The organism is Paraburkholderia bryophila, from assembly GCF_003269035.1.
In the GTDB taxonomy this organism is placed as follows: domain Bacteria; phylum Pseudomonadota; class Gammaproteobacteria; order Burkholderiales; family Burkholderiaceae; genus Paraburkholderia; species Paraburkholderia bryophila.
Genome location: NZ_QLTK01000007.1, coordinates 115,343 through 173,013 on the forward strand (window position 1 = coordinate 115,343; position 57,671 = coordinate 173,013).

At 61.6% G+C, this 57,671-nt stretch carries 50 protein-coding genes and 1 pseudogene (1 of these 51 cut by a window edge); 24 read left to right on the forward strand and 27 right to left on the reverse strand.

From position 1 onward, the window contains the following. Window positions 1-343 precede the first annotated feature (343 nt). From BX591_RS14075 to BX591_RS14085, 4 genes are all read left to right on the forward strand, one after another. Complete coding sequence (locus BX591_RS14075) at window positions 344-2,047, forward strand: hybrid sensor histidine kinase/response regulator (RefSeq protein WP_111932052.1); 1,704 nt, start codon at window positions 344-346, stop codon at window positions 2,045-2,047. 215 nt (window positions 2,048-2,262) lie between these two features. Beyond that, on the forward strand, window positions 2,263-2,439 hold the full coding sequence (locus BX591_RS37240) for a ParB-like protein (protein ID WP_338068897.1): 177 nt from the start codon (window positions 2,263-2,265) through the stop codon (window positions 2,437-2,439). After that, window positions 2,405-2,785, forward strand: coding sequence for a ParB/Srx family N-terminal domain-containing protein (locus tag BX591_RS37245; protein ID WP_338068898.1), 381 nt, complete (start codon window positions 2,405-2,407; stop codon window positions 2,783-2,785). The genes BX591_RS37240 and BX591_RS37245 overlap by 35 nt, the downstream gene beginning before the upstream one ends. Window positions 2,786-2,930: 145 nt before the next feature. After that, a complete protein-coding gene (locus BX591_RS14085) occupies window positions 2,931-3,437 on the forward strand; it encodes a DUF421 domain-containing protein (RefSeq protein ID WP_111932053.1) in 507 nt (168 codons plus the stop codon). A gap of 120 nt (window positions 3,438-3,557) precedes the next feature. Here the strand turns inward: BX591_RS14085 and BX591_RS14090 are convergent, their stop codons facing one another. The 5 genes from BX591_RS14090 to BX591_RS14125 all read right to left on the reverse strand — a co-directional run bounded on the left by BX591_RS14090 (window position 3,558) and on the right by BX591_RS14125 (window position 8,222). Further along, a complete protein-coding gene (locus tag BX591_RS14090; protein WP_111932054.1) occupies window positions 3,558-3,884 on the reverse strand; it encodes a hypothetical protein in 327 nt (108 codons plus the stop codon). A gap of 314 nt (window positions 3,885-4,198) precedes the next feature. After that, on the reverse strand, window positions 4,199-4,666 hold the full coding sequence (locus tag BX591_RS14100) for a hypothetical protein (protein ID WP_176343073.1): 468 nt from the start codon (window positions 4,664-4,666) through the stop codon (window positions 4,199-4,201). A gap of 469 nt (window positions 4,667-5,135) precedes the next feature. Next, the gene (locus BX591_RS36095) at window positions 5,136-5,660 is read right to left on the reverse strand and encodes an HAD domain-containing protein (RefSeq protein ID WP_146749760.1); all 525 of its coding nucleotides are present in this window, start codon (window positions 5,658-5,660) and stop codon (window positions 5,136-5,138) included. 1,883 nt (window positions 5,661-7,543) lie between these two features. Then, window positions 7,544-7,825, reverse strand: coding sequence for a BPSL0761 family protein (locus BX591_RS14120; protein ID WP_176343074.1), 282 nt, complete (start codon window positions 7,823-7,825; stop codon window positions 7,544-7,546). A gap of 166 nt (window positions 7,826-7,991) precedes the next feature. Further along, window positions 7,992-8,222: a DUF6471 domain-containing protein gene (locus BX591_RS14125; RefSeq protein WP_111932056.1), complete on the reverse strand. Its 231-nt coding sequence runs from the start codon at window positions 8,220-8,222 to the stop codon at window positions 7,992-7,994. 479 nt (window positions 8,223-8,701) lie between these two features. Here BX591_RS14125 and BX591_RS14130 point away from each other — a divergent pair, with 479 nt between their 5' ends. The 5 genes from BX591_RS14130 (at window position 8,702) to BX591_RS14160 (ending at window position 15,657) form a co-directional block, all read left to right on the forward strand. Beyond that, window positions 8,702-9,556, forward strand: coding sequence for a TnsA endonuclease C-terminal domain-containing protein (locus BX591_RS14130; RefSeq protein WP_111932057.1), 855 nt, complete (start codon window positions 8,702-8,704; stop codon window positions 9,554-9,556). A 292-nt stretch (window positions 9,557-9,848) separates the two neighbouring features. Further along, the gene (locus BX591_RS14145; protein WP_146749761.1) at window positions 9,849-12,062 is read left to right on the forward strand and encodes a transcriptional antiterminator; all 2,214 of its coding nucleotides are present in this window, start codon (window positions 9,849-9,851) and stop codon (window positions 12,060-12,062) included. After that, window positions 12,043-13,677: an AAA family ATPase gene (locus BX591_RS14150; RefSeq protein WP_111932061.1), complete on the forward strand. Its 1,635-nt coding sequence runs from the start codon at window positions 12,043-12,045 to the stop codon at window positions 13,675-13,677. The genes BX591_RS14145 and BX591_RS14150 overlap by 20 nt, the downstream gene beginning before the upstream one ends. Further along, entirely contained in the window at window positions 13,677-14,552 is an 876-nt protein-coding gene (locus BX591_RS14155; RefSeq protein WP_111932062.1) for a TniQ family protein, read from the forward strand. The genes BX591_RS14150 and BX591_RS14155 overlap by 1 nt, the downstream gene beginning before the upstream one ends. A gap of 70 nt (window positions 14,553-14,622) precedes the next feature. Further along, entirely contained in the window at window positions 14,623-15,657 is a 1,035-nt protein-coding gene (locus BX591_RS14160) for a transposase (RefSeq protein ID WP_111932063.1), read from the forward strand. Between the two features lie 356 nt (window positions 15,658-16,013). On the opposite strand, the gene BX591_RS14165 is transcribed toward BX591_RS14160, so the two are convergent. Together BX591_RS14165 and gltA are read right to left on the reverse strand one after the other, a co-directional pair. Next, window positions 16,014-18,287: an amylo-alpha-1,6-glucosidase gene (locus BX591_RS14165; protein ID WP_111932064.1), complete on the reverse strand. Its 2,274-nt coding sequence runs from the start codon at window positions 18,285-18,287 to the stop codon at window positions 16,014-16,016. Window positions 18,288-18,577: 290 nt separating this feature from the next. Then, window positions 18,578-19,876, reverse strand: coding sequence for a citrate synthase (gltA, locus tag BX591_RS14170; protein WP_111932065.1), 1,299 nt, complete (start codon window positions 19,874-19,876; stop codon window positions 18,578-18,580). A 422-nt stretch (window positions 19,877-20,298) separates the two neighbouring features. Here gltA and BX591_RS14175 point away from each other — a divergent pair, with 422 nt between their 5' ends. Beyond that, window positions 20,299-20,700 (forward strand): hypothetical protein, encoded by a 402-nt coding sequence (locus BX591_RS14175; protein ID WP_111932066.1) that lies wholly within the window; start codon window positions 20,299-20,301, stop codon window positions 20,698-20,700. 28 nt (window positions 20,701-20,728) lie between these two features. Here the strand turns inward: BX591_RS14175 and BX591_RS14180 are convergent, their stop codons facing one another. From BX591_RS14180 to BX591_RS14190, 3 genes are all read right to left on the reverse strand, one after another. Further along, the gene (locus BX591_RS14180; RefSeq protein WP_111932067.1) at window positions 20,729-21,517 is read right to left on the reverse strand and encodes an alpha/beta fold hydrolase; all 789 of its coding nucleotides are present in this window, start codon (window positions 21,515-21,517) and stop codon (window positions 20,729-20,731) included. Window positions 21,518-21,764: 247 nt separating this feature from the next. After that, a complete protein-coding gene (gene mreB, locus BX591_RS14185; protein WP_111932068.1) occupies window positions 21,765-22,817 on the reverse strand; it encodes a rod shape-determining protein in 1,053 nt (350 codons plus the stop codon). 176 nt (window positions 22,818-22,993) lie between these two features. After that, complete coding sequence (locus BX591_RS14190; protein WP_111932069.1) at window positions 22,994-23,668, reverse strand: alpha/beta hydrolase; 675 nt, start codon at window positions 23,666-23,668, stop codon at window positions 22,994-22,996. 275 nt (window positions 23,669-23,943) lie between these two features. Between BX591_RS14190 and BX591_RS14195 the strand changes: the two genes are divergently transcribed. Continuing rightward, window positions 23,944-25,530, forward strand: a complete 1,587-nt coding sequence (locus tag BX591_RS14195) for a DHA2 family efflux MFS transporter permease subunit (protein ID WP_111932165.1) — start codon at window positions 23,944-23,946, stop codon at window positions 25,528-25,530. A gap of 33 nt (window positions 25,531-25,563) precedes the next feature. Here the strand turns inward: BX591_RS14195 and BX591_RS14200 are convergent, their stop codons facing one another. Then, window positions 25,564-26,328 carry an AraC family transcriptional regulator gene (locus BX591_RS14200; RefSeq protein ID WP_111932166.1) on the reverse strand — a complete coding sequence of 255 codons (765 nt, stop codon included), beginning with the start codon at window positions 26,326-26,328 and terminating at the stop codon, window positions 25,564-25,566. Between the two features lie 157 nt (window positions 26,329-26,485). On the opposite strand from BX591_RS14200, the gene BX591_RS14205 reads away from it, so the two are divergent. Next, window positions 26,486-27,400, forward strand: a complete 915-nt coding sequence (locus BX591_RS14205; protein WP_111932070.1) for a glutaminase — start codon at window positions 26,486-26,488, stop codon at window positions 27,398-27,400. A gap of 251 nt (window positions 27,401-27,651) precedes the next feature. Here BX591_RS14205 and BX591_RS14210 read toward each other — a convergent pair whose 3' ends face one another. The 3 genes from BX591_RS14210 to BX591_RS14220 all read right to left on the reverse strand — a co-directional run bounded on the left by BX591_RS14210 (window position 27,652) and on the right by BX591_RS14220 (window position 31,429). Then, window positions 27,652-29,145 (reverse strand): DUF1254 domain-containing protein, encoded by a 1,494-nt coding sequence (locus BX591_RS14210; RefSeq protein WP_111932071.1) that lies wholly within the window; start codon window positions 29,143-29,145, stop codon window positions 27,652-27,654. A 24-nt stretch (window positions 29,146-29,169) separates the two neighbouring features. Further along, window positions 29,170-30,450, reverse strand: a complete 1,281-nt coding sequence (locus BX591_RS14215) for a DUF1254 domain-containing protein (protein ID WP_244146965.1) — start codon at window positions 30,448-30,450, stop codon at window positions 29,170-29,172. 199 nt (window positions 30,451-30,649) lie between these two features. After that, complete coding sequence (locus tag BX591_RS14220) at window positions 30,650-31,429, reverse strand: hypothetical protein (protein WP_111932073.1); 780 nt, start codon at window positions 31,427-31,429, stop codon at window positions 30,650-30,652. A gap of 464 nt (window positions 31,430-31,893) precedes the next feature. On the opposite strand from BX591_RS14220, the gene BX591_RS14225 reads away from it, so the two are divergent. The 4 genes from BX591_RS14225 (at window position 31,894) to BX591_RS14240 (ending at window position 35,816) form a co-directional block, all read left to right on the forward strand. Further along, window positions 31,894-32,295: a helix-turn-helix domain-containing protein gene (locus tag BX591_RS14225; protein WP_111932074.1), complete on the forward strand. Its 402-nt coding sequence runs from the start codon at window positions 31,894-31,896 to the stop codon at window positions 32,293-32,295. 172 nt (window positions 32,296-32,467) lie between these two features. Continuing rightward, window positions 32,468-33,424 (forward strand): PadR family transcriptional regulator, encoded by a 957-nt coding sequence (locus BX591_RS14230; protein ID WP_244146966.1) that lies wholly within the window; start codon window positions 32,468-32,470, stop codon window positions 33,422-33,424. Between the two features lie 220 nt (window positions 33,425-33,644). Further along, window positions 33,645-34,472: a siderophore-interacting protein gene (locus BX591_RS14235; RefSeq protein ID WP_111932075.1), complete on the forward strand. Its 828-nt coding sequence runs from the start codon at window positions 33,645-33,647 to the stop codon at window positions 34,470-34,472. An 87-nt stretch (window positions 34,473-34,559) separates the two neighbouring features. After that, on the forward strand, window positions 34,560-35,816 hold the full coding sequence (locus BX591_RS14240; protein ID WP_111932076.1) for an MFS transporter: 1,257 nt from the start codon (window positions 34,560-34,562) through the stop codon (window positions 35,814-35,816). A gap of 91 nt (window positions 35,817-35,907) precedes the next feature. Here the strand turns inward: BX591_RS14240 and BX591_RS14245 are convergent, their stop codons facing one another. The 10 genes from BX591_RS14245 to BX591_RS14290 form a co-directional block, all read right to left on the reverse strand. Next, a complete protein-coding gene (locus tag BX591_RS14245) occupies window positions 35,908-36,993 on the reverse strand; it encodes an AI-2E family transporter (protein ID WP_111932077.1) in 1,086 nt (361 codons plus the stop codon). Window positions 36,994-37,160: 167 nt separating this feature from the next. Continuing rightward, window positions 37,161-37,403: a CsbD family protein gene (locus BX591_RS14250; RefSeq protein ID WP_111932078.1), complete on the reverse strand. Its 243-nt coding sequence runs from the start codon at window positions 37,401-37,403 to the stop codon at window positions 37,161-37,163. A gap of 90 nt (window positions 37,404-37,493) precedes the next feature. Beyond that, a complete protein-coding gene (locus BX591_RS14255; RefSeq protein ID WP_035557932.1) occupies window positions 37,494-37,676 on the reverse strand; it encodes a CsbD family protein in 183 nt (60 codons plus the stop codon). A gap of 258 nt (window positions 37,677-37,934) precedes the next feature. Then, a complete protein-coding gene (locus BX591_RS14260) occupies window positions 37,935-39,485 on the reverse strand; it encodes a helix-turn-helix transcriptional regulator (protein WP_244146967.1) in 1,551 nt (516 codons plus the stop codon). 343 nt (window positions 39,486-39,828) lie between these two features. Then, a complete protein-coding gene (locus tag BX591_RS14265) occupies window positions 39,829-40,968 on the reverse strand; it encodes an enoyl-CoA hydratase/isomerase family protein (protein ID WP_111932080.1) in 1,140 nt (379 codons plus the stop codon). Further along, window positions 40,965-41,801, reverse strand: a complete 837-nt coding sequence (locus tag BX591_RS14270) for an enoyl-CoA hydratase (protein WP_111932081.1) — start codon at window positions 41,799-41,801, stop codon at window positions 40,965-40,967. Before BX591_RS14270 ends, BX591_RS14265 begins: the two co-directional genes overlap by 4 nt. Beyond that, on the reverse strand, window positions 41,801-42,703 hold the full coding sequence (mmsB, locus tag BX591_RS14275; RefSeq protein WP_111932082.1) for a 3-hydroxyisobutyrate dehydrogenase: 903 nt from the start codon (window positions 42,701-42,703) through the stop codon (window positions 41,801-41,803). The genes BX591_RS14270 and mmsB overlap by 1 nt, the downstream gene beginning before the upstream one ends. A 52-nt stretch (window positions 42,704-42,755) precedes the next feature. Then, on the reverse strand, window positions 42,756-44,285 hold the full coding sequence (locus BX591_RS14280; protein ID WP_111932083.1) for a CoA-acylating methylmalonate-semialdehyde dehydrogenase: 1,530 nt from the start codon (window positions 44,283-44,285) through the stop codon (window positions 42,756-42,758). A 59-nt stretch (window positions 44,286-44,344) separates the two neighbouring features. Beyond that, complete coding sequence (locus BX591_RS14285) at window positions 44,345-46,039, reverse strand: AMP-binding protein (RefSeq protein ID WP_111932084.1); 1,695 nt, start codon at window positions 46,037-46,039, stop codon at window positions 44,345-44,347. Between the two features lie 197 nt (window positions 46,040-46,236). Further along, complete coding sequence (locus BX591_RS14290; RefSeq protein WP_111932085.1) at window positions 46,237-47,370, reverse strand: acyl-CoA dehydrogenase family protein; 1,134 nt, start codon at window positions 47,368-47,370, stop codon at window positions 46,237-46,239. Window positions 47,371-47,614: 244 nt separating this feature from the next. Here BX591_RS14290 and BX591_RS14295 point away from each other — a divergent pair. The 6 genes and pseudogenes from BX591_RS14295 (at window position 47,615) to BX591_RS14320 (ending at window position 53,881) form a co-directional block, all read left to right on the forward strand. Continuing rightward, window positions 47,615-48,675 (forward strand): annotated as a pseudogene (locus BX591_RS14295) (AraC family transcriptional regulator). Between the two features lie 83 nt (window positions 48,676-48,758). Continuing rightward, on the forward strand, window positions 48,759-50,495 hold the full coding sequence (locus BX591_RS14300) for an NfeD family protein (protein ID WP_111932087.1): 1,737 nt from the start codon (window positions 48,759-48,761) through the stop codon (window positions 50,493-50,495). Beyond that, entirely contained in the window at window positions 50,492-51,265 is a 774-nt protein-coding gene (locus BX591_RS14305; protein WP_111932088.1) for a slipin family protein, read from the forward strand. The genes BX591_RS14300 and BX591_RS14305 overlap by 4 nt, the downstream gene beginning before the upstream one ends. Before the next feature lie 114 nt (window positions 51,266-51,379). Beyond that, a complete protein-coding gene (locus BX591_RS14310) occupies window positions 51,380-51,640 on the forward strand; it encodes a DUF4148 domain-containing protein (protein ID WP_111932089.1) in 261 nt (86 codons plus the stop codon). 234 nt (window positions 51,641-51,874) lie between these two features. After that, complete coding sequence (locus BX591_RS14315; RefSeq protein WP_111932090.1) at window positions 51,875-52,381, forward strand: YaiI/YqxD family protein; 507 nt, start codon at window positions 51,875-51,877, stop codon at window positions 52,379-52,381. Window positions 52,382-52,579: 198 nt separating this feature from the next. Then, window positions 52,580-53,881, forward strand: a complete 1,302-nt coding sequence (locus tag BX591_RS14320) for an NCS2 family permease (protein WP_111932091.1) — start codon at window positions 52,580-52,582, stop codon at window positions 53,879-53,881. Window positions 53,882-54,074: 193 nt separating this feature from the next. Here BX591_RS14320 and BX591_RS14325 read toward each other — a convergent pair whose 3' ends face one another. Continuing rightward, complete coding sequence (locus BX591_RS14325; protein ID WP_111932092.1) at window positions 54,075-54,365, reverse strand: DUF1488 family protein; 291 nt, start codon at window positions 54,363-54,365, stop codon at window positions 54,075-54,077. Window positions 54,366-54,769: 404 nt separating this feature from the next. Between BX591_RS14325 and BX591_RS14330 the strand changes: the two genes are divergently transcribed. After that, the gene (locus BX591_RS14330; RefSeq protein ID WP_111932093.1) at window positions 54,770-56,764 is read left to right on the forward strand and encodes a sigma-54-dependent Fis family transcriptional regulator; all 1,995 of its coding nucleotides are present in this window, start codon (window positions 54,770-54,772) and stop codon (window positions 56,762-56,764) included. A gap of 98 nt (window positions 56,765-56,862) precedes the next feature. Continuing rightward, the gene (locus BX591_RS14335; protein WP_111932094.1) at window positions 56,863-57,174 is read left to right on the forward strand and encodes a 2Fe-2S iron-sulfur cluster-binding protein; all 312 of its coding nucleotides are present in this window, start codon (window positions 56,863-56,865) and stop codon (window positions 57,172-57,174) included. Between the two features lie 45 nt (window positions 57,175-57,219). On the opposite strand, the gene BX591_RS14340 is transcribed toward BX591_RS14335, so the two are convergent. Both BX591_RS14340 and BX591_RS14345 read right to left on the reverse strand, forming a co-directional pair. Next, the gene (locus BX591_RS14340) at window positions 57,220-57,414 is read right to left on the reverse strand and encodes a YqaE/Pmp3 family membrane protein (protein ID WP_035557981.1); all 195 of its coding nucleotides are present in this window, start codon (window positions 57,412-57,414) and stop codon (window positions 57,220-57,222) included. A gap of 119 nt (window positions 57,415-57,533) precedes the next feature. After that, window positions 57,534-57,671, reverse strand: partial view of a DUF1653 domain-containing protein gene (locus BX591_RS14345; protein WP_111932095.1) — the 3' portion only. The gene runs 57 nt beyond the window's last position; the window shows 138 of its 195 coding nt (coding positions 58-195); its start codon lies off the right edge, out of view — the gene reads right to left on this strand; the stop codon is at window positions 57,534-57,536.

Consider the following 57,671-nt stretch of genomic DNA (forward strand, 5'->3'; position numbering starts at 1 on the left):
TTCCGCGAGCTGGACTGCTGTTCGTAATGGCATGCCTCCAGGCGCAAGCGACGCACGTATCCTTAAAGCCATTGCCGACGGCCGCAATCGCATCTCAGCTGCAGTTGAACGTAAATTGTTGCGAGCGCCCGGTGACCCGGTGCGGTTGGTCGATGCTGACTTCAATCACCAGGTGCGGGGGCTGCGCCGCCCAATTGACTTCGACGCACTTCTGCCCTACCTTGAAGCAACCGGCACAAGGCCGCATAGTCGGTCCCTATTTTAGGGCCTTTTGCTGCAATCTCTCGACGCGCACCCTTCTCGACCATCGCCACGCTCATACGAACGCCCCTGGAGAGGTGCCATGAGATTAGGACCGAACGCCGAAGGAATCGGGACGGCTGAGCTGCACTCGCGGGCATCGCGCCCGTCAGACTTCGAGCAGGAAAATTCCGCTCTTCTACTTCTTGCAAACGCACAGACAGGCCCACGCGGAGCGTTTCTCCAGGCCATAGCCGATGCAGCCCGTAACCTTTGTCATGCCGGCAGCGCGGGCATAAGTCTGGTTGAGAAACCCGAAGAGGGCGAACGGCTGTTTCGATGGCTGGCAGTGAGCGGCGCTTTTGCAACATTGCAGGGAAAGGCGACGCCGTGGAGTCAATGCCCTTGCGGTCTTACGCTCGATAAAGGAAGGCCTCAACTGTTCCTTGAACCGCAACAGCACTTCTCCCTACTGCGGGGCGGCCCGACGCCCATAGCCGAGGGCCTCGTTGTACCGATTGTCACCGATGGCATGCAGCTCGGTGCCATCTGGGTGATGGCGCACTCGGCAGACCGTCTCTTCGAGCAGGAGGATGTCAGGCTGCTATCTAACCTTGCCATATTCGCGGGTGCTGCGCTGACCGTCGTTGACGCACGCGACCTTAGAGAACAGCAGAGCCGGCGCTATGACGAGTTCGTCGCGCAAGTGGCGCACGAGCTCCGCAACCCGCTTGCGCCCATCGATAACGCCATCGAGGCGACTGCTGCCTTCTGCCCGGGTAATGAACGTGCTTTAAAAATGCTGGAGGTCGCGAGGCGACAGATGCGGCATCTCAAGACCTTCGTTGACGACCTGCTGGACGCGGCTCGCATGCAGCACGGCAAGCTCAGCATCAGGGTGAGTGAAACGTCGCTCAATGACGTCGTGACCGACGCCATCGCTGCGGTGCGACACCGTATTGAGAGTCGCCACCACCGGCTAACCGTTACGGGTCTTGAGGAGAGCGTGTACGTTCGCGCAGACCATGTCCGCCTATGCCAGATAGTCGCCAACCTGCTCTCGAACGCGGCGAAGTATACGCCGGTCGGCGGTGATATACGGCTATCGGTAGTCACCCGATGCTCTGAGAATACGTCGGCTACCGGCGGCTGCGTCACCATTAGCGTTAGCGACAACGGTATTGGAATTGCCCGGGAGATGCTTCCGAATGTATTTGAATTGTTCGTACAGTCCACGCGCGCGACAGGAGTAGACGCAGGCGGCCTCGGCATCGGTCTGGCGCTGGTAAAGAAGCTCACCGAGTTGCACGGCGGCGGCATCGCCATCGAAAGCGCTGGCCCTGGTCAAGGCTGCCAGGTTAAGGTCGACCTCCCCATACTGCTCGACTCGCAGGTCGCCCAGCGCACTGGCGATGCGGACCTGGAGCCGGTCAATGCACCGGCACGTGTGCTGCTGGTCGACGACAGTCGCGACGCACTGGATGCTCTGACCGCAGTGCTCGAGACACATGGCCATACGGTCGAGTCCCGAACGACCGGGGCCGAGGCCCTTGAGCTTCTGAAATCATGGACACCTGATGTGGGATTAATCGACGTGGCTATGCCCGGCATGGATGGCTTCGCTGTCGCCCGCGCCATCCGGAGGAGTGGGGATTACCCCGGTCTGCTACTGGTGGCGCTTACCGGGTATGCATCTGAGTCCGACAAGTCGCGCGCACTTGAAGCTGGCTTCGATTGTCACCTCACGAAACCCGCGTCTATTGATAGACTCAACGCCATCCTCAAAACAAGAGCCGGCAGTCGCTAATTCGAACGGCCTATTGCCGGCGCGACACCGCTCGGCCGCTCGCTTCCCGCCTAAGCCGTTGACCGTTTGGTCTATGCCTGTACCAGCTCTTGCCCCGCACCTGAAAATGGGAACGTCATTTGCTGCTCGTGCCTCATCCAGGTCGCTCCCGATTACCACAGTGGGCACATACGGATATCGACTCGCGTGACCTAAGTCCCGAAAAGGCACCCATCATGAAAAACATCGCCATCAAAGAATTGCGTCCGACGCAGATGACACACGGCGAACGCGAAGTCGCGAAGAAAACGGACGATTACCGGAAGCTCAGCGGGCATGACCTCAAAATGGCCATCGCCGAAAAAGCCTGTCCTCATAATGCTGGGACCCGCGGGCAGGCCTTACGTTATTGACCATCGTCACATCGCCGCTGCCCTGCGTCTTGTTGGCATATCGGATGTTCCGGTCGTGCTGGTTGAGGACCTTTCGTCGATGGAACCGGAAGAATTCTGGTTCACGATGGAGAACCGTCGATGGGCATATCCGTACGACGTACGAGGCCAGCGCCGGCCTTTTGCCGAGATGCCGCGGCACGTCTGGCAGCTGGCGGACGACGTCTGCCGGAGCCTCGCAGCCTTTGCGCGAGAGGCAGGCGCGTACGGAAGAACCTCTACCCCGCTCGAAGATTTCAGGTGGGCAGATTTCTTCCGGAGCATGCTTCCATTGCCCTCGGGCGATGAACAGTTCAGAAGATTTTGAAACAGGCGATAGCCCTTGCGAAGACCGATTCAGCTGCCGGGTTGCCCGGCTACATCGGTCCCACTCAACCGCATTGAACCTTGGAGGGTAAGGACAGGGCCTGGCGAACCGCTATGTCAAGGCCAAACCAACGGAGTAGACAGTGATGGAACTGCTCGTTGCACTTTTTGGTGAGGGCAAGGACCTGACCAGCCTACAGATGTCTGCGCGGGCGGCGGCGATATTCTTCGCGACCCTTATCTTTATCCGCATATCTGGTCGCCGGTCGTTCGGTCACCGTTCACCATTCGACCACGTCATTATGGTTCTGCTCGGTGCGACGCTGAGCCGCGTAATTGTAGGCGCTTCAGCGGCGGTCCCGACACTTATAGCGTCGCTCGTTCTGGTTTTGATACACCGTGCGCTCGCGTGGGCCTGCGTGAGGTCGCAAACGCTAGAATCCCTCACTGTCGGAGTTGAGAGAGACCTATTCCGCGATGGCCAGTTCAGCGAACGGGAAATGTCCGCGGCCCTGGTTACTCGAAGGGACGTCGCCGAGGCAGTCCGCCAGGAACTCGGCACGCACGACCTCGGTAAAGTGCGAAGTGCCAATCCTGAACGCAACGGCGAAATTAGTCTTATCCGGAAAGAGACGGGCTTCGGCGGGGGATAGCCCACTGCCGTTATTGAGGCCCACAGGGAAACGCACAACGCACAACGCTGAGCGCTGCTTCGATATGCAACTGCGCAGATGCTATTCATCAGCCCATAATCCTCCTAATGCCTTCGTTTCTCACCAAGCTAGAAGAACGCGCAGCCTTCGCATCAACCAATCAGTTTCCGGCCGTTCCGTCCACCCCTTCGCCTCAATTGCTCGTCGCACTCGCCGCAACGTCTCATCGTGCGAATGGTCGGGATTCTTGGTCGCATCCTTGATGGTCTTGGGAACAAGCTGATGCGCGAGGTCTTCGCAAACCTTCCACCGCTCGGCCCGCTCTTCTGCAGTCAGACCAGCGACGAACTTGCCGTCAGTTATTCTGGCCGCAAGTTTTGGCTGAGCGCCAGAAAGAGCAGCCGGCGCAAGGTCTCGAGGGAAGTCGTCAGGTACGGATGTGCTCATTTGAAAATTCCGATGACTTGCGTAGATATCAAAACTCCCACGCGCTTGGTCCGTGTCTTCAAGGATTCTTTGCGACGCAACCGTGCGACGGCCAAGTCGGCTCCCAGTTTTTCGAGAACATGATGTGTGGCCGGCGGCGGTTGTCGAAGAGCGCGAGCAGTCTTTGGCATAAATATAGAGCTTCGTGTACCGGGCCAATTCGTCGATATTTATGTGTACGTCCGCTGGTCAATAGCCCTGTAAACGGTCAGGTCAAGAGCTCTGCCTCGGGTATGTACGCACAGACGATTTCTCTGCCGCCAAGGTCGGCTTCGTCACAGTTCGTCGAGCTTTACCTTGATTGCCCGATTCACAGAATCTAGACGGGATTGTGCAAGCGTCGACAGTCGAGACTCATCGTGTAAGACCTTGACCAGTACCTTGAGTACAATGGCAGCCGCGTCGTCCTCTGGCTCGTAGCACACCGGTCCCGTGTGACAGTCAGGAGCGCCTTTGCATCGCACATTCGCGCTGGCGCGACCGTTGCAGGCATGTACATCCAGGCGTGCCAGCGATACGACTTTGGTGCCGGCTTTGCGACCAATCAAAACCGTGAAGCACTGACCAGCGGGCCGGGGTACGCTATATTTGTCGGCGCACATTTCCAGCAATCGCAGCGTCTCTTCCAGCGTGGTGTAGGGCGAGCGGTCTTCGGGCACGACACTGCCATCAATTTCGCAAATGGGCACAAGCGCCGTCAGGTCGCCGTCATACTCTCCGTCATAAAACGTAATTTTAAGCATCAGCGGCCTCAAGAACTTTGATTGCAATGGCTACAGCGTCGTCCGTTGACCCGACCGGAATCGGGCCAACGTCGAGTCGCGGTAGAGTGCTGTAAATCCGCGCATGCGCAGCTTCGTCCTCGACACTAATGTCTACAAGCCACGCTGTAAGCGTCCGTGGCAATGACAGCGTCCGCTGCTTTATTTTGAGCGTTATAGCTTTCGAGACAGGAAACGGTCCTTGTATGGACCTTGAGCGCAGTGCAGCGATGCATTGCTGCCGAGGAGTGCCCTCGAACGTAATCGACCGCCCCTCAAAGACTGGGGGCGAGCGCAATTGGTCGCAGAGCGCCTCCAGACGGCCCACATACACGCGGACTCGTGTGTCTACGAGCGGGTCTGGCACCTGGTAACTTGTGGCGCCCATAGGATTTCTCCGTGCATCAGGGCGATGCTTAGCTAAAGCCAGCTCCGCGCATCTCGCCCATCCTCACATTTTCTTGAAATTTGACTGCAGCCCCGCACGCAGCGCTTCTCGATTGCTGCTGGCCTCAAGCCCAGTATCCGACAACCGCAAAAAGCGCGAAGTAAGGTGAGTTGGAACGCAGCGAAAATTGCCGCCAATCGCAAGCCAGCTCTTCAAGCGGTGCGCAGTCGCGTGACGTACGACGGGCCCAACATCGCCGCAACCATTTTCTGTTTCATCAATGCGCGGCGGAAACTCACGCGTAGTACCAGTCACCCTTTGGCTAAGCGCTGTAGGCAGCAAGCCGATTACCTTCTCGTCGCCAACCCACCATGCCCAATTCGTCGTAAGCACTATTCGCAAGCATGGATATGGCGTCAACGCATCTATCAGATGATGTGCCTCGGCAAACGGCTTCCCACCTGATTCCAGACTTACCCTTCCCAGCGTATCCAGCCACGCTTCACTGTGATGTAGCACATTCTCGAACCCTAGATACAGCGTGGGCGTGTCTGAATTCATTGCTGTTGTGACGTCAATTTCGGTCATAGATAAACGTCTCCCGCGCCTTTGCTCTGTTTGCAATGCCGCATGACGCGCAGGTCATCGACAGACACGCTTGAAAACACTTAACCTCGCACAAAGTACAGCCAATCGTGCCAGTACGCGCAATCTTCCGGTTCTGGGTCTTCATCAATCAGGGGCCGCGTTTTGTTTTCAATTCGGCGAAAAAAATGCGTTCGAGCAGGCTCGGGAACCTCGCGAAGCCTGACATACCGGGTACCTTCGGGGGTTGTGTGCATTGGGACATCTGGTTGCAGGGGCCGCGGCGGTAGCTGGTCCGCGTTGTCGCCTAGTGCAGCGGAAATGCTGCGCGCGACTAAATCCCAAATCGATGCGGACCAGCGCGGGTACGCGGAGACATGCCCTGCCCGCACACTACCGAGGCCGTCTTCATAGAGGCGCGCTTCGTAATCGGCAAGAGCCCCATCCGCAATACGCCCGATGTCCGCAGTAGCAATCACGCGCTTGCCAGATTCTCGACCATCTGGCCACAACTCAACCGTCACTCGCAGCACGAATACCCCCATCCCGTTGGTGTGTCCCGTCGAAAGTTGCGCTCCGTCGGCAGGCCAGCGCTATGGGCACATGTCTTCAATGGCTACATGCCTGCTTGCCTTCACGGGACCTGCCAAGCTCAAGATTGCCAATTCCTCTGCCCGAACAATCACGCCGCCCTGGAGCAGCACGTGCCACTTCAGTTGCGTATCGGGTCCCACCCTGAGGGCGGCTTTCATATTCACAGCAGAGATGAAGCATCCTTTTGACGTCAAAGTTGCCTCGACCACGATAGTCACGTTCCTACCACGCACACTGCCTCCGCTTGTAGCCGATTAGCCATCGATATGACGCAACGGTAGTTGACCGTTGAATAGGGTCTCAAGACGGTCCTCAACTGATGCAAAAGTTGTGATTCACCGAGCCTATGACAGTAACCTGGTAGTTTTCCTATCCACGCTTTTAGCCACCTTGCAAGCTTCCCCAACAGTAACGCCCGGCAACCGGGGGTTCGTTTCGTGCACCCATTCTGCAAGCAGTTGCGCAGTGGCGATTTCGTCGGGTGAAGCGGCCATTGATGTCAATCCCGCGTGCATGACACCCGCGGCAGGATGGCCCAGTTCCGTCACGTCCAAGCCACGCGCAACGACGACTTCTAGACAACAGAAGTAAATGCTTTCAAATGCGCACCACATTCGGGTATGCTGTGACAACGCCGAGTTATGTGCATCCCGCAGATAAATCGAACTCATCACGAGACGGGGATATCGAGCATCACACTTCGGCCTGCAGCCACGAATCAAGCGCCCTAGCGTGAAGCCAATGACCGCAAACGCAGCTGGCATTAGCAACAATGGGAGCAGTTGATTCATGAGTCGATTCATCGTCTACGCTCCCATCCCCAGCGCCTATTCTCGCGCTGTGGCGACAATGAAGCACTTGCCGTGGTACGACTGCGTGCGCCTCCACGCAGCTATGCTTCGGCGCACACTGGTTTCTACAAGGCCGAAGCTTTTTGCCTGGTATTCCTCAATGCTGCTTCGGCGAATAAGTAGATAAAAACATTCCTTCGACTTGAATCGACTGGCGAACCCGACTTCGGATGCAGCATCGTTGCCTCGAACGACGACTGCAGGACGTTTCGCACGCTCGACGCGCTTATCAGCTCCCTTCGCTTCCTCAACCCACGCCGGCGACGCTGGATGTAACCCTCAAACCGGCGAGCAAATTCGATGGCCAGTTCGGCTAAGGCAAACTCAATCAACGACCGACGTGCACGCAATGATGGCAGAGGCCACGGCGTCTCATTGGGCCAGCGGTAACGCCATCGATGATGCGGAACACGCCGCAGACTCCGCGTTGCCACGCGTCTGCTACCGCGAAAACTCCGTCGCGCCGGTGACTTCATGAAGGGTGCCCTTTTGCTCAACCTGCTTGGTATCTACCGCTACCAAATCGTGCTGCGGTATCGCCCAAACTGAGGGCAAAACAGCACTTGATGCAGAAATGTCGGTATCGGACGGGAAGTGCCGCAGTAGGCTCATTGCGAGCGTTCGCACCAGCCGCGCGTCGACATCCGAAATCCCTTCGGCAACTGACTCGAGAAATCGTCGGGCACCAGAAATCGAACGCGTCCGTTCCGCCGGAGTCGTCATGCTTTGCCTCCACCGAGCTGAAGAGACCGAAATGGCAAATTCAAGCCCATATTCGCTACAATAATCGCATATGTGCGATTATGCAAATACTTAATATTGCGGCCGCGCCGTTGCTCCCGGCAGACCGGACATATCGATTCGGTGTCGTTCGACGACGTCACTTTGATTACGGCACGTCGGTGATATCGACGCGGAAGTCAGTACGGCCAAGGGCGCGCATGCACTGGAGATAGAAGGCGAAGGAAAAGCTACCCCGGGATAGTTTGCTGGCGATGGAGCGTTCTGTCTCCGCCACCCCAATCTGCGCCATCGCATTTGCGAGCTGGCGATAGGTAATGCCTTGGCGAGCAAGCTCGGCCCGCAGCACATTCCCCGCGATTTGGTACCAGTCCGCCATCCGCCTGTGACCTGATTGCAAAAGGCGGATTATTCCTTGCCTCCTTCGGATACGCTCCTATAATCGCATATATGCGATTTTTAGTCCATATACGCGTTGCGATTTATCTCAAAAGTACACGCCTGCCTGAGCGGGCGCGGGATGCTTTCGATAGACCGCCGTTAGGCATTAGGAGCTAAAGATGACCGCGCTCCACTGCTTCAGACCATGCTCTGCGTTTTTGCGGCGACGACGGATTGCGCCCGTGCAAGCGCAGCCGTATTCGTGCTGGCCAGTGGGATTCCTTTAGGTCAGTCCCGCCTACCCCGCCCTCGGCAACAGCATCTGTCAGGACTCGCGAGCCCGACGCCCCAGTTTTATCTAAAGAAAACCGGCCTCGCGTCGCCCGCCCCTAAATTTTTGAAAAAGTTTTACCCGGCCATTTCTCGCTACATGTCCTGAGCACATGTCGCTCAAGGACATTTATTACGGAAGTTGTCATGGCAAAGGGAATACAGAAGTGGAGCGAGCCGGTGATTGAACGGCTCTTTAAAGAGGGTCAAGGTTCCGGAGAGGGCCCAGATTACGTGCCTTGGGTCGGGGTCCACGACATGGCATCAATGGGGCGCACGCATCGCGCATGGAGCCCGGTCTATGGCCGCACCATACATCTTCAGTCGGATGTTGAGTGGCGTACATTCCTGCTCCTCGAATTCTCTCGCAAGTTTCCCGAGTTGTACGAAGGCTATCCACTTGAACGCAAACTGACGCTAGAGATTGCGGCAGCACTCGGTATCAAGCACCCCTACTATCCCGGCACGCATGTCCCGACGGTAATGACTGTGGATTTTCTCGGTGTTGATAAGCGGGGTGGCGACCTGCGCATCGCGGCCTTTGATTGCAAACGCTCGGAGGACATGGATGCAAAAAACGCAGACCACATCATCGCCAAGCTACAGATTACGCGAGCCTACTTCGCCGGCATGAATGTGCCACACCATCTGGTACTGCATTCACAGTTGCACATGCAGCTGGTCAAGAACATTGAGTGGATTCGCGGTGGAATTGCGAAGACCGGCGAAGACGAAGCGTATGTCGGCTACATCAGTGAAAAATCTAATCAGATGTTCTACGAACTCGCGAACAGCTCGTACAACGGAACCCTCGTCGAGTACTGCCAGAAGTTCGATGAACGCCATGGATTGCGAAGTGGCGATGCGTCACGGGCGGCTCGAATGCTTCTTTGGGACCGCAGGCTGAAATGCGACCTGCGCAACTCCGACGTGGCCAAACTTCCACTCCAAAGCTTCCTTGTCGAGGCTGATTCTGCCTCCCAGCGAGCCGTCGGGCAGTAAGACCTTTAACAACCAGACCTCCGCTTACTCGACTTTAAGGACATATCTCATGTTTCCTAGCAACCCCTCCTCTGAAGGCGCCGTCGAATTTATCATTCAACGCGCCAACCCTCAGTGCACCCAAATGTATGGGACCCCGACGTTCCACAGGAACTCAAGGAAATCGACCGGCCTCGATTCAACGCTCACCTACGACCAGTTCCTTCAGTTTCTCAAGAAGGCAATCGCAGAAGGGAACCGGTCGCTCTAGGCATTCGGCGTTTCCATCGGCACAACATACACTGAGAAAATCATGCAGGCCCTTTTGAAAAACGACGTTTTTGATGGCAACGACGGCTGCCAATATCGTGTCGTCAAGACTTCCTCTCCCAACACTGGCTGGGTCATAAATCTATCCCGTGCGCACTCTTGGCCTGTCGAACGTGACTTTGGCGTTCTCCGCAGCCACTCTCGCGTCGCCACGCAATCCACTGCTTGCGCGAAATTGCCCGACTTTGCGTTCTATTCTGAAAAGGCGCGCAATCGCGCCAACGCCGCATATGAGGTGATTAAACCCCTGATTCTGAATGCAGATGGGTCCGAGAATGACGATATCCTTGACGAGCGCAAACGCAATCGGCTTGTACTCGCTCGCGCCGACGAACTGGATATCTCCAAGACAACTATTTATGGCTATCTGCACAAATGGTGGTCACAAGGACAAAGCAAGTATGTCCTGATTCCTGGAAGTGCACGCAATGGCCAGAACCAAACGTCAGGAACGAGTGGCCGTGGACGTATGCCTGGGGACGGCCGATACAGCGTATTTCAGATGGGCGCCGAAGATATCAAGCGGGCGAAAGAGTTCCTCGAAAAGCGCTACATAAAAAAGGAACACGCTTCGCTCAAGGGCGTCCATATTGACCTGATAGCTAAACACTATTCGTTCAGGGACGGAAACGGTGACCTCGTGAAGCGTCCTGAGGGCGAGCATCCCTCCATCCATCAGTTGCGACATGTTCTCAAAACGCTCTTCACCCCGGAAGACGTGAAGCGCGGTAAGAAAGGCGATAAGAACTTTGACCGCGAAAACAAGCCGATGACCGGCAGTTCGCTCGAAGAAGCTGTCGCGCCCGGTCACATCTATGAGCTCGATGCGACCATCTTCGATACCTTCCTGGTGGCCGAAGCCAATCGGCATCACATTATCGGTAAACCGACCCTATACCTGATATATGACCGCAAGACACGTCTGATTGTGGGCTTTTATCTCGGCTTGGAAAACGCGTCATGGACCGGTGCAATGCTTGCAATCCTAAGTCTTGCTGAGGACAAACGTGCCCTGTGTGAGAAATACGGGCATCCTTACGACCCCGCTCACTGGCCCGCCGACGGAGTATTTCCCGCAAAGTTTCTCGGTGACCGTGGCGAAATGGCCTCGCGAAACAGCGACCGTATATGCGACGGCATGGAAGCCACCATCTCGAACACACAGTCCCTTCTCCCCATCACGAAAGGCGTTGTGGAGGCAGGGTTCCACGCCGCTCACTGCGCGATTAAAGACATGGCGCCAGGCTACGAGCCGCCTATGGAAGCCGTGAAACGTCGTGCGAAGAAATATCACCTGGATGCTGCTTTGACACTCGAAGAATGCACTTCGCTTATCTTGGGTCAAATCATAAAGCACAACACGACGGCGATGGAAAACTATCCGCTATCACCAGCGCAGGTTCTTGCTGGGTGGAATGCAATTCCAACTCAGCTTTGGAAACAGGAACTTGAACTCAATGGCTGTGCCGGTGCGAATTACACATACGACTATCTTCACTTGCAATTGCTTCCTCGAACAACAGACGACCCAAAAAGCAAAAAGGCAAAAGTGACACAACAAGGAATTGAATTCGAAAATTGCATCTACAAATCCGTAGATGACGACCCGACCGTTCGACAATGGATGGTCAATGCAGGCATGGGAAAGTCGCCGGAAGTGCACTGCTCTTATGACCTCCGACTGGTGGATAACATCATTGTTCACGATTCCAAGGGACGGACATTTCCTTGCACGCTGGCCAAGGACAGTGGCCGCTTTTCTGGCTATTCGTTCGCAGAAGTTGAATACATTATCGTGAAAGAGCGGCGAGCAAAGAAATTGCTGGAAGACAAGACCAATCAGGCTGAAATGAGCCGGCGGCAAAGGGCTCAAGCCATCACAACTAGAGCGATTGCCGCGACCAAACAGGCTGCGACAAGTGCAGCGCGCTCCGCTCGAAAAGCAGATACCGCTGCTGAGCGTGATGCAGAAAAGAGTCGTCTTCGACGTTTACAGACCTCCATGCCGCCCACCAACAGCGAGTCGAAGCGTGTTGGTAACGTGATTGCGCTTCACTCGTCAGACCATGTCGAGGGCTGTGCTCACCAACAACCGAAAATACCGGTTGAGGACGCGGCCGAACGGCCGCGCTCGACTATTGATGATTTGCTGCGCCGAAAGGCACAGGAGAAGACAAATGAACTCACCCATCTCTAATCCATACTGTGTCGAAGCCCGATACACGGAACAGCGTATCCCGCAGTTCCGCGATAACGTGCTTATTTCCGCCCTCCCACCCATTCCGTCGGACGAGCAGCTCGCGGACGAACTGTTCGAGTTTCCGGTGTTCTCCGTTGCGCAACGTGACTGGCCCACGAGCGAGCGCCTCTGCATGGTTGCGGAACTCGCCCATCTTCTGCGGCCACTGCAGCGACATCTCAATCTGGCCCGTGCCTTTGACACGCTTATACGCACCGGCTATTCGCGGCGCGGAATTCGTTCAAAGGAACACATTCAGACGTATCAGCGGCTCTACGATGCACAACAGGAGGGGCGCGCATTTCCGAGCCAGATGAAACGCTCGGCAAACGCCCAGCTATCGTCAGCCCTGGTTGGGCTTCCAGGGACCGGCAAGACTACAACCGTGCGCCGTATATTTCTGCGCTATCCGGAGGCTATTATTCATCCGGACGGAGTCGTGCAGATTCCGTACCTGCACATCGAGTGTCCGCACGATGGTATTTCAGTTAAAGGCCTGGCCCTCTCTATTCTGAGAAAGCTCGACTTGCTCGTGCCAGATGCAAAATACCTCGAACTCTACAAGCCATCCATGGCGGCAGAGGTACTGCTGAATCACTGTGCACGTGCCTTGCACAACCATTATGTCGGAGTGCTGGTAATCGACGAAATCCAGAATCTGCGGAATGCCGGCAAGACGAAGGTGTCGCTTATGGCCGCACTGGTAACAAGCTCGAACGAGCTTAACGTTCCCATCGTGTTCGCTGGTACCAACAAGGCACTCAAGGTTCTCGGGCTTGATGGCAGCGTTGCTCGTCGCAGCTGCGGCGCTGGCTTTCCTACGTGGGATGCATTGTCACGCAGCGACAATCTGGACGAACCCGGTGAGTGGGAAGACTTCATTTCGTCGCTGTGGTCATTCCAGTGGCTGCTGAAGCCTGTGTCGCTCGATAACGTGATGTCCAACTTCGTGTACGAATGCTGCCAGGGAATCCCGGACATTGCCGTCAAAATGTTCATGTGCGCACAGTGGCGCGGGATGCTCGATGGTACCGAGACGTTTTCGATTGAGACTCTCGCTGCAATCATGTCCAACGAGCTCTCGCGAGTCGCACCGATTGTCGACGCGCTCAGGACCGGCGATACCGACGCACTCTGTCTTTACGAAGACATCACGCCGCCTGAGTTCACATCACTTCTCGACGATGCCCTTAACGCCTATGAAGGCGTGCGTCAGCGTGGAGCGGCACTTACTGCCGGCAATCCTGCCCTCGTACCGCGTGTCGCTAGCATACTTGTCGAAGCTGGCATCAGCGAAGACCGCGCGGTTTCGATGGCTTCGAAGGTCGCGCAGGAAGGCAAAGCGGTCGGCCTTGTCGAAGCCACCAGTGCGGCGCTGAAGCTCGCGAAGCCTCCGGCCTCCGTTCGCGGTAAGAAGAAGTCGGTTGACGATACGGCCGAAGTCGTAGAACTTGCGCCGGACGATTATCGGAACGCCATCCGTCAGGCTAACGAACGCGATACGACAACCTTCGACGAACTCGTCGCCATGGGGGCGGCGCGCCCCCTGCACGAGTTGCTCGGCTACGTTTAATGCGATATTTTCCGACACCTTATCCGGATGAGCTGCTCGGCAGCTTGCTCATCCGGGCCTGCCATCATCTTGGGCTTCCCCCGGCGTCGCTCGTCAAGGTCCTGGAAGACGGGTCGAGTGACCTCTCATATCTGTACCCGTCGTTCTTCCAAGGGTTGTCGCGTCTAACCAATCTGTCTCCGAGTGAGATGCTGCTTGACCACACTGTGTTTCCGTATGCGGCAATTGCCTTGCCAACAAAACGGCGGGCGCTCCTGGAACGCGAACTTCTGACCGCCACGGCGCGAGGAAACAGCGTCCGCCTGCGCGCTACCTTAGGCCTGCACGTCAAAGACATGTCCCGCCGACGGTTTTGCAAGAAATGTCGTGCTGAGGAATGCAAGGAAATCGGCGAGAGCTATTGGCATCGCCTGCATGCGCTGCCGGGCGTGTTTGTGTGCCCTAAACACGGCGAACCACTCTGTGTCTCCGGCATCTCCGTGTTACCAAAGCTGTCAAATGTCAATGCAAAGCTTCCGCAAGAGGTCGAAGGCACCCCGGTCGAATGGGGGCTCGACGTGCAAACATTGCAGCGACTCGCCGCTGCCGTGCTCGAGTCGATTGCGCTACCTGCGGAGACTTGGAACGATGTCAGCGATGAATATTTACGATACGCAATGGAAATTGACGACAGGAACCGGCAATGCTGCTGGGACGTTCAGCAGTGTGTAGTTGACTTCACTCGGTTTTACGGTGACCGGTTCCTCGACAAGGTCGGCCTCCACTTATCTTCGGTAGGCTCGGATGCGTGGCCAGCTCGCCTCGCTCACGGCGCACGCCCTTCTCCACTATTTCAGCTTCGCCACATCTTGCTACGTCTTTTCCTAAAATTTTAGAAGGCGACCAGCACCGCAATTTCTTTTGCTGATAGCTACACGCTCTATAGACAACTATGGAGCGCAGGACATGTGGCTGCAAGCGATTGAACGAAGAAATGGAGTTTTGGCGGCAAGGGTAGTGAACGGAGATAGGGATGTTGAATGGATGAACGTCGAAGCCGCTTGGGAGGCCGACATACACGCGTCAAGCACCAGCCGAATGTCGGTAGCCACGTGCTTTTCACGATGGAAGGTAGTGGATGCCACCGACTTCTTCTCAGAGATGGCTATTGAAGCCTACCCCGCCGCTAACAAGCACCAGATGTTTGAGGTCGACCATAATGGGCTTCGTCTGGTTTTGCCGGCGATACTTGTGCTCAAGGCGTTGTTCAAACCGAATGCGACCGTCTTTCAATATCTGTTTCGACCTTCAGGACTAGACATGCTGCTCGCTCCCGTGTACGCGAATGGTTCAACAACTGTTGCAATTCTCCCTCGAAAGCTTAGACAACATGTCCCGGTTGGCGACACAGGCCTTGAGCGACTTCGATGGCTTTACTGTTTTCCCACAGCCCGAGCTGCATTCGATTCCGTTTACACCAGGGCTACCTACGGAGTCGTTGGAATCAAGTTGCCGACAGCCGAGATAGACATCTCGGTAAAAGGTTGTCTAAGAGGACGCAAGTTCTTTGTGTCGAGTTTAAGCATTGTCAGATGCTCTCCACTCGAAGCACCTTTTGACTGGGCCGGCCGGCAACCGCAACACTTTCGACTCAGAGAGCCGGCACCCGGGGAGCGTCTCAACCCGATACTCGTCGACTCTGACCTTATTGAGGGCCCGTCCGGCTGGGGGCTTTCCGATGATGAATGGGCCTGTGTCGCATACCTGTTCCCAACTGGTCCACAATGTCGAAGCGGCGAACAAACGCGCGCGTTTGTCAACGCAATCTTGGAAAAGCTCGGAACGGGTGTCGGTTGGACCTCGGTGAATTCAAAACATGGAACACTTTCGGCGGTGAGTTCGCTCTATCGAGACTATCGACGGTCTGGCAAATGGCACAAGCTCGTCGCAACCGTTCTCGAAATGAGAAAACGATATTTTACTGTCGCCAACGCGGCATAACGCCAGTCGAAGTAGAAGTCTGATGCCCTGACCGGCATCGGCCCGGCTTTTCTGCAGACCGCCCAATTGGGCGGTCTTTTTTTTCTGTCGCTATATAAAAGAACAGGGCTGAGTGCTGCAACCGAAATCACACCTCGGCCCGAGCATCGCGTTAGGACAACATTGATAGCGATTTTCGGGACAGCTTTCGTTTGCAATTGCAAACTTTCGACCAACGCGCCGTAGGCCAGATTGGATTGCGAACGACACGCCCTGCAATTTTTACAATTTCAACGCATTCAGTCAGTTAGGGAGCGTGCACGGGACAACAATCGATTGCGAGCTACCAACGGTTTTACCGCGGTTTTACCGTCGCTTCACAGCAGCGCCACCACCCGCACGTCGCCCTGCTCCGCCGACGCAACCACCTTCTCGCCAATGCGGCGGAACGTGATCGAGACGGACGAATCGCCGACCCGCAGATCGCCGACTTCGAGCCAGTCGATGCCTTCGGGCAGCATCGGCTGTTCGATCAGCACTTCGCGGCGTTCGGCGTCGATCGTGATGCCCAGACACGCTTCGAGCATCATGAACGGCGAGCCGGCGGCCCACGCTTGCGGCAGACAGGCGACCGGATACGCGGTAGGCGGCTCGCCGCGCCGCCGTGGAAAACCGCAGAACAGTTCGGGCAAGCGCATGTCGAAGTTGACCGCCGCCTGGAACAGCGCCTGCAGAAGCCGCACGGCCGCCGCTTTACCACCGTAGCGCGACAGGCCGCGCGCGCACAACGCGTTGTCGTGCGGCCAGACGGAGCCGTTGTGATAGGCCATTGGGTTGAAGCGCGCCTGGCTCGCGGCCAGCGTGCGCACACCCCAGCCGGTATGGAACAGCGTGGAGTCGAGCGCGCGCACCACCGCTTCGCCCCGCTCGCGTGCAGGGAGACCGAAGGCCAGCAGATGGCCGGCGTTCGACGCCATCACGCGGCACAGTTCGCCGTGGCCGTCGAGCGCGATGCCGTAGAAGCCGGACTCTTCCATCCAGTATTTTTCTTCCACGCACTGACGGATTTTTTTCGCGCGTTCGCTGTAGTGTTCGGCCGGTTCGTGCAGGCCACGCAGCTTGGCGAAGTGCGCCATGGTGTCGAACGCGGCGCTTGCGTACGCCTGCACTTCGACGAGCGCGATCGGCCCGTCGGGGAAGCGGCCGTCGGCATGGAACACGGAGTCGTGGCTGTCTTTCCAGCCCTGGTTCGCGAGGCCGCCGTCCGACTCGCGCTGATAGTCGAGCAAGCCAAAACGGTTCTTGTCGCACACGCCCGCCACCCACTGCGCCGCGCGCTCCAGCGCCGGCCACAATTCGTCGATCAACGCGAGGTCGCCCGTGCGCGCCGCGTAGGCGCCGGCCAGCACGATAAACAGCGGCGTGGTATCGACGCCGCCGTAGTACAGCGCGAACGGCACCTCGCCAGTGGCGGCCATTTCGCCCTTGCGCATTTCGTGCATGATCTTGCCGGGCGCGGCGTCGCGGAACGGCGAGTTTTCGCGCGCCTGATGCTCGGCGAGAAAGCGCAGTACGCCGGCCGCCAGTTGCGGCTGCAGCCACAGTGTCTGCAGCGACGTAATCACGGCGTCGCGGCCGAACGGCGTGGAGAACCACGGAATGCCGGCATACGGATAGGGGCCGGTGGCGAGGTCCGTGGTCAGCAGGCCGAGATCGGCCAGCGAACGGTCGATCCAGGCGTTGAACAGCGGATTGCTCGAACGCACCCGCGCGGTCACGCGACGGCGCTCGCGCATTACGAGGTGGGCGTCGACCAGCGCGGCACGCACCGCGGCGCGGCCCACGCGCGGGCGCTCCGCGTCGATCTGCGACATGTGCGCTTCGCTCTGCGCGTGAGTGGGCTGGGAGACTTCGGCGGCAGGCTTGCCCGCTTGCGGCACGACCTGCACCGCCACCGACAGATAAATCGACACGCACGCTTGCGCCGGCAGCTTCACCGTGTAGTCGGCGCGGTCGGCGAACAGCTTGTCCGGTTCCGGCGAAAACGCGATCTGCACATTACGCGCCACGTCGTCGAGACCCAGGTAGCCGAGCAGCACCTCGCGATTCTCGATGCGCGCGGGTTCGATGCGGCCTTGTTTGGCGCGCTTCAGGCCGCGCACTTCGAACATGTCGCGGAAGTCGCTGGCGAACGAAATGGACAACGGCACGACGGCGTCGCTGGTGCCGTAATTGGTGAGTTCGATTGCTTCGTTGAGCACGGTGCCGGAGAGCACCCGCACGCGCTCGACGTGGATCACGCCCTCCGGCGTGCTGTCGCCGCCGAGCGGCGGCAGCGGACGATTGGTCAGATGCGCGGTGAACGACGTGTTGTCGCTGCTCACGCTGCCCGACAACAGCGACGGCGCGCGGCCGCCGAAGGTCAGCCGCAGTTGCGAGAGCACCCGCGTGTCGTTGACGAACAGGCCGTCGTCATGGCCCGTGATATCGCCGAGCGGATCGTTGACGATAAAGGTGTCGCCGGACTTCAGCACATGCTGGGCGGCGCTCGCGACGTTGAGATTTTCCGTCGGGATGAATGCGCCGTCCGGCTCGGGTTCGTGATGATCGATTCCGCCCGACAGGCCGCCGAGGGCTTCTGGCTGCTGCATCAGAGTCACTCCTATGAGTTCGCTTGCACGTTCAGTGTCACGTTCGGTTGCTGCTGGGACCAGCCCGGTCGCTTCCGATTGTAGAGGGTCTGTCCGCGTCAGACGAACTTATCACAGTGGAGTTTCGGTTTTTTTCCGTGGCACGGGACCTGCAGGGTTTTCATGTCCGCACCGTCTTACGCCTGATACGGACATGAAAAAAGGCGCGATTTCTCGCGCCTTGCTGGGGCTGAATTCCACTGAACGGAAGTGAATTGTTTCAGCCAATCGTCATGCACCACACGATTGCTTTACCGCTGTGCTAGCGGCTTCGCTTCACGTTGCGTTTCGCCGACGAACAACTGGCGCGGACGGCCGATCTTTTGCTCCGGATCGGCGATCATTTCGTTCCACTGCGCAATCCAGCCGACCGTACGCGCCATCGCGAAGATGCACGTGAACATGGCGGTCGGAATACCCAGTGCGCGCTGCACGATACCCGAGTAAAAGTCCACGTTCGGGTACAGCTTGCGCGACACGAAGTACTCGTCTTCCAGCGCGATTTTTTCCAGCGCCATGGCCAGCTTGAACAGCGGGTCGTCGTGCAGGCCCAGTTCTTCCAGCACTTCGTGACAGGTTTCGCGCATCAGCTTCGCACGCGGGTCGTAGTTCTTGTAGACGCGGTGACCGAAACCCATCAGCTTCACGCCGGAGTCCTTGTCCTTCACCTTCGCGATGAATTCGGGGATGTTCTCGACCGAGCCGATTTCCTCCAGCATGTTCAGCGCGGCTTCGTTCGCGCCGCCGTGTGCCGGCCCCCACAAACACGCGATACCGGCCGCGATACACGCGAACGGATTCGCACCCGACGAACCGGCCAGACGCACCGTCGACGTCGACGCATTCTGTTCGTGGTCCGCGTGCAGGATCAGGATACGGTCGAGCGCGCGCACCAGCACGTCGTTGACCTCGTACTCCTCGGCGGGATTGGCGAACATCATGCGCATGAAATTCGCGCTGTACGACAACTCGTTCTTCGGATAAACGAACGGCTGGCCGACGGTGTACTTGTACGCCATCGCCACCAGCGTGGGCAGCTTCGCGATCATGCGCACCGCGGAAATGTCACGGTGCAGCGGATCGTTGATGTCGAGCGAGTCGTGATAGAACGCCGACAGCGCGCCGACGGCCGCCACCAGAATCGCCATGGGATGCGCGTCGCGACGGAAGCCGCGGAAGAAGAAATGCATCTGGTCATGCACCATCGTGTGCTGCGTGACGGTCTCGACGAATTCTTCCTTCTGCTGGGCGGTGGGCAGTTCGCCTTTCAGCAGCAGATAGCAGGTTTCGAGGAAGTCGGCATTCTGCGCCAGATTGTCGATCGGATAACCGCGATACAACAGCTCGCCCTTGTCACCGTCGATATACGTGATTTCCGAATTGCAGGCCGCCGTCGACATGAAGCCCGGGTCGTACGTGAACTTGCCGGTCTGGCCGTACAGCTTGCGGATGTCGATGACGTCCGGCCCGAGCGAGCCTTGATAGATCGGCAGATCGATAGTCTGGTCGCTGTCGGAAAAGCTCAGCGTTGCGTGTGTCTTCGAGTTCATCTACGCGTTCCTTTTACTGTCACATCGCACACGTGCCGGCATGCTCGATCGTCATAGCGTGCTATGACCGGGTTGGCATGCTCAGGCTCCGCTTCGCATTCTAAGGTCCAGAGAGGCCTTGATTGCGACGATTGACCGCAACAATCCATCTCGACAGGCGCAACATTCGTTGCCGCGAACGACGCTGAAAATCCGCGCCGGCAGGCTGCGCGTGCACGTGTCGTGCAACTATTTACACGTACCGCGGAAATGAAAGCTGGAGCGCGCGTTGCAACAATGTTTTGCGCCAGTCGGCGCTGCACCGGCGGAATCCATCTGCGATACTGGTCTCGTGTTTTTGCTTCCCTTGCAAACACATGCTGTCTTTGGCCCGCCGTTTGACGGCGGGCCTTTTTAATCGGCCAGAACAAAGGAAGGACCCGATGAACGCCTCTCTCGAAACGCTGTTTCCGGACCATGTCCACAACGAAGACAACATCGTCACTGCATTGAATCATCAGGACATCGTGGTCGCGTTGTCAGCAGCGCTCAAGACGCAAGATGTAGCGGTACTGCATATGCTCTACCCGCGCACCGACGCACGCACCCATCGCAGCCTGGACGCGCTCGTGGACGTATTGCACGGCCACGGTCTGCACGAAGTCGCGGATCTGATCGCGCGGGAAGCGCACTATCTGCTGTTCAAAGACCCGGTGAAAGCGTGGAAAGCGTTCCACGAAATCCGCAACGACTCGCTCGCGATCGGCGTGCATCTGTACTACCACGGTCTGGTTGGCGAAGCAGCGGAACTCGCGCTCGACAAAGACGCCCATCGCAAGGCTTGAGTTGTTGCCGGCTTGACGCGTGGCGCCCTCAAGCCGCGCCGATCGCACCGATAAACTCGTGCACATAGCGATTGAACGCCGACGGATGCGCCAGGTTCATCCCATGCGACGCGCCGCGCACCGTCTCGCGGCGCGCGTCCGGCAGCCATTCCTGCAGCGCGTCGGCCGCCCGGCGGAACATCAGCGGGCTCTTTTCGCCGTCGATCAATAAGACCGGGCAACGAATTTCCGCGGCTTCGTCGGGCACGTACGCCGGCAACGGATCGCGGAATTGACGCGCGAGCGTGTGCGCGTTGTCGGTCGCCATCTGCCGGAAACCCGGCGTGCTCATCGCCCAGAAACCCGGCCGGCTCACCGAATCGACGAACAGTTGCAAGCCGGCTTCCACGTCACCCGTTTCGATCAGTTGCGCGGCTTTGGCGCGTAACGCGTTGACCGTTTCCGGCAAGCTCGCGGGCGGACGCCCGGCAATCTGCAGCGGACCGCCCGGATCGGCGAGCGTCAACGTGCGTACTCGCTCAGGGTGACGTCGCGCGAAATGGTAGGCCACGCAGCCGCCGCGCGAATGCCCCACCACGTGCGCGGGCCCCATGTCGAAACGTTCGATGAATTCGGCGACCTCGTCCGCATGGTCGCTCCAGCTGAACGGCAGGCCGGGTTCGGTATCGGTCACGGGCCAGTAATGCGTGAGACTCACCGCGACGCAGCGGTAATGCTTCGACAGTCCCGCGAGTTGCGGTTGCCAGTAACGGAGATCGCACAGCGATCCGTGCACGAACAGCAGCAATTCGCCTTCGCCGGCTTCGACGTAAGGCATGCGCAAGCCGCTTTGGAGTTCGATAAAGGAAGACGGCGGGGACGAAGCGGAAACAGATTGATTCACGGGTGGTTCACGGACAGCGCGGCGACGCGCGGATTCAGCGTTGCCGGCTTGAAATTGAATTGAAAGAAAAGGCGGGTCCGCGTCCCTTCAATTGGGACGCGTCGCGTATTGTCACACAGCCGCTCGAACCGCGTGGCAGGCGTTCAACGCGATGCGACGACGCGGTCGATTCCACGCCGGCTCATTCGTACGCGAGTTCGTCGAGCAAACCGGCGCTCGCCGCCGCGCCCGCGCCGCGCACGGCGCAGGTCAACGGTTCGTCGGCGACGCGCACCTCGAGGCCGATTTCATTCGTCAGGCGGCGGCTCAGATTGCCCAGCAGCGCGCCGCCGCCGGTCAGCACGATGCCGTTGTTCGCAATGTCGGTCACCAGTTCGGCCGGCGCCTGTTCGAGGCCGCGCTTTACCGCGCCGATCACCTGCCGCAGCGGCCCTTCGATCGCATCGGCGATATCGTGGTTACTCAACTGGACCGTGCGCGGCAAGCCGTCGTCGACACTGCGGCCGGTCGCGTTCATGTGTTCGGCCGGCACGTCGCGGAGGGCCGAACCGATACTCTTCTTGACGTGCTCGGCGGTCTGCTCGCCGAGCAACACGCCGTACAGATTGCGCACGTAACTGATGATCGCCATGTCGAAGCTGTCGCCGCCGACGCGAATCGAACCGTTGTACGCCATGCCGCCGAGCGCGATCACACCGACTTCCGTGGTTCCGCCGCCGATATCCACCACCATCGAACCGGTCGCCTCCGACACCGGCAAGCCCGCGCCGACCGCCGACGCCAGCGATTCGCCGATCAGGCTCACCTTCCACGCTCCCGCCGCAACCGCCGCTTCCTTGATCGCGCGACGTTCGACCTGAGTCGCGCCGGCCGGCACGCACAGCGTAAACGCGGCGCGGCGGCTAAACAGCGGCCGCGGCCGCGCCATGTCGACGAATTGGCGAATCATGTGTTCGGCGGCGGAGAAGTCGGCGATCACGCCGTGACGCATCGGCCGTACGGCTTCGAGATTGCGCGGCGCGCGGCCGAGCAGTTGACGCGCCTGAGTGCCGACCGCGGCGACGCGTTGCGGCCCGGAAGCCGGCTGTTTCTCGAAGCAGACGACGGACGGCTGATTCAGCACGATGCCGCCGTCGTCGGTATAGATCAGGGTATTGGCCGTGCCGAGGTCCACCGCCACGGAATGACGGAACAGGCGATCGAAAAGCGGGTAATGCGGCGTCGGTTTGGCCATAAGAAGGCTCTGTTGTGTCGTTATCCGCCCATACCGGGCAGTCTGAAAAGTGCGCCCCCGGTCACCCGAGCCGCGTGGCACGCCCAGCAGGACGTAACGCGGTCCGCGCGGCGGGGGTGATTTTCATGCTAATGAGCTATTAACGGCAAGCAGATCGAATTCTTTAGGGCCACTTTTCAATCGGGGTCGTGTCGGCCGCGCGACAAAGCGCCCAAGGCATGCTCCAGCGCCTCCTGGCCGAGCGCCACGCCGTCCGCATTTATCGTATGACCAATGCCGGGCAGCGCGTAGGCGTCGACCGGATAGCCGGCGTTGCTGAAGGTGTCGGCGGCGTATTCCAGTGCCTCGATCGGGATCACTTCGTCGTCTTCGCCATGGATCAGCGTGAGCGGCGTGCCGTTGTGTTCAGCGATCGCCGACGCGAGCCGGCCCGAATACCCGACCACGCCGGCCGCGCCCTCCGCGCTGCTCGCCACGTGATGCATCGCCATGATCGAGCCTTGCGAGAAGCCGACCAGTGCAAGCCGGTCGAAAGCCACGTGCCAGTGCGCCAGTTCGGCGTCGAGCACGGCGCGCAGTGCCGGATAGGCGGCGGCCACGCGCGCTTCGCGGTTGCCTTCGTTGACCTCGCGCAGGCTGAACCATTGGCGGCCGCCGAAGCCGCCGTCGAACGCCTCGGTACCGTCGAGCGAGGTGAACGCGATATCCGGCAGACTCTCGCTCCAGATGTCCGCGAGCGGCATCAGATCGCGCGCGTTGCTGCCGACACCGTGCAACAACACGACGAGACCCTTGGCCGGCGCCGTTGCCGGTGCGCGCCGCCAGCCGTGTTCGAATTGCTCCCAGGCCATGTCCGATTCCTCGTTTCGCTGATGTTTCAGGTTGTGGGGTGCCGCACACGACGGCCTCGCCTTGCGGCCTGCCGGCCGGTTCCCGTACGGCTTCAGCCGCGAGCATACGCTGCCGGACCGGTTTGCGCCGCCTTGTCTGCGGAGTTCGACGACGTCCGGGCATGATTGCAGGTATGCTTTTGCGAGCACCCGGCCGGCCTGCCGCGGCGCCCGCCGCACGGGCGTGGCAGCCCATCTGCGCCGGCCCGCCGCCGCATCCCGATCTGGAGAATCCGTTGAGCCAGCCCTCGTCCGCGCCTGCCTCGGCGTCACCGCCGCCGCCCGCACCGCCGCCACCGCTGCAAGGCGGCCGCCTGGTGCTGGCGACCATCGCCGTCGCGCTCGCCACGTTCATGAACGTGCTCGACACGTCGATCGCGAACGTTGCGATCCCAACCATCTCCGGCAATCTCGGCGTCTCGGTCGACGAAGGCACGTGGGTCATCACCGTGTTCGCCGCGGCCAATGCCGTATCGATTCCGCTGACCGGCTGGCTCACGCAACGCATCGGCCAGGTGAAGCTGTTCGTCGGCGCGATTCTCTCGTTCGTGCTGGCTTCCTGGTTGTGCGGCATCGCGCCGACGCTGCCTGTTTTGCTGCTCGCGCGGATCTTCCAGGGCGCGGTGGCCGGCCCGTTGATTCCACTGTCGCAAGCCATTCTGCTCGGCTCGTATCCGAAGGAGAAATCGTCCACCGCGCTCGCGCTCTGGGCGATGACCGCGACCGTCGGACCGATCGCGGGTCCGGCGCTCGGCGGCTGGATCACGGATAGTTATAGCTGGTCGTGGATCTTCTATATCAACATTCCGGTCGGCATTTTCGCGGCCGGCGTGACGTGGATGATCTATCGCACGCGCGAATCGCCCACCCGCAAGCCGCCTATCGACGTGGTGGGACTCGGCCTGCTGATCACCTGGGTGGCGTCGCTGCAGATCATGCTCGACAAAGGCAAGGACCTCGACTGGTTTTCGTCGCCGGTGATCGTGATTCTCGGCATTACCGCGCTGATCAGTTTCGCGTTCTTCCTCGTGTGGGAATTGACCGAAGAAAATCCGATCGTCGACCTGCGGCTGTTCCAGCAACGCAATTTTCTCGGTGGCACGATTGCGATTTCGGTGGCGTATGGCGTGTTCTTCGGCAACCTCGTGCTGCTGCCGCAATGGATGCAGGAGTACCTGAACTACCGCTCGGTGGATGCCGGTCTCGTCACCGCGCCGCTCGGCGTGTTCGCGGTGCTGCTCGCGCCGGTCATGGGCCGTGTGCTGCCGCGCTCGGACGCACGTGTGATCGCCACGCTGGCGTTTATCGGTTTTGCGATCGTGTTTTACATGCGCTCGAAGTACGTGGTCGAAATCGATACGTGGCACCTGGTGCTGCCCACGCTGCTGCAAGGCATTCCGATGGCGTTGTTCTTCGTGCCGCTGACGTCGATCATTCTGTCGGGCCAGCCGCCCGGCAAGATTCCGGCCGCCGCGGGTTTGTCGAACTTCGCACGGGTGTTTTGCGGTGCGGTGGGCACGTCGATCGCGGGTAACGAGTGGAACAACCGGACGGTGCTGCATCATGAACGGCTCACCGAGCAGGCGTCCGTCACCAACCCGGTGTTCAATCAGCAGATCGACTCGACCCAGTCGCTGCTGCATCTGAATACGCAATCGGCGCACGCGCTGTTCGACTTCACCGTCAACACGCAAGCGGCGATGATGGGCCTGAACGATATTTTCTTCGTGTCGGCGGTGATCTTCATTCTGATCATTCCGCTCATCTGGATCACGCGGCCGGCCAAGGGCGGCGGCGGTGCGGATGCGGCGGGCGCGCATTGAGGGTGAGCGTCGACCCCGGTGTCAACCTCAGCGTCACCCGGCGCGGAAGTAACGCGCTGGCGTGTCGCCGAAAACATCGCGGAATACGGCGATAAACGACGACACGTCCTGGTAACCCACGTCGAGCGCCACCTGCGTGACGCTTGCACCGGCGCCCAGGTGCTCCAGCGCGACCAGCAGGCGCAATTGCTGACGCCACTGACCGAAGGTCTGCCCCGTTTCCTTGACGAACAAACGCGCCGCCGTGCGCGCGGTGACGCCCGCGCTCGCGGCCAACTCGTCGAGTACTGCGGACTGCGTCGGCTCGGCGCTCAACGCCTCGGCAATCTGCCGGATGCGTGGGTCGCGCGGCCAGGTCAAACCGAGCGGCGCGGCAGGCACCTGCGCGAGGCGATCCAGCAGCACTTGCAAAAGGCGTTTGGCGGGTTCGTCGTAGGGTTGTGGGTGATCGGATAGTTCGGCGGCTGCGGCGGCCAATAACGCTTGCACCAACGGATCGGGCGCGAGCGCGCCGCTGTGCGACGGCAGCGGCGCGGCGTCCGTGTCGACGTACAGCGAAACATATTGCACCGGACGGCTGGCGGACAGGCAGTGCAGCGTGCCGGCCGTTATCCATACCGCGTGGCCCGGCGGCACCACCCAGTGCGCCGTTTCCGTGCGCACCGTCAGCACGCCTGCGCCGACGTGGATCAAGCGCACGCGCCGACAGGCTCGCCAAGGTTCGTCGAGCGCGTCGTGGCGCTCGCCGGTCACGAACGGCGTCGGCTCGATGAAGTCCGGATCGAAGGCTTGCATCAGGCGTCCGTTTTGCCCGGCCATGGGTGGAAAGGCAGCAAGATTAGCATAGGCGAAGCGGCCTCCTGCCCCACACATGTGCGACCCGGACGCGCTGCCCGGACGTCTGCCATTCGCGCCGGCTTGCCAGTAGAATCGCGGCTTCAACGGTCCGAGCCCAATGAACTACGCATCCATCCTCGAACAGATTCATCGCGATCTGCAGCCTTATCTGGGCACCGGCAAGGTCGCCGATTACATTCCCGAACTCGCCAACGTCCCTGCCGACAGCTTCGGCATGGCGATCGTGACGGCGTCGGGCGAAGTGTTCCGCACCGGCGAAGCCGATACACGCTTTTCGATTCAAAGCATCTCCAAGCTGTTCGCCTGCACGATGGCGTTCCGGCTGCTCGGCGACGCGCTCTGGCAACGAGTGGGACGCGAGCCGTCCGGCAACGCGTTCAATTCGCTGGTGCAACTCGAGGCCGAGCAAGGCAAACCGCGCAATCCGTTCATCAACGCCGGCGCGCTGGTCGTCACCGACGTGTTGTGCCGCCGCTTCGTGCAAGCCGAAACCGCGCTGGTCGAATTCATGCGACGGCTGACCGGCGAGACCGGCATCGACTACGACCTGCGCGTCGCGCAATCGGAGTTGCAGCACGCGCACCGCAACCGCGCGATGGCGCATTTCATGGCGAGCTTCGGCAACATGGAGATGCCGCCGGAGGTGGTGATCGACGCGTACTGCCGTCAATGCGCGATCTCGATGAGTTGTGTCGAGCTCGCGAAAGCGGCGCTGTTTCTGACTAACCATGGCGTGGTGCCGGCTACGGGCGAGCGGATTCTGGATACCAGTTCGGCCAAGCGGCTTTCGGCATTGATGCTGACCTGCGGCACCTACGACGCGGCGGGCGACTTCGTCTACCGGGTCGGCTTGCCGGCTAAAAGCGGCGTGGGCGGCGGCATCGTGGCGGTGCTGCCGGGCGAGATGGCCGTGTGCGTGTGGTCGCCGGGGTTGGATAGCAATGGGAATTCGCTGGCGGGGGTCATGGCGCTCGAGTGGTTGACCACGTTTACCGGGCAGTCGATTTTTTGATTTCACCGACACCGGCAGCCAACCCGGGTGCTTCCGCCGATCGTCTCAATGGCGCGCCGCGCTTGCGGCCGAGCGTCGGGTAACGCGCGCCGTCGCAGCATAGTCACGCCATTGCCCAGCGTTAGCAACGCCTCGCGGAGCCGTATCGCTAATAGCGCACGACAAAGTCTGCGGGAAAACACGGCTCCCAGGCCCATGGTTTCGTTGCAGCTAAGGCTGACCGCAGCGTTCCAGCCCGAAGACGGCCCGAATCAACGGCTCAGCTTCTTGAGGTCGTCCGGTTTCCACACCTTGTCGAAGAACGGTTGCGTCGGACCGTAGAGCCGCACAATCGCAAAGAAGCCTTTCCTGGGAATGGTCCGGATGTAGTTCTGCGCACCAACGGGCCTGGTGGGGCCGAAATAAATGTCGATGGAGCCGTCGGGATTTTTCGACGGCTGGTCCATCGTATTGATGGATGGGAAGGGTTGGCCGTTGTTCAGGCCCGACCCACTCCATCCGTCATATGCGGTGACGGACCAAAAAATCGCAGCGGGAATATCGGGCGGCAGATGCAGCTTGTAGCTGTTTTCTCCCATCAACAGGCTGCCGTCGGCGTCGCGGAACGCAACGGGATATTTCGCGCCGACATTCACCATATTCACCGCCATGCCAGGGCTCGCGGAATAAGCAAAAGTAAAAAATCCCGTGCGCTGGTCGATGTAATTGAATGTGGGCGACGTGAAATCGGCGTTGCCCGGGAAAACATTCAGATACTGCCGGTCCGGATAATATTTCGGCGCCGCACCGTTTGCCGGCGGTGCGACCGCAACCACGCGTGCCATCTTCGCGGCTGTCCGGGCTGCTTCGTCGAGAATTTTCTTCGAACGGTCGTCCGGGGTGAACGGCTGTCCTTTGACAATGCCGAGGCTGCTCAGCATCCCTCGCATTTCCATATCGGCCGGGTCCGGATACTCGCTGTCGATGAAGCGCTTGAGCATGTCGAAGGCGCTGCCGTCGGTCGGATAGAGCATGTCGACGGGAACGCCGGACGCATCGGGGAACTGCATGGGCTTCGCCGACGCTTGCTGTCCGAGCGGATAAATCTTCGTCTGCTCGAGAACGCTAACCGGAGCTTCGAGTTGTTTCGGGTCCTTGAAGAAGCCGCGCCAGAAAACGAACACGCCATTGGTACGGGGCCGATACACGAAGTAGCCCTCCGGCACATCACCTTTGAATCCGGGAGGCAGCAGCAGGTATTGGCCACCCTTCCCCTTGTCAGGGCCTGGAAGACCCACATCGCCGCACCAGGTATGTCCGTCGGTCTGTGGACCACAAATGGGACGCTGGAAGAAATCATCCAGAATGCCCTGAAGCCCCGGCGGCACCTCGATTACGATGGGCCCATCTTTTGCCAGGTCGAGATAACCCAGCGCATAAATGACGTCGGAATTCGGCGTGGTAATAAGCGTCGCCGCATTCAGGCGCTGCTTGAAAATGGGCAGGACGTTGTAGCCGGCGCCAAAGCGCTTTTCGGAGCCCTCTTTCATCGCATAGACGTTGAGTGCCGGGAGCGCCCACAGGTAGGACTGAACCGCGCGCTGGAACAGCCACTCGTCCTGCAAAGGCTGCACCGATTTTTGCGCCGGGTAGCCGCCGGGAAAAGGAAGATTGGCAAGGTCACTGTAGTGGGTGGCCTGAGCGAGAGCCACGGTGCTTGCGCTAATCGAAGTAGCACACGCAATCAGACGGATTTGTCTTTTCATCGATACTCTCCCGTTCCCGAAAAGTCACTGCGCTGCGGCTGCAACCGGTGGTGGCGTCCACGTTCCGTCCAGTGCCGCCGGTAGCGGCCAGTAAGCGCGAATGTAGAGCGAGAAATCTTCGCTGGCTGGAGATGGCAGCCAGTTCGCACGTTTGTCACCCTCGGGTGGCGTGCTCTGGATATAGATGGTCAACGAGCCGTCAGCGTTAAACTTCAAATCCTTGTTCTTCGTGCCTATCGAATAGCGTTTGATGTCGTTGGGCACGAAGAAATGGTGAGCGTTATACAAGGTCAACGACCAGAACCCCTTCACTGGCGGCGTCGCTCCTTTTGCAAACGTCACCGTGTAGGCATGGGCGCCGCTAAGTCGTTGCCCCGAGCTGTCGCTGTCCAGATAGAAGTATTTGGTCTCATTGCTCCTGTTGACCAGAATGTTCGACCTTGCCACGGCCGTGCGCGTGAAGTAATCGGTGCCAAACTCAGCGCCATTGCTGATGGTGTTCCAGTGATTGGCCAACGGTTTGCCAAACGCGTTGAAGTTCAGCAGTGGCGAGATGACCTCGGCTTCTGTTTTCCTGCTTTCGTCCACGATAGCCGTCTTGATGGCTGGACTCTGGCGCGCGGCGGCCACGAGGCTGGCGGCCTGGGCATAGATGGCAGCCTCTCCCGGCATGGGCGGGGCAGCTTTCAGAACCAGGGGCAACTCGTCCCAGAATTTGTCGGGGTCGACAAACCGGATTTCCCCTTCTCCGCTGCCCCCTTCCTGACCGAGCGTCGGCAGCGCGGACCAGTCGGTCAATCTCGCGGTACCCGTGAAGTCAGCGAGCGGATAGACGCCCAGCCCGTTGATGACCGGCTGGATGGCCAGGCGGTCGTCCTGCGTGTCGTCCATGAAGACCCGGGGAATGACGAGCCCCGTCGACGTCGTCGAGCGAAACACCCTCGTGATGCCCTTGGGTATCGCGCCCTTCCAGTGAGGTCCCACCAGAAGATAGAAGCCCGGTTTGGTGCCATACATCTTGCCGAGGCTTGCAAAACTGTCGGTGCGGGTATCGACAACCTGGATGACCCAGAACCTGCTTCCAAAATCGGGAACCTGAACCACGACAGGCGAAGCACCCAGGTCGAGTATCGCGGACCCGTAGACCACATCCTGGTTCGGGCAGGCCACGAAACGCTCGGCAGGCTCGATGTAGTTGTGCAACATGGCGAGCCGGTTGGGCGGTCCAAGCGGCACGATACCTTCGTTAAGTCCCGGATGAGGCACCTGCCTCGCGGCAAGCAGCCGGTTATAGACGTTCGTCATGGGCCATGCCCACGTATAGACCGCTCGCGCCATTGTGCGGGCATACGCTTCCGACATGACGTAACCCTCGACGGGTCCAGGCACCACCTGAGTTTGTGGCTCTGCAGTCTCGTGGGCCGCTGCCGACGCACCGGCTGCGGCACATGCCAATACCGCAATAGCGGCCGCTCGCAAACTCCGACTTCTAACGATTTTCATGTCACTTCCCGAAGGTCATGTTCAGGCCGGCGAATATCTGCCATTTCGGCACATTGCCGGAATGCGCTACCGAATACTGCGGTTCAATAAAAACGTTGTAGATGGTCGCGCCGCTTTTCCAGGCCTTCCCGCCGCCAAGTCCGACGGGGAGGTAGTACGCGCCGTGCTGGAGGTCGAAGGTCCACGTACCGGTCGAGCGTATGTACCAGCCCTGCGGCATGTTCCAGATGAGAAAAGGCTGCGCGGTCAAGGACTGAACGGCCGGCCGGTCGCTTTGCCCTGCAAACGAGTGTTGCCACTGAACCAGCGCGCCCAGAAGCCGCTGCTTGTTCGCGTTGACAACGACGGCCGCCAGACCGGCCTGCCACTTTCCGGTGCCAAGCGTCGGGTCGGTCGCAGTAGGCATCGTGATGAGCGGACCGACGCCGATCTGCGTCTCGCCGCTGTGCAGCAGAAAAATGTCGAAGAGGTTAATGTCGCCAAGGCCCGTGTTATAGCCGCCGCTCGGGTCAGGACGGGTGCTGACGGGCACCGTCATCCGGAAGATTTGCGGCACCGGGATCAGACCGTTCGGGCCGATCGGTATGGTTGGACGCAAAAGGAAATCGTTGGTCTGGCTGCTTACGCCAAACAGACTCGGCGTATAGAAATTCTGGAGATTGAACGAGGCGGCCAGGTTGAGCGGGTTATTACTCTTGTTCGCGTCTTCGGCGGCGCTCTGGGAGAAACCAGCAACGGAATAGAATGCAAACAGAAAGAAAATCGCAAAATGCTTTGCCATATCCGATCCCGTTATGGTTAAGCAATAAACCAAGCTTGGCCATGCATTTAAATATGCATTTCCACCGAATTAGCAATTACGTTTGCGGCATGCAAACGAACACGATTTCAGAAGCTGGGCGCGCCATCTCAAAGCATTCGACACGATGCCTGGTAGCGCGGCCCGAGTCGACACGATGGCAAGTGGCGAGGCTAACCGACAATTAAAACAGGCAAGTGTGCAACTCAGGTTAGCAAACGAACTTCCGAAGAGCAAGACGATTTTTTAAGCAAAACGAAAGGCAGCACCAAAAATTCTTTATTGAAAAACAGTTCGGTGACTATCAAGTGTCTCTTAAACATTAATTTTTTATATACGCAGACACAAGCGTGTGATTCTCGATTATTCATAAAAAGCGCGTAGGCTAATCGTAGTCCGATTGGCAATTTTCCTCGCCGGCAGATGAACTGAGTCGGAGCGCTCCGATGGCTCACCCGAATAACGACTTGCCGAGCATCGCAAGACGGCTTGCCGCGGGCCGAATGTTGCACGACGGCGTTCCACTCGCGCAGGTCGCGCAGGCTATGGGGATGAAGAACGCCACAGTAGAGAAGTACCAGCACCTGCTGGAAAAAGGAGGTCTTGACGCGCTGCGCGACGTCGGCGTGGGCGGCCGACCTTCATCTCTGGACGCTGAGGCTCGTGCGTGGCTAGCGGAAGCATTGCGCGGGTCTCCACGCGAATACGGCTTTGACTCCGACAACTGGACAAATTTGAGGCTGCGGGAATTGATAACTCGCCGCTTTGGCGTTTCGTATTCCCGCGTGTACGCGTGGCGCCTCGCGACAGACCTTGGCGTCTCATACCGTTTTGGCAGGTCCGCGTAGCCCCTGCATGCAGCGAACCGGCCGTGTTGCCGCCGACTTTGTCCTCTCCAAACGCCCCCTTTCCCCCTCCCGCAGACCTTGTTGTCTGCCGATATTCGCAAAAAAGGTGTTTGACAAACTATCTTTAGATATATATCTTACGATGCATCTTAAGACATAACGGAGCACCCAGATGCGTCATCACCATCGTTTTTCCCGTTCGCACAGCGCGGACGACACGATCCACACCGGCCATGAACGTGCGTCGCTGCATGCGCTGTGGCACGCGTTCGCCCGCCGGCATCCCGAGTATCGCGGCGAACGTGGCGAAGGGTTCGAACGCAGTCACGGCGAGCGCGGCGAATATCAACGCGACGACCGGGGCCGTGGGCGTCATCACGCGAGTCACGGCGACGGCCACAGTCACACCCACGGCCACCGCGGCCACGACCGCCTCTCACTCCATGCGCTGTGGCACGCCATCGGCGGCCACCATGAACATCGCGGCGGCCGGGGCGGCCGCTTCGGCGGAGGTGGCGGCAGCAGCTCCGGCGCAGGCGGTTTCGGCGGCGACGGCGACGGTTTCCCGCGTGGCCGCAAATTCAGCTCCGACGACCTGCAACTGCTGTTGATGTCCTTGATCGAAGCGCAGCCGAGCCACGGCTACGAACTGATCAAAGCGCTCGAAACACGCTCGAACGGTTTCTACACACCCAGCCCCGGCATGGTCTATCCGGCGCTCACGTATCTGGAAGAACTCGGCTACGTGACGGTACAACTGGAAGGCAATCGCAAACGCTACGAATTGTCGGACACGGGCCGCGACTATCTGGCCACCAACCGCGACCGCATCGACCTGATGCTCGCGAAGCTGAGCCATTTCGCCCGCAAGATGGATTCGGTGCGGCGCGCGTTTGCCGGCGAGGAACCGGCCGACATCAGCGAAGGCGGCTGGCTGCCCGAGTTGACCGAAGCGCGGCGCAAGCTGAAGAACCTGCTGGTGTTGCGCGGCAACGCGTCGGCGGACGAACAGCGCCGCGTCGCCGTGATTCTGATGCGCGCGGCGAGAGAGATCGAAAGCGACGCCAAGCCCGGCAGCGCAAGCAACGATCCGGGCGACGACTCAAGCGGCGAGCAACCCGCCTCCTGAGATCGCGCCGTCCGTCCCCGCAATACGTTTTCCCCCGCGAGCAAGCACCGCCCTGCGCATGTGCTCGCGTCGACCGACCAACCGCAACCGTGCTGCATCGACCCGAGCAAGCGCCAAAGCGCTAAAGCGCTGAAACACCAACTCGAATCGACACAACCATTTGCATGTGACCCGGCTCAGCGCCAAGCGCCAACCCGGGTCGACACAGGAGTAACCCTCTATGCTGACCAATGATCACCGAGCCGACCTGACAGTCCAGCGCGTGCGGCATCCATTGAAGTTCCGTCTGCTGCAGGTCAAGCAGGTGCATGCGCTGACCCCGCACCTGATCCGCGTGACCTTCACCGGCGACGATCTGCACGACTTCGTCTCCGCTTCGTTCGACGACCACATCAAGGTGTTTTTCCCCGAACCCGGCGCGGACCGGCCGGCGCTGCCGGAAGCCGGCCCCGACGGTCCGGTGTTCCCGGCCGGCCAGCCGCGTCCGACGGCGCGCGATTTCACGCCGCGAAGGTTCGACCGCGAAGCGCGCGAGCTCGACATCGAATTCGCGATGCACGAAGCGGGCCCCGCAGCCACCTGGGCGGCGCAAGCCAAAGTGGGCCAATATCTCGGCGTCGGCGGACCGCGCGGTTCGCTGGTGATTCCCACCGGCTTCGACTGGCATCTGCTGATCGGCGACGACACTGCCTTGCCCGCCATCGCTCGCCGCCTGGAAGAGTTGCCAGCCGGCACGCGTGCCGCCGCTGTCATCGAAGTGGCCGATCCGTCCGCGCGTATCGAGTTCAGCACCCGCGCCGAACTGCATCTGGTCTGGTGCTATCGCAACGAAACAGGCTATCGCGGCGAGCCGCTGCTGCAAGCGGTCCGCGAAATTTACCTGCCCGAAGACGGCGAAGGCTACGTGTGGGCCGCCGGCGAATCCGCGACGATGCGCGCGGTGCGCTATCACCTTTGCACCGAACGCGGCGTCGACAAATCGCGCATTCGCGCGGCCAGCTACTGGAAACAGGGCGCCGTCGCGGTTCACGAAAACCTCGATGACTAAGCCAACGCGCCGCGCGATAATTCGCGCGGCGCCCCGGCATCGAACGGCGCGCGTCGGACAACAACAACGACAACGAGGAATCAATCGATGTATTCAATCAGCAGTAAACACGAGCGCCATCTGCTATGGCTGCTCGCGCTGACGCAGTTCACCATCATCATGGACTTCATGGTGATGATGCCGCTCGGTCCGCAGATCATGCACACCTTCGCGATCACGCCGGCGGCATTCGCCACGGCCGTCTCCGCGTATTCGTGGTGTTCGGGTCTGTCGGGGCTGTTCGCGGCGACCTATATCGACCGCTTCGACCGGCGTCGCCTGCTGCTCACCGTGTATGCGCTGTTCGCGTTGTCGAACCTCGCCTGCGCGCTCGCCAGCAGCTTTCCGCTGCTGCTCGCGGCGCGGGCCTTCGCGGGCCTGACCGGCGGCGTACTGGGCTCGGTGATCATGGCGATCGTCAGCGACGTGATTCCGGTGAATCGCCGCGGCGCGGCAACCGGCACGATCATGACGGCCTTCTCGCTCGCCGCGATTGCCGGCGTGCCCGCCGGCGTGATGCTGGGGGCGCACTTCAGTTGGGCCGCGCCGTTCTTTCTGCTGGTGGTGTTGTCGCTGGTGGTCTGGGTGGTCGCCCGGAAACAGGTGCCGTCGCTGGCCGAGCATTTGAGCCGGCGTCCGCCGCCGCTCGCCGAAGTGCTGCCTGATCTGTGGCGGCTGCTGACCAACCCGCGTCATCTGAACGCATTCGCGCTGACCCTCGTCATGATGGTCTCGCACATGCTGGTGATTCCGTTCATTTCGCCGGTGCTGGTTGCCAATCACGGCGTGGCGCCCGAGCAATTGTCCTGGCTGTACATGGCCGGCGGCGCGGCGACGTTCTTCACCTCGCGCCGGGTGGGCCGACTCGCGGACCGTTACGGCACGCGGCGCGTGTTCCGCGTCATGGCGGTGCTGTCGTTCCTGCCCGTGCTGTTCGTCACGCATCTGCCGGATTTGCCGTTCTACGGGCTGGTGCTATTTTTCCCGTTCTTCATGGTTCTGCTGTCCGGGCGGATGGTGCCGATGCAGGCGCTGCTGACCACCGTTCCCGAGCCGGCGCGGCGCGGTGCGTTCCTCAGTGCGAACAGCGCGATTCAGGCGCTGAGCATGGGCTGCGGCGCGTGGTTCGGCGGCTTGATGTTGAGTAATTCGCCCACCGGGCGGATCGACGGATACGGCACCGTGGGCGTGGTCGCGGTAGCCATCGCGTCGATCGGTTTGTTCTGGGTGTCCCGCGTGCACGGCTCGAAACACAATGCGCCGCCGCCGAGCGCGTTGCCGGTCGATGCGATCGGAGAAAGTTGATCTGCCGGCCGCTCCGTGCTTCTGGTCCAAAGCATCCAGAGCGCGGAGCGGCTCGCTCATTCAGAAGAACCCACGAGACCCACGCACACCGTCAATCGGTTTTACCCGTCAACGCGCGCCGCGCGGCTTCCCCTTCGGCACGCGAGGCCGAGTAGAAAACCCACGCCCGGCCGATGATGATCTTCAGCATCGCGATCACCGGCACGGCGAGAAATATCCCCGCCACCCCGCCGAGCTGATCGCCGGCCAGCAGGCCGACGATCACCAGAAACGGGCTGACTTCCACGCCTTCGCTCATCAGATACGGATTGAGCACATAGTCCTGGAACAGCCGGTACAGCGCGATAAAAATCACCAGCCACAGCAGATGGGGATAGCCGCTGAACACCGCCACCACCAGCGTGATCGCTACCGCCCCTAGCGGCCCCGCGAACGGCACGAACTCCAGCAACCCCGCGCTGAACGCGAGCAGAAACGCGTAAGGCACGCCGAGCAGCGAGAACACGACGCCGTAGCAGATCAACGTGGCCAGCGACAAAAACAGCAACGCGCGCACGTACTTGGACAACAGCACGTTCAGATCCGTGACGATTTCCGCCCACAACACACGATGCCGGTCCGTCAGCAACGCGAGAAAAGCGTCGCGCATTTGCGGACCTTCCTTGATCAGCAGGAAGCTCAGAATCGGAATCAGCACGAGATAAATCAGGTTGCTGGCCGCGTGCACGACGCCAAGGCCGACGCTGCGCGCCATCGGCACCGCCTTGTCGGAACCGGTCTCGATCTGGCTGCGCACGAAATCCACGATGCGCTCGCGCAGCGGTTCGAGAAAATGCGGTAATGGAAGACGGTTGGGCACGTCGGACTTCATCAATTCGGGCAGTTGCGCGAACAGATGAGAGGCCTGATCCTGCAACTGCACGCCGAAGATCGAGCCGGCCACCGCGATCACCGCGACCACCACGACGAACACCAGCGCGATCGACGCCACGCGCGGCACACGCCGCGGCCGGATCCGTTCGACGAGATCGACCATCGGGTAAATCAGGTAGCTGAAGAAGACCGCGAACACGACCACCAGTACCGTGGACGAAGCGGTATAGATAACAAACAGCAACAACGCGATCAGAAACGCGGTCCAGACTTTTCTGGCCGTGGAAACGTCGAATCCCAGCATGAACCTTCCTCGAATAGACGATGAGATCCGGCGCCTCGAATGCGCCGGGAGCATCGGACCACCATCGGATCAATCAGGCACCGGCGGGGTTGAAACAGCGAAGCGTGCCGTGTGCCGCCGGTGCCGAACGTATCCGACGGCGCGGCACGCGAGAAGCGTCACAAGCGTCACATCAGCTTGCCCAGCAGAAAACCGACGCCGACCGCGATCAGCAGCGCGCCGATCGGATTGTTGCGAGCCGTTTCGGCAACATGCTCGACGCTGTCGCCGTATTTCGCCTGCGCTTTGCCGGCCAGTTGGCGGACTTTGCCTTCGGCCTGCAAATCCACGTCGCCGGTGAGGCCGCCGACAGCGTCCTGCACCTTGCCTGCGGCGTCTTTCACGGTTCCTTCGAGCTGGTTGGCATTCATCGTGTTTCTCCTTCAACAGGTTGAGCAAGCGGCCGGCGCCCGTGGGCGGCCGGCCGTGACGGCGTCATGCGCCATCGGTCCGATATCGGCCTAGCGCTTCACGCGATCGCGCACCGCGTCCGCGGCTTCGCCCACCTTCGATTGCACCTTGCCGGCGAGCTTTTCCGCCGCGCCTTCGGCTTGCGTCGTGCGGTTACCCGTGACCTTGCCGATCGCTTCCTTCACGGAGCCCTTGACCTGTTTTGCCGCACCTTCCACGCGATTCTTGTCCATGATGGTTTCCTTGAAAAAGGTTGAGTTGCCAAAACGTTGCCGACTCAGGATTTCATTGTCCCGGCTCGATGCACCGGCCGACAGCCGCGAATGCAGGTGATCGCATGGTGCATTTGAGCCTCTCCTTACGCGTCGCCGCCGCCTGCATCGCGCGACAATTCGCTCCGCTTCGGCCCGATCCATTTCACACCAGGCCGAACACCATCAGCACGGTTCATTCCCGGACCGTTTCTCCGGCAAAAAATGCTGAAACCCCACTCACGCCCCCTTCGCCCCCTTACGGCGCGGCGCACTCCCCGGCGCGAGCCCAAAGTGCCCGCGCGTCTGCGCCCACACAATAGCCTCGCCGCGACTGTGCACGTCGAGCTTCGCGTAGATCGTGGCGACATGGTTACGCACCGTGTTCGGCGCCAACCCCAATTCGCGTGCGATCTCCTTGTCCGCGAGACCGCCGCACAGGCAGGCGAACACGTCGCGCTCGCGGGCGGTCAGATCGGCGAGATGGCCGCCCGCGTCGGGCGCATTGGCGCGCCGCACGTTGACGAGCTTTTCAATCAAGGTCTGGCTGAACCACGAGGCGTCCTGCATGACGGTTTCGATCGCGGTCACCAGTTCCATTTCGGAGCGCTTGCGCTCGGTGATATCGAGCAAGGTCATCAACACGCAATCCTTGCCATGAATGCTGACCGCTTCCGCCGACACCAGACAGTTCAGCGTCTCGCCGCGGTGGCTCTTCACCAGAAATTCGACGTTACGCACACTGCCGGACTCGACCAGCGCCGCGCTGATCCGCGCGCAGGCGTCGTCGGTCCAAAGCGGGCTTTGATCGAGCGGCTTGCCGAGCAATTCCTCGGAGCCGAAGCCGGTGGTCACGGTGAATGCGTCGTTGATATCGAGCGTGGTGTAGTCGTCGGCGACGAATAACACGGTGGAAACCGGTGTCATCCTGAACGACTTCTCGAAACGTTCCTCGCTCTGACGCAGCGCGCTTTCCGCGCGTTTGCGCGGCTCCAGATCCATGAACGTGAACAGCATGCAGGCCTCTTCGCCGATATCGATCGGCTGGCCGGCCACCACCACGAACTTGGTGCCGCCTTCGGGCAGGCGCAGCAGCGCCTCCATCTGCGGAATGGTCGCGGCTTCGCTGAGGCGCTCGATCGCCAGGTCGCGCTTTTCGGCGCCTTCGAACACGTCGAGCTCGTACACCGAGCGGCCGATCACGTCCTCGCGTGCATAGCCGGTCATCTCCAGAAAACCGAGGTTGACCTTGATATAGCGCTGGTCGCTCAGCCGGCAGATCACGGCCGGCGCGGGATTCGCGTTGAAGGTCTTTTCGAAGCGCTTCTCGGCGCTCGCCCATTCGCTGGCGTCGTGCAGAATCAGCGCGAGACAGTCGGGCTCGCCGCGCGCGTTGGTCAGCACGAGGCTGCGCACGCGGTGCACCCAGTTCACTTCGTCGTCGTGCGCGGGAAAGACTTCGACCACCACGTCGCTGAAGCACTCGCCCGCGACCACGCGCTCGATCGGATAACTGCCTTGCGGCAACGGATGGTTATTGCGGTAGCGCAGCCTGAAGCGCTCGCGGTACTCGGTGACGTCGGCGCCCAGTTGCGCGATTTCGGCGATGCCGTGCATCTCCAGCGCGGCCTGATTGGCCCACACGATGGTCTGATCCGGCTCGACCAGAATCACGCCCTCGGTGAGCCCGGTGATGATCTGCTGCAGTTGCCGGCGATCGGTCTGCGAGCGCAGCACTTTGTCGTCGGGCGGCGGGGTGTCGTCCGAAGCGGACGAAGTGGGAGATTGCACCAGAGATGCCGGTGCAGCGGAAGTCGTGTCGGTCATTATGATTTAGCGCGCGAACCGTGCGCGATAGCCTGTCCAGACCGCAGAATCGCCGAAATCGCGGCATTTTGCCAATAGCCAATGCACCAGTTGGACTGATGCAAGTGCACCAGGTGCACGGTGACACAGGCCGATTGAGTGGGCGAACCGGCAAACTTCACGCTTTTGCGGATCCGCCGCGGGCAAATTTCGGGGGGAGCCGGTAGAAAGTACAAGTACGGCGCCATTGCGGCGCCGCCAGGCGGATTCAAGCGTCAACCCGCAGCGCTGACCGGCGCCGCGTTACACCTTGACAAATCGCGCTCGATTACGCCCCTAACGCAGCCAGCGGATGCGCCTCGCGCTTCCACGGCGAAGCCAGAAAATGCCGGACCCGCTCGGGCCGCACTTCGGCCAATGTGGCCGGCGCCCAGCGCGGTTTGCGATCTTTATCGATCAGTTGCGCCCGCACGCCTTCGCAGAAATCACCCTCGTCGATCACGCGTTTGACGATGCCCAATTCCATCCGGAAACACTCGGCGAGCGTCATCTGCCGGCCGCGCAACAGCGCCTCGCGCGTCACGTAGAGCATGGTGGGCGAATGGCCCGCGAGCGCGTCGTAGGTGGACTGCAGCCATTGTCTGACTTCACGCGGCGGCTCGCGCTCCAGATCGTGGCGCAACGTCGCGACCATGCGCTCGATGCTCGAGCGCCGATCGAAATGCCGCAGAATCAGTTGCGTGAACGGCCCCAGCGCCGCATGCGGAATGATGTTGCACGGCGGTTCGAACACGCCGCGCAACGCGGCGAGCAGATCGCCGTCGTGCGGCATGCGCTGCAGGCGTTCCTCGAAGGTGGCGAGCCATTCCGCCGGCACGCACAGATCGGCAAGCTGCAGGCGCAACGCATCCGCGCCGGACAGCGTCGCGCCGGTCAATCCGACATACAACGCCAGTTCGGGCGGCATCTCGCCCAGAAAGTGCGTCGCGCCGACATCCGGCAGGAAACCGATGCGCGTCTCCGGCATCGCGATCTTGCTGCGCTCGGTGACGATGCGCAGCCGCGCCGCCTGGCCGAGCCCCATGCCGCCGCCCATCGTCACGCCGTCGAGCAGCGCCACCACCGGCTTCGGAAACGTATGCAGCGCATGGTCGAGCCGGTATTCGTCGACGAAGAACGCGAGCCAGCGACTGTCGGCGTTCTTCGCCAGTTTTTGCACTTCGCGCACGTCGCCGCCCGCGCAGAAGCCCTTGGCACCCGCGCCCTTCAGCACGAGCGCGACGATGCCGTCGTCGCTGCGGCAATGTTCGACCAGCACCGCGAGTTCGCGCACCATCGCGTGCGACAGCGCATTGAGCGCCGCCGGCCGGTTCAGCGTGATGATCGCCACACGATTGACGACGCGAAACAGAATCTCGCGTTCCGCTTCGACTTGCGTGTCGAGGGCGGCGCTTTGCACGGCGCTCATCGCTTCGTCTCCTGCGTGGCGTGAGCGGCCTGGTCAGCCTGATCGTTCCGCCGCCCCTGCGCCACCGCCCAGCGCGGCGCGCGTTTTTCGAGGAACGCGTTGACGCCCTCGCGCTGATCCGCGCCGTCGAACAGGTCGACGAAGCGCTCGCGCTCCAGCGCCAGCGCCGCCGAGCGCGGCACGCCGTTGCGCCCCTGATGAATCAGCGTCTTGCTGAAGCCGACCGCTTGCGGGCTCAGGCCCGCGACCCGCGCCGCCATGCTCAGCGCGGCCTCGCGCGCGGCGCCCTTCTCCACGACTTCCTCGACCAGGCCGATACGCAACGCGGTCGCCGCGTCGACGCGTTCTCCGGTGAGGATCATGCGCTTGGCCCAGCCTTCGCCGACCAGCCACGGCAGCGTCTGCGTGCCGCAACCGCAGGGCAGCAAGCCGACCGCCGTCTCGGGCAAGGCCAGCAGCGCATGCTGTTCCGCGATGCGGATATCGCACGCCAACGCGCATTCGAGGCCGCCGCCCATCGCATAGCCGTTGATCGCGGCGATCACCACGGGCCGCGCGTTCTGCAAGGTTTCGAATGCCGCGCCGAAGCGCGTCGCCGCCGTGCGTGCGACTTCGCGATTGCCGTCTGCGAACGTGTTCAGATCGGCACCCGCGCTAAAAAACTTGGGGCCGTCGCCGGTAATCACGATGGCTCGCACGCGTGCCTCGACGTTCAGTCGCTCGACCGTCTGCTGCAATTGCAGCAAGCCCTCGGGCGTGAACGCATTCGCGGGCGACCGCTTCAGCGTCAGCAGCGCGACGGCGCCGTCGTGCGCGTAGTCGAGTTCGATCATCACGCGTCCCCGTCCTTGCTGTCCTTGCGATACAGCTTGATCACGGCGGAAAAGTCGAGACGCCCCGCACCTTTCGTGCTCATCGTTTGATAAAGCTGCTGCGCGAGCGCGCCGAGGTACACGGGTTGACGCGCGCTTCGGGCGGCGTCGGTGGCGAGGCCCAGGTCCTTGAGCATCAGGTCGGTGCCGAAGCCGCCCGTATAACCACGCGTGGACGGCGCGGTTTCGATCACGCCAGGCATCGGGTTATACGTGTCCGAACTCCAGCAGCGCCCCGTCGACGTATTGATGATGCCGCCCAGCACCTTGGCGTCGATACCGAGCGCCTCGCCGAGCGACATCGCCTCGGCCACGCCTGCCATCGTGATGCCGAGCACCAGGTTGTTGCAGATCTTCGCGACCTGGCCGGTGCCGGTGTCGCCGCAGTGCACGATGTTCTTGCCCATGGCCGACAGCACCGGCTTGACCTGCTCGAAAGCGCTGGCGCTCCCGCCCACCATGAAGGTCAGCGTACCGGCCGCCGCGCCGCCGGTGCCGCCCGACACGGGGGCATCGACGAATGCATTGCCGTGCTGCGCCGCGAGTTCGGCGAAGGCCTTCACGCTGACCGGATCGATTGTGCTCGAATCGATGATCGTCACGCCTTTGGCGATGCCCGCGAACACGCCGTCGGCCGCGGTGAGCACGCTGCGCACATGCGCGGCGGCCGGCAGCATCGTGATCACGCATTCCATGTCGGTCACCGCCGCCTGTGGCGACGCGGCGGCCTTCGCGCCGGCGTCGACCAGCGCCTGCACCGCCTGCGCGTTGAGGTCGAACACATTGACCGCGTGGCCGGCTTTCAGCAGGTTGTGCGCCATCGGCGCGCCCATGTTGCCGAGTCCGATGAAAGCTATTTTCATAATGTCGTCTCCGTGTGTTCGCGTGAACGTGATCGCTTGATCAGATAAGCGCTCAGCGCAGGCTGATGGTCGTGTTGACGCCGTCGTTGACGGTGTCGTCGTCGAACCAGCGGGCCGTGACGGTTTTGGTCTGCGTATAGAACTGCACGACCTGTTTACCGTATGGGCCGAGATCGCCGAGCTTCGAGCCGCGCGAACCGGTAAAGCTGAAGAACGGCACCGGCACCGGAATCGGAATGTTGATGCCGACCTGGCCGATGTCAATCTCGCTCTGGAACTTGCGCGCCGCCGCGCCGCTCTGCGTGAACAGGCCGACGCCGTTGCCGAACGGGTTGCGATTGACGAGCGCGATCGCGTCGTCGAGCGTGGCGGCGTTCAGAATCACCAGCACCGGTCCGAAGATTTCCTGCGTGTAGATCTGCATCTCGGTCGTGACGTCGGTGAACACCGTCGGGCCGATGAAATTGCCCTGCTCGTAGCCCGGCACTTTCACGTCGCGACCGTCGAGCGCGAGCGTGGCGCCTTCTTTCACGCCCGCTTCGATCAGGCCGAGAATGCGTTGCTTCGCCGCGCGCGAGACGACCGGGCCGACATCCGTATTCGGCTCGCTGCCCGCGTTGACCTTGAGCGTTTTCGCCTTCGCGACGATCTCCGGCACCCACTGCTGCGCCGCGCCCACCAGCACGACGACAGACGTCGCCATGCAACGCTGGCCGGCCGCGCCGAAGCCGGCGCCAGCCAGCGCGTTGAGGGTTTGCTCGCGATTCGCGTCGGGCAGCACCACGGCGTGGTTCTTCGCGCCCATCATCGACTGCACGCGCTTGCCGTGTTCGCTGCCGAGGCGATACACATGCGTGCCGACCGCCGTCGAGCCGACGAACGACACCGCCTTGATCAGTTCATGCGTGCACAACGCGTCGACGACATCCTTGCCGCCGTGCACGACGTTCAGCACGCCCTTCGGGATACCGGCTTGAAGCGCGAGCTCGACCAGTTGCATGGTCGACATCGGGTCCTGTTCGGAGGGCTTCAGCACGAAGGTATTGCCGCAGACGATCGCCATCGGGAACATCCACAGCGGGATCATGGCGGGGAAATTGAACGGCGTGATGCCGGCGCAGACGCCGAGCGGTTGCCGCAGCGTGTACGTGTCCACGCCGCCGGCAACGTTCTCCGCGAATTCGCCTTGCTGCAAGGTGCCAATCGAACAGGCGTGCTCGACCACTTCCAGACCGCGGAAGATATCGCCCTCGGCGTCCGGAATCGTCTTGCCCTGTTCGGCGCTCAAGGTCTTCGCGATGCGCGGCATGTTCTCGCGGATCAATGCCTGATACTTCAGCATGATGCGCATGCGGGCGCCGATCGGCGTGTCCTTCCACGTCTTGAACGCGGCGTGCGCGGCGCCGATCGCCTCGTTCACTTCGTCGGCGGTGGCGAACGGCACGCGCGCCAGCACTTCCTGCGTGGCCGGGTTGACGATATCGCGCCATTCGGTGGTCTTCGATTCGACGAATTCGCCGTTGATCAGCAACTTGACGGTGGCCACGTCGTGCGCCGCCTGGTTCGAAGCAATTGCGTTCATGCTGAAACTCCTGTGCAGTGGCCGCGCGGCGGCCGGGCAGTAACTGGGAATGAAAAGAATCAACGCAGGTCCGGGAAATCTTCTTCCCAGTACTCGTCCGGCAGGCGCGCGGGTTCGGCTTCGCGCTCCATTTCACGGCGCCGCAACTCGACGCGACGAATCTTGCCGGAGATGGTTTTCGGCAGATCGCTGAATTGCAGACGACGAATCCGCTTGTACGGGGCGAGCTTTTCGCGCGAAAACGCGAACACCGCGCGCGCGAGTTCCGGGCCGGCTTCGTAACCTTGACGCACGGTGACGAACGCCTTGGGCACGGACAGACGCAGCGCGTCGGCGCTTGGCACGACCGCCGCCTCGCCGATCGCTTCGTGTTCGATCAGCACGCTTTCGAGTTCGAATGGGCTCAGACGGTAGTCGGACGATTTGAAAACGTCGTCGGCGCGGCCGACATAGACGTAGTAACCGTCGTCGCGGCGCAAGGCGACGTCGGAGGTGCGGTAGAAACCGTTGCGCATGGCTTGCGCGGTGGCGTCGGGGTTATTGGCGTAGCCGGTCATCAGGCCGAGCGGTCGAGCGCCGTTGAGCGGCAGCGCGATTTCACCTTCGCTGACGGGTTGATCGTCGGCATCGACCAGTTCGATTCTGTAGCCGGGCAGCGGACGTCCCATCGATCCCGCCACCACCGGTTGTCCCGGCGAGTTGCCGATCTGGCAGGTCGTTTCGGTCTGGCCGAAGCCGTCGCGGATCGTAATGCCCCACGCGTGCTTCACACGTTCGATGATCTCCGGATTCAAGGGCTCGCCCGCACCGACGATCTCGCGCAGCTTGACCGGATAATCGGTCAAATGCTCCTGCACCAGCATGCGCCAGACCGTGGGCGGCGCGCATAGCGTGGTGACGTTGAAACGCACGAGCACGTTCAGCGTGTCTTTGGGCACGAAGCGCGGAAAGTTGAACACGAACACGCAGGCCTGCGCGTTCCACGGCGCGAAGAAGCAACTCCACGCGTGCTTGGCCCAACCAGGCGAGCTGATGTTCCAGTGAATGTCGTTCGGTTGCAGGCCGATCCAGTACATGGTCGACAGATGCCCGACCGGATAGCTCTGATGCGTATGTTCGACCAGCTTCGGCTTCGACGTCGTGCCCGATGTGAAGTACAACAGCAGCGGATCGGTGGCGAGCGTGACGCCCTGCGGTGTGAATTCCGGGGATGCCTCGTAGGCCGCGGCGAGATCGAGCCAGCCGTCGCGCGGTGCGCCGGCCGAGATACGCGTGAGCGGCACCTCGAGCGTGTCGAATTTGCTCAGCTCCGCGCTGTCGACCACCACGAATTTCGCGCCGCCGATCTGCACGCGGTCGCGCACGTCGTCGGCTGACAACTGGGTGGTGGCGGGCAGCACGATCGCGCCGAGCTTCATCGCGGCGAGCATCACGTCCCAGAGTTCGACGCGGTTCGGCAGCATCAGCAGCAGACGGTCGCCACGGCCCACGCCGACACTGCGCAGGTAATTCGCCACGCGCGAGGAGCGCTCCGACATCTGCGCGTACGACAAACGCAGGCCGTCGCTGGTCGGGTCATCCACAATCCACAGCGCCGGGTTGTGATTGTCGCGCGCGATCACGTCGAAGTAGTCCAGCGCCCAGTTGAACTCGCCCAACGCCGGCCACTTGAATTCGCGGTATGCTCGGTCGTAGTCGGTTCGGTGGCGCAGTAGGAAATCGCGCGCGTCGAAGAAACCTTTCGCTGCCGTCATCGTCGTCTCCTGTGTCGATCCGGGTTGGCGGTGGGCGCCGACTCGGGTCGCATGGGTGGCGCGCTATGCGCTCCGTTTTTTTGGCTTTGCTGCGTTGCTGCCTTGTTTCCTTGCCGCTTTGCAACCACGCACCGGCTTCTTCGCGCGGCGGCTCCGCAGCCAAACTATTTTGCGCTCAAACGCCGTCCGCCCGGCGTTTAAACATTGCGCGCGATGACCATACGCTGCACTTCGCTGGTTCCTTCGTAAATCTGTGTGATGCGGGCGTCGCGATAGTGACGCTCCACGGCATAGTCTTCCAGATAGCCATAGCCGCCGTGAATCTGGATCGCTTTCGAACAGATCTGCTCGGCCGCTTCCGACGCGAACAGTTTCGCCTGCGACGCCTCCGACAAACACGGCAGCCCTTCCGTGCGCAAGCGCGCCGCGTGATGCACCAGCAAGCGTGCGGCGTTCAGTTGCGTGGTCATATCGGCGAGCATGGAGGCGATGGCCTGATGGTCCTTGATCGCCTTGCCGAACTGCATGCGTTCGCTCGCGTAGCGACGCGCGGCGTCGAACGCGGCCCGCGCAATGCCGACTGCCTGCGCGGCAATGCCGATCCGCCCGCCTTCCAGATTCGACAGCGCGATGCGCAATCCCTCGCCCGGTTCGCCGAGCAGATTCTCTGCCGGCACCGCGCAATCGTCGAGCGAGATCGGGCAGGTGTCGGACGCGCGAATGCCGAGCTTGTGCTCCGGCTTGCCGACGTTGAAGCCGGGCGTATCGGTCGGCACGATGAAGGCCGACAAACCACGCTTGCCGAGCTCGGGATCGGTGACGGCGAACACGATCGCGATATCGGCGCGCGAGCCGTTGGTCACGAACTGCTTGCTGCCGTTGAGGATCCACTTGCCGTCCTGCAGCACGGCGCGGGTGCGCAGATTGTTCGCTTCCGAACCCGCTTGCGGCTCGGTCAGGCAGAACGCGCCAATCGTGCGGCCGGCCGCGAGATCGTGCAGATAGCGGTCTTTCTGCGCCTGGGTGCCGAATTTGAGAATCGGCCCACAGCCGACCGAGTTATGCACGCTCATCAACGTGGCGCACGACGCGCAGCCCGCCGCGATCTCTTCGATCGCCAGCGCGTAGGCCACGTAGTCGGTGTACGAGCCGCCCCATTCCGCCGGCACGATCATGCCAAGCAAGCCGAGCTCGCCCATCTGCGTGACGACCTCGGCGGGCAGTTGCGCTTCGCGGTCCCATTGCGCCGCATGCGGTGCGAGTTGTTCGGTGGCGAAGTCACGCGCGGCATCGCGGATCATTCGTTGGTCTTCGGTGTAGAAGCTGTCCATGGCGCTCGATCCTGTCTGGTCCGTCTGATCGCGGTGAAGGCCTGTCTCCGTGGCCGGCCGCGATCTCATGGAAGATAAGTGTAGGCAAGCCGCTGGACAGGTTCGATGCTCAGCCCGATCATTCTGGCTGAGCGTATTTACCATACTGATACTATGCAAGCCCGATTCGAGCCGCAAGTTCAAGGGCCTGGCGAATCGTCACGAGGAAAATGCTGAGCGCTTTTGCCAGCTTGAGCACAGTCAGATGAAAAACGACAAGGGCACGATTTCCGTCAGCATGGTCGGGGAAACCCTGGCGCTGGCGCGCGCGAGCGGCTTCGACGCGCGGCCGCTGGCCGAAGCGAACGGTATCGCGGCGGCACTGCTGGCTTCGCCGAAGAGCCGCGTGTCGGCGGCGCAATACGGCGCGCTGTGGGCCGGCATCGCGCGCGCTTTGGACGACGAGTTCTTCGGCCAGGATTCGCATCGCATGAAAAGCGGCAGCTTCATCGCGATGACGCAAACCGCGCTGACCGCGCGCAACGGCGCGCAGGCGCTGGCGCGGGCGGTCGGCTTCATGCGGCTGGTGCTGGACGATCTCGGCGCGCGCATCGAGACCGATGCGCAACGCGTGAGGCTGCGTTTCGTCGAGCGCGAGGGTGCCGCGCCGCCGGCCATGTTTGCATATGCGACGTGGTTCATTCTCGTTTATGGCCTGGTGTGCTGGTTGGTGGGACGGCGTATTCCGCTGTTCGAGGCGTGCTTTCGCTGCGCCGAACCGCCCGCCGCGCGCGAATACCGGCTGATTTTCTGCGACGAGATGCGCTTCGATCAGGCCGAGTCATACGTCGATCTGTCGCCGGCGTTTCTCGACCTGCCCGTCATTCAGACGACGAAATCGGTCAAGCCATTTCTGCGCGACGCGCCCGGCAGTTTTATCGTCAAGTACCGCAATCCCGGTTCGCTCGCGGCGCGCGTGCGCAAGATGCTGCGCGCGCTGCCCATGTCCGGCTGGCCCGCCGCCGACCGGATGGCCGAGCGGTTGAACGTGGCCGAAGCGACCATGCGGCGGCATCTGAAGCAGGAAGGCCACACGTATCAGTCGATCAAGGACGACCTGCGGCGCGACATCGCGATCGGCGAGTTGCAGGACACCGATCGCACGATCGCGGATATCGCGGCATCGGTGGGGTTTGCGGAACCGAGCGCGTTTCATCGCGCGTTCCGGAAGTGGACGGGGATGCGGCCGACGGATTACCGGCCGGCTGGGGGTGGTGGGCTTGGGGGTGGCGCGGCGATTTCACGCGGCGCGCGGAATCGGACTAAGCTGTAAGCAGCAGGCCTGCCTTACCAGAGGGTTCGGCCCGCGCCGCTCGCATCCTGTCGACGCGGCGCGGCAGCCGTCAGCGATGAGCACGTATCCGCGTCTCCCGTTCCGGCAGTCCGGCTCGCGCATGCCGCTTATCCGTGGCGGTGTCGTGAGCCGGTTGATGCGCGGCATGACCGCGCTCGGCGTGCTTTTGGCCATCGGATTCGCATCGTGCGAAACGGTGGCGCCGTTCGGGGCCGAAGCGGCGGTGGCGCCGGGCAGCGTGGTGGTGATTCCGGTGGATGGCGCGATCGGTCCAGCCAGCGCCGACTTTATCGTGCGCAGTCTGCAACGAGCCGCCGAGCAGCGCGCGCAACTCGCCGTGCTGCAACTGGATACGCCCGGCGGCCTCGACACGTCGATGCGGCAGATCATCAAGGCGATTCTCGCCTCGCCGGTGCCGGTCGCCACCTTCATCGCGCCGAGCGGTGCGCGGGCCGCGAGTGCCGGGACCTATATCGTCTATGCCAGCCATATCGCGGCGATGGCGCCGGGGACCAACCTCGGCGCGGCCACGCCGATTCAGATGGGCATGGGCGGTGCGGAGCCGCCCGCAGGCGGTGGCATGCCAGGATTGCCGGGTGCGGGTGCGGGTGCGGGTGCGGGTGCGGGTGCGGGTGCGGGTGCGGGTGCGGGTTCAACGAGTACCGGCGGCGCATCGAGCGCCTCCGCCGCTGCCAACGCTAGCGCCAACGCCCTCCCCCTCGACACCCAATCGACCGAACTCCGCAAGCAGGTTCACGACGCCGCCGCCTACATCCGCGGCCTCGCGCAAATGCGCGGGCGCAACGCCGACTGGGCCGAGCGCGCGGTACGCGAAGCCGTCAGCCTGTCGGCGGCGGAAGCCCTCGCGCAACACGTGGTCGATCTGAACGCGCGCGACCTCCCCGACCTGCTGCGCCAGCTCGACGGCCGCAAGATCACTACCCGCGGCGGCGACGTCACGCTCGACACCGCGCACGCCCCGATCGTCACACTCGAAGCCGACTGGCGCAGCCGCTTCCTCGCCGTCATCACCGATCCCAACGTGGCGCTGGTCCTGCTGATGATCGGCATGTACGGCCTGTTCTTCGAATTCGCCAACCCGGGTTTCGTGCTGCCGGGCGTGGTCGGCGCGATCAGTCTGCTGATCGGCCTGTTCGCGATGCAGATGCTGCCGGTCAATTACGTCGGCCTCGGTCTGATCTTTCTCGGCATCGCGTTTCTGATCGGCGAGGCGTTCCTGCCGACCTTCGGCTCGCTCGGTTTCGGTGGCGTGGTCGCGTTTGTGATCGGCGCGTTGATGCTGATCGATACCGACGTGCCCGGTTACGGCATCCCGCTACCGATGATCGCCGCCGTCGTCGTGTTCAGCGTGCTGTTCGTGCTCGGGGTGTCGCGGCTCGCGTTGCGTGCAAGGCGGCGGCCGGTGGTGACGGGCGCGGAAGCGTTGATCGGCAGTATCGGCGTGGTGCTCGACGGCGGTTTGCTGCCTGAAAACCCCACTGAAAACCCAGCCGAAAACCCGGCTGATTACGCTGCCGGAAGCGCAGGTGGCAACGCAACCGCAAGCCCCACGAGGAGCGCGGTCAGCGCCGCCAACCGCACCGCCACCGTCCCCGAAATAACCCCCGCCGACGCCCCGCTCGGCGGCTGGGCGCAGGTGCATGGCGAACGCTGGCGGGTGTCCAGCGCGGCCCCGGTCGCGGCGGGCCACACCGTGCGGGTCATCGCGCGGCGCGGCCTGACGCTCACCGTGGTGCCGGCGGAAGGGCGACCACAAGGAGAACGCTCATGATCGGTTTCACATTCGGCTTCACCAGCATTCTGATTCTGCTCGTGGCCGCGCTGATCGCTTCATCGATACGGATTTTTCGCGAGTACGAACGCGGCGTCGTGTTCATGCTCGGGCGCTTCTGGAAGGTCAAGGGGCCGGGCCTCGTGCTGATCATTCCGATCGTGCAGCAGGCGGTGCGCATGGATCTACGCACCGTTGTCTTCGACGTGCCGCCGCAGGACGTGATTACGCGCGACAACGTCTCGGTGAAGGTCAACGCGGTGGTGTATTTCCGTGTCGTCGATCCGGAGAAGGCGGTGATTCAGGTGGCGCGTTACTTCGAAGCCACCAGCCAGTTGTCGCAAACCACGCTGCGCGCGGTGCTCGGCAAACATGAACTCGACGAACTGCTGGCCGATCGCGAGCAGCTCAACGCCGACATCCAGAAAGTGCTCGACGCGCAAACCGACGCGTGGGGCATCAAGGTGTCGATCGTCGAAATCAAGCACGTGGATATCAACGAAACGATGATTCGCGCGATCGCCCGCCAGGCCGAAGCGGAGCGCGAGCGGCGCGCCAAGGTGATTCACGCGGAAGGCGAATTGCAGGCCTCGCAGCATCTGCTGGAAGCAGCGCAGACGCTGGCGCGGCAACCGCAGGCCATGCAACTGCGTTATCTGCAAACCCTCACCACGATTGCCGCCGACAAGAATTCGACGATTGTGTTTCCGCTGCCGATCGATCTGTTGAGCGCGGTGCTGGATCGTTTCGTTAAGCCGTCGGCGCCATGAAATCCCAATTGCGCCACGAAGTGAAATGGTGCATTGCCTTCAACCGCCTTACTCGACAGAGACGCCAAAACTAGAATACGGGGATTGTTTTTAACCGCTCCCTGGGAGCTCGTCATGAGAATTGCATCTCTGGTTGGACTCGGCGCGTTGTTGACCGCCGTGAGTATGAGCAACGCGTTCGCGCAGACGTCGGTTCGCGCCAATGACCCATCGGCGCCGAAAACGCGCGCCGAGGTCCGGGCCGATCTCGCCGATTGGCGCGCCGCCGGCTACGATCCGCTCGACTGGATCGACTATCCGGACAACGCGCAGCGCGCGGGGCGCATCGTCGCGGCACGGCGCGCGCAAGTGGCCGGCGGGACGATGACGCAATAAGCGGCGCTGCCGCCGTCACGCGGCATGCTGGGCCGCCCGCGACTGCAACGGTCGTGGGCGCAGTGGGTCGGGTGTGTCTTTTCTGTCCGGCTGTTCAGCTTGTGTACGTCTGCGCTCCACGGTCCCGCCTTCCACACGCCCCACCACGTCGTCAATCCGCTTGCCGCGCCGCCGAGCTTGCTGGCAAGGTATCATCTCGCCCCTTCGATACACCCCGCAGTGGGAATCCACACGATGCCAATCTGGGTTGACGCCGACGCCTGTCCGGTCGTGATCAAGGAAATGCTGTACCGCGCCGCGCGCCGCACCGGCATGACGCTGACGCTGGTCGCCAATGCGTTTCTGCGCGTGCCGCCCTCGCCGCTGATCCGCGCGATCCAGGTGCCGGCCGGTTTCGACGCCGCCGACAATCTGATCGCCGAACGCGTCGCGGCGGACGATCTCGTGATCACCGCCGACATTCCGCTCGCGGCTGCCGTGCTGGCCAAACAGGCGCAAGCGCTCGACCCGCGCGGCGAGTGGTACACCCCCGGCACGATCGAGGAACGGCTGCGCATGCGTTCGATGCTGGACCAGTTACGCGGCAGCGGCGTCGACACCGGCGGGCCAGCCGCCTTCAGCCCGCGCGACAGCAAGAGCTTCGCGAGCGAGCTGGATCGCTGGCTGGCACGGCAACCCAGGCCCGCCGCGCCAGTTGATGCGCCGACGCCACAGTCGCCCGACGAATCGTCCACCGCCTAGGCATTTGCGCATGAGTTCAAGCCACGACATGCCGTGCCGCCATCAATCGTGATTACAATCCGGCCGTAGTGCTGCCGTGCACCCGTGGCACAGACGCAAAACCACGCGGACCTGATAACGCCAGCGCGCATCGCCCGATTTTCCGCCTCACCGCCTCACCCACAAGAAACGCCTTCTGAACGACGAGAGACCCGCCTCATGGACGCCATAAACCGCTACTTCGGCTTCGACGCCGCCGGCACCAACCTGCGCACCGAAGTGCTCGCAGGCCTCACCACCTTCCTGACGATGGCTTACATCATCTTCGTCAACCCGGCGATTCTCGGCGACGCCGGCATGCCGAAAGACGCGGTGTTCGTCGCGACCTGCATCGTGGCCGCGCTGGCTTCGCTGATCATGGGTCTGTATGCGAATTACCCGATCGCGCTCGCGCCCGGCATGGGCCTGAACGCGTACTTCGCGTACACGGTCGTCAAGGGCATGGGCTTCACGTGGCAGGCCGCCCTCGGCGCGGTGTTCATCTCCGGCTGCCTGTTCATGGTCGTCACGCTGTTCAGGGTGCGCGAGGTGATCGTCAACGGCATTCCGCACTCCATCCGGATTGCGATCACCGGTGGCATCGGCCTCTTTCTCGCGATCATTTCGCTGAAGACGGCCGGCGTGGTGGTCGGCAATCCGGCCACACTCGTCACGCTCGGCGACCTGCACAATCCGCACGTGATTCTCGCGGTGATCGGCTTCTTCGCGATCGTCACGCTCGATTATCTGCGGGTGCGCGGCGCGATTCTGATCGGCATCGTGGGCGTTACCGTGCTGAGCTTTTTCTTCGGCGGCAATCAGTTTCACGGCATCGTGTCCGCGCCGCCGTCCATCACGCCGACGCTGTTCCAGCTCGACATTCGCGGCGCGCTGTCCACCGGCGTGCTGAACGTGATCCTTGTGTTCTTCCTCGTCGAACTGTTCGACGCGACCGGCACGCTGATGGGCGTGGCCAATCGCGCGGGGCTGCTGGTGGAAGGCAAGATGCATCGACTGAACCGCGCGCTGCTCGCCGATAGCACGGCGATTCTGGCGGGCTCGATGCTGGGTACGTCGTCGACCACCGCGTATATCGAAAGCGCGTCGGGCGTGCAGGCGGGTGGCCGCACCGGCGTGACCGCGATCACCGTCGCCGTGCTGTTCCTGGCCGCCTTGTTCTTCGCGCCGCTGGCGGGCGTCGTGCCCGGCTACGCGACGGCGCCGGCGCTGTTGTACGTATCGTGTCTGATGCTGCGCGAAATGCTCGATCTGCCGTGGGACGACGCGACCGAAGTCGTGCCGGCCGCGCTGACCGCGCTGCTGATGCCGTTCACCTATTCGATCGCCAATGGCGTTGCGTTCGGCTTCATTTCGTACGCGGGATTGAAACTGCTGACGGGTCAGGCGCGCAAGGTGAAACTGGTGGTGTGGATCATCGCCGCGATCTTCCTGTTCCGGTATTTTTATCTCGGCAGCGAATAATTGCGACGCATGATCTGAAGATTTGAAAATTCGGCTGCCGCGCCATGCGGCAACGACACGAGTCGATGCGGCGCAAAGCTGCGCGCTCAAGCAGGCTCAAGCAAGCTCAAGCACGATTGGGCTCAAATACGCGGGACGCCGGTTGGCGCGGTAGCTCACCCGCCACGCTTCCGGCAGTCAGACCATGGGCGCCTTAGTTGCGCCAGTTCGCTTCGTAGAAGCGCACATAGCCGCTGCGCAACACCAGGCACTGCGCGCGCGTTTCCGACAGCAAACGCCGCGTAGCCGCTTCGATCCGGGTGCGATGCGCGTCGAACGCGCCGACCATGTCTTCCAGTCGCGGCGATGCCGCGCCGTAGTGATCTTCCAGCGCTTCCGCGGTGATCATGCATTCCACCCTTTGCCCGTCGACCATCGCCGGGAACGCCAGGGTAAGTTCGCGACCTGAATATTCAGGAGATTCGTTCGGGAATAGGATCTGCATGGGAGTTCACCTGGAAGGTTGGGCGCCGCGCATGGTGCCGCCGGGTTATGCGCACGCTGGTTACGTCCGATCGCGCCTGGCCGTTGCCTCCTCCCTGATCGATGACCGGCGACGCGGGCTATTCACCCCATGGCGACGGCCGCGCAGTTCGCGGCCCGCGGAGGTGATTTGATTCACTCTAGACGAGTTCTGGCGCGGCGCAAGTTTTCCTTTTCGTTTGCTTGATTTTGGTGCCTGGTGCGGTTTTTTTCCGGGCGTGCTTCGGGTCTGATCGCGATTTTTTCCCTGCCGCGCGCGACGCGCTTCGTCCTGTAATATCGGTGTTGGGCCGCGACGCATATGTTGCGATGCGGCATCGCGCGACGGGCAACGCACCCGTCGCAGCCGATCACCGGAGACATGCATTGACCCAACGCCCAGCCTCGCCGGCCAGCCTCGGCCGGCCCGATGTCATCGCGCAAGCTCACGCCCGTTCGGTCGAGATCGGCCTGCGTGCGTCGGAAACGCCGGACTTTCATCCGCTGCGTCAGCCGGTGTTGCGCGAACTCATCGAGCGCAATCAATCGCTTTACACGCATGCATTACCGGTCATGGAAACGCTGCACGCGCAGATCGTCGACACGCAAAGCATGGTGCTGCTTACCGATAGCCATGGCGTGATCCTGCATAGTCTCGGCGACAGCGACTTCGTCGAGAAAGCCAATCGCGTTGCGTTGTGTCCGGGCGTGTCGTGGGCCGAAGCGGATCGCGGCACCAATGCGATCGGCACGGCGCTGGTCGACGGGCAACCCACCGTCGTGCATGGCGGCGAGCATTTCCTGCATGCCAACCGGATTCTCACCTGTTCGTGCGCGCCGATTGCCGATCCGTTCGGGCGCACCATCGGCGCGCTCGACGTGAGCGGCGACACGCGCGGCTTTCATAAGCACACGCTCGCGCTCGTCAGAATGTCGGCGCAGATGATCGAAAATCATCTGTTCTCCAATCAGTTCGCGGATGCGATCCGGGTCCACTTTCACGCGCGCGCGGAGTTCATCGGCACACTGTTCGAAGGGCTCGCGGCGTTTGCACCGGACGGCCGGTTTCTGTCGGCCAATCGCAGCGCGCTGTTTCAATTCGGGCAACCGCTCGCCGACCTGCAACGGCAACCGATCGATGCGCTGTTCGGTATCGGGTTCGCCAAGCTGCTGCAGCAGATCACCCGCGCGCCTGGTGAAAGTATCGAGTTGACGTTGCCGAGCGGCGTGCGGGTGGTGGCGCGCGGCGAGTATGCGACGCCGCGTTATGTCGCGCCGGCGGAGAGTCTTGCGGGTTCGTCGCGCGAGTTTGGAACCGGGGCGGGACAGGCGGCCTTCACGGCGGCGCAGCAGCGAGGCGAGCCCGTTCCGCTCGCGACGCTGGAAACGCTCGACACCGGCGACGCGTACATGGCCGCCGTGCTGCGGCGGGTAGCCAAACTGCGGGGCCGCGATATTCCCCTTCTCGTGCTCGGCAAGACCGGCACCGGCAAGGAATGGCTCGCGCGCGCGATCCATCACGATTCGCCGCGACGGGCCGCGCCGTTCGTCGCGTTGAATTGCGCGTCGCTGCCGGACACGCTGATCGAAGCGGAACTGTTCGGCTACGAAGACGGCGCGTTCACCGGCGCGAAAAAGCGCGGCAGTGTGGGCAAGATCGTGCAGGCCGACGGCGGCACGCTGTTCCTCGACGAAATCGGCGACATGCCGCTCGCGCAGCAAGTGCGGCTGATGCGGGTGCTGCAGGAGCGCACCGTCGTGCCGCTCGGCGGCACGCGCGCGATTCCGGTCGATCTGCGCGTCATCTGCGCGACGCACCGCAATCTGCGTGAAATGATCGAGGCGGGGACCTTTCGGGAAGACCTGTATTACCGGATCAACGGACTCGTCGTCACGTTGCCGGCGCTGCGCGAGCGCAGCGATCTGGCGACGCTCGTGACGCGCATGCTGGCCTTGCAGCCGGATGGCGAACGTCTGCCGCGGCGCGTATCGGCCGCCGTGCTCGAACGTTTTGCGCAGTGCCGCTGGCCAGGCAATTTGCGGCAGATGGCCAACGTGCTGCGCACCGCGAGCATCATGGCCGAAGGCGCGGAGCAGATCGAGCTCGATGATTTGCCGGAAGACTTTTTGCTGGATTGTGTCGATGTGGCGGGCGGTGAGGCCGGGCGACCGTCGGCGGCGGTGGAGCGTTGCGCGGACGGCGACGCTCGCGTCGGTCGCGTCACGACGCAATCGCCTGCGCGAATGGAGGATTGGCAGGCTACATTGATCGCGCAAACGCTCGCTCGGCTCGGCGGCAATGTGTCGGCGGCGGCACGCGAGTTAGGGCTGGCGCGCAATACGGTGTACCGGTATTTGCGGCGCACCGGGGCGGCTCATTGAGGTGGGGTGCTGAGGTTGCGCGTTGAGCCGGCTCGCCAAGGCGAACAATCAACGCAGCACCGTGTAAAGTGTGACGCAATCCGTCACAGACTCACACGATGTCCGATTCCACCCGCCCGCCGCTGGTTCGCATCGAACCGCTCGGCCAAAGCTTCGAAGCCCCCGACTCGCTGACCATTCTCGAAGCCGCCGGTTTTGCCCATCTACGTTTGCCGCGCTCATGCCGCAATGGCACGTGCCGCACGTGTATGTGCCGGATGACGGCGGGACGCGTGCGCTACACGATCGAGTGGCCGGGGCTAAGCCGCGAAGAAAAGACCGAAGGCTATATCTTGCCGTGCGTGGCGATCGCGGAAACCGACGTGGTGTTGGACATCCCCGATGCGATTGAGCTGGCGCCGCTGAAATGAACGCGGCGCTTGCCGCGTCCTTTCACCGATGCTCGCCAGACTGGCCTACCGCGAGTTGCCCATTGCCCGGGCAATTTTCTTGTCCGTGGTGTACTGGCTCAGCGCGTACACCGACCAGATCGCAGCCGGAATCCAGCCGATTACCGTGAGTTGCAGCAACAGACAGATGATCCCCGCGAACGGACGACCGATGGTGAAGAACTGAAACCACGGCAAAACGATGGCAAGCAAGAGACGCATTCGGAATTCCTGACTGGATGATGATGATGAAGGCAAGCGTTATTCAGGCGCGAATGCGGCGGCAATCAAGACCGCTACAGCATTACTGCGAACCCAAACGCAAACAGAAACACTAACGCCTAATTGATCGGCGCAAAGCGCGGCATTTTAACGCCGTCGACGTCGACCAGCTCGAAAAACACCGAAGCCGGACGCGTCCAGATCGAACCATTGGCCGCTTTGTACACGATCATCGTGATCGTAGGATCGGACTCCAG

Excerpts from the sequence above, each read along its gene's own strand:
- BX591_RS14155 (WP_111932062.1), top strand. The coding sequence starts at position 13,677 with ATGCGATATTTTCCGACACCTTATCCGGATGAGCTGCTCGGCAGCTTG.
- BX591_RS14145 (WP_146749761.1), top strand. The coding sequence starts at position 9,849 with ATGCAGGCCCTTTTGAAAAACGACGTTTTTGATGGCAACGACGGCTGC.
- BX591_RS14190 (WP_111932069.1), bottom strand. The coding sequence starts at position 23,668 with ATGGCCTGGGAGCAATTCGAACACGGCTGGCGGCGCGCACCGGCAACG.
- BX591_RS14215 (WP_244146965.1), bottom strand. The coding sequence starts at position 30,450 with ATGACGAACGTCTATAACCGGCTGCTTGCCGCGAGGCAGGTGCCTCAT.
- BX591_RS14325 (WP_111932092.1), bottom strand. The coding sequence starts at position 54,365 with ATGCAGATCCTATTCCCGAACGAATCTCCTGAATATTCAGGTCGCGAA.
- BX591_RS14310 (WP_111932089.1), top strand. The coding sequence starts at position 51,380 with ATGAGAATTGCATCTCTGGTTGGACTCGGCGCGTTGTTGACCGCCGTG.
- BX591_RS14180 (WP_111932067.1), bottom strand. The coding sequence starts at position 21,517 with ATGCCTTACGTCGAAGCCGGCGAAGGCGAATTGCTGCTGTTCGTGCAC.
- BX591_RS14270 (WP_111932081.1), bottom strand. The coding sequence starts at position 41,801 with ATGATCGAACTCGACTACGCGCACGACGGCGCCGTCGCGCTGCTGACG.
- BX591_RS14075 (WP_111932052.1), top strand. The coding sequence starts at position 344 with ATGAGATTAGGACCGAACGCCGAAGGAATCGGGACGGCTGAGCTGCAC.
- BX591_RS14220 (WP_111932073.1), bottom strand. The coding sequence starts at position 31,429 with ATGGCAAAGCATTTTGCGATTTTCTTTCTGTTTGCATTCTATTCCGTT.
- BX591_RS14320 (WP_111932091.1), top strand. The coding sequence starts at position 52,580 with ATGGACGCCATAAACCGCTACTTCGGCTTCGACGCCGCCGGCACCAAC.
- BX591_RS14165 (WP_111932064.1), bottom strand. The coding sequence starts at position 18,287 with ATGCAGCAGCCAGAAGCCCTCGGCGGCCTGTCGGGCGGAATCGATCAT.
- BX591_RS14125 (WP_111932056.1), bottom strand. The coding sequence starts at position 8,222 with ATGGCGGACTGGTACCAAATCGCGGGGAATGTGCTGCGGGCCGAGCTT.
- BX591_RS14205 (WP_111932070.1), top strand. The coding sequence starts at position 26,486 with ATGAACTACGCATCCATCCTCGAACAGATTCATCGCGATCTGCAGCCT.
- BX591_RS14245 (WP_111932077.1), bottom strand. The coding sequence starts at position 36,993 with ATGCTGGGATTCGACGTTTCCACGGCCAGAAAAGTCTGGACCGCGTTT.
- BX591_RS37245 (WP_338068898.1), top strand. The coding sequence starts at position 2,405 with ATGCTGGGACCCGCGGGCAGGCCTTACGTTATTGACCATCGTCACATC.
- mreB (WP_111932068.1), bottom strand. The coding sequence starts at position 22,817 with ATGGCCAAACCGACGCCGCATTACCCGCTTTTCGATCGCCTGTTCCGT.
- BX591_RS14285 (WP_111932084.1), bottom strand. The coding sequence starts at position 46,039 with ATGACGGCAGCGAAAGGTTTCTTCGACGCGCGCGATTTCCTACTGCGC.
- BX591_RS14235 (WP_111932075.1), top strand. The coding sequence starts at position 33,645 with ATGCTGACCAATGATCACCGAGCCGACCTGACAGTCCAGCGCGTGCGG.
- BX591_RS14150 (WP_111932061.1), top strand. The coding sequence starts at position 12,043 with ATGAACTCACCCATCTCTAATCCATACTGTGTCGAAGCCCGATACACG.
- gltA (WP_111932065.1), bottom strand. The coding sequence starts at position 19,876 with ATGAACTCGAAGACACACGCAACGCTGAGCTTTTCCGACAGCGACCAG.
- BX591_RS14265 (WP_111932080.1), bottom strand. The coding sequence starts at position 40,968 with ATGAGCGCCGTGCAAAGCGCCGCCCTCGACACGCAAGTCGAAGCGGAA.
- BX591_RS14300 (WP_111932087.1), top strand. The coding sequence starts at position 48,759 with ATGAGCACGTATCCGCGTCTCCCGTTCCGGCAGTCCGGCTCGCGCATG.
- BX591_RS14230 (WP_244146966.1), top strand. The coding sequence starts at position 32,468 with ATGCGTCATCACCATCGTTTTTCCCGTTCGCACAGCGCGGACGACACG.
- BX591_RS14160 (WP_111932063.1), top strand. The coding sequence starts at position 14,623 with ATGTGGCTGCAAGCGATTGAACGAAGAAATGGAGTTTTGGCGGCAAGG.
- BX591_RS14120 (WP_176343074.1), bottom strand. The coding sequence starts at position 7,825 with ATGACGACTCCGGCGGAACGGACGCGTTCGATTTCTGGTGCCCGACGA.
- BX591_RS37240 (WP_338068897.1), top strand. The coding sequence starts at position 2,263 with ATGAAAAACATCGCCATCAAAGAATTGCGTCCGACGCAGATGACACAC.
- BX591_RS14305 (WP_111932088.1), top strand. The coding sequence starts at position 50,492 with ATGATCGGTTTCACATTCGGCTTCACCAGCATTCTGATTCTGCTCGTG.
- BX591_RS36095 (WP_146749760.1), bottom strand. The coding sequence starts at position 5,660 with ATGACCGAAATTGACGTCACAACAGCAATGAATTCAGACACGCCCACG.
- BX591_RS14240 (WP_111932076.1), top strand. The coding sequence starts at position 34,560 with ATGTATTCAATCAGCAGTAAACACGAGCGCCATCTGCTATGGCTGCTC.
- BX591_RS14335 (WP_111932094.1), top strand. The coding sequence starts at position 56,863 with ATGTCCGATTCCACCCGCCCGCCGCTGGTTCGCATCGAACCGCTCGGC.
- BX591_RS14250 (WP_111932078.1), bottom strand. The coding sequence starts at position 37,403 with ATGAATGCCAACCAGCTCGAAGGAACCGTGAAAGACGCCGCAGGCAAG.
- BX591_RS14290 (WP_111932085.1), bottom strand. The coding sequence starts at position 47,370 with ATGGACAGCTTCTACACCGAAGACCAACGAATGATCCGCGATGCCGCG.
- BX591_RS14210 (WP_111932071.1), bottom strand. The coding sequence starts at position 29,145 with ATGAAAAGACAAATCCGTCTGATTGCGTGTGCTACTTCGATTAGCGCA.
- BX591_RS14225 (WP_111932074.1), top strand. The coding sequence starts at position 31,894 with ATGGCTCACCCGAATAACGACTTGCCGAGCATCGCAAGACGGCTTGCC.
- BX591_RS14340 (WP_035557981.1), bottom strand. The coding sequence starts at position 57,414 with ATGCGTCTCTTGCTTGCCATCGTTTTGCCGTGGTTTCAGTTCTTCACC.
- BX591_RS14130 (WP_111932057.1), top strand. The coding sequence starts at position 8,702 with ATGGCAAAGGGAATACAGAAGTGGAGCGAGCCGGTGATTGAACGGCTC.
- BX591_RS14175 (WP_111932066.1), top strand. The coding sequence starts at position 20,299 with ATGAACGCCTCTCTCGAAACGCTGTTTCCGGACCATGTCCACAACGAA.
- BX591_RS14090 (WP_111932054.1), bottom strand. The coding sequence starts at position 3,884 with ATGAGCACATCCGTACCTGACGACTTCCCTCGAGACCTTGCGCCGGCT.
- mmsB (WP_111932082.1), bottom strand. The coding sequence starts at position 42,703 with ATGAAAATAGCTTTCATCGGACTCGGCAACATGGGCGCGCCGATGGCG.
- BX591_RS14255 (WP_035557932.1), bottom strand. The coding sequence starts at position 37,676 with ATGGACAAGAATCGCGTGGAAGGTGCGGCAAAACAGGTCAAGGGCTCC.
- BX591_RS14315 (WP_111932090.1), top strand. The coding sequence starts at position 51,875 with ATGCCAATCTGGGTTGACGCCGACGCCTGTCCGGTCGTGATCAAGGAA.
- BX591_RS14100 (WP_176343073.1), bottom strand. The coding sequence starts at position 4,666 with ATGCTTAAAATTACGTTTTATGACGGAGAGTATGACGGCGACCTGACG.
- BX591_RS14280 (WP_111932083.1), bottom strand. The coding sequence starts at position 44,285 with ATGAACGCAATTGCTTCGAACCAGGCGGCGCACGACGTGGCCACCGTC.
- BX591_RS14085 (WP_111932053.1), top strand. The coding sequence starts at position 2,931 with ATGGAACTGCTCGTTGCACTTTTTGGTGAGGGCAAGGACCTGACCAGC.